Source organism: Agromyces sp. GXS1127 (genome assembly GCF_050565425.1).
Taxonomy (GTDB): domain Bacteria; phylum Actinomycetota; class Actinomycetes; order Actinomycetales; family Microbacteriaceae; genus Agromyces.
Map to the genome: position 1 here is coordinate 225,749 of NZ_JBOCIG010000007.1, position 54,567 is coordinate 280,315.

The following is a 54,567-nucleotide window of genomic DNA, read 5'->3' on the forward strand; positions in this document are numbered from 1 at the left end:
CGCGCGGCGGCCGGGCGCTCACGGTCAAGGACCGCATCGCGGTCGACCCGGCCTCGACCGACGCGCTCTCCGGGGAGGCCCGCGCGTACGCCGATCAGGTGCTCGCCGAAGCGGGCATCGGCGAGCTGGGACGCGCGAGCCTCGACCCCGTGCTCACGACCTCCTACCGACGTGCGACGCTGCTGCTCCCGGCGGAGCCGGGGCGGCACGCGAGCCGCGCAACGATCGACGTCGACCTCGCCTGGTTCGACCGCGGCGTCGACGGCCGGTTCGGACGCATGCTCCGCACGCCCGCCTCGGCGATCGTCGAGACGAAGTCCGGCTCGCAGGCCGGCGCCGTCGACCGGCTGCTGTGGGCGGCCGGACATCGGCCGATGCGCGTCTCCAAGTACGCCACGGGCCTCGCCGCCATCCGCCCCGACCTGCCGGCCAACCGCTGGACGCGGGTCCTCGACCGCCACTTCCGCACCGATTCGACCGTCCATGAAAGGACCGCACCATGACCCCCTTCGGCTTCCCCCGATCCGCCTCCGACTCCGCGTCCGCCTCCGCCTCCGCCTCCGCCGACGGCGGTGCCTCGCCCGCCACGGCCGCACGCCGCCCCCGGCTCGCGGCCGCACACGTCGCGCCGATCGTGCTCGCCGGCACGCTCGTGTTGGCCGGCTGCACGGCGACGAACACCGCGGCCACCGACGACGGGTCGTCGAGCGGCGACTCGACCGTGTCGCTCGCGGCCGCGGCATCCGTCGACCCCGGCGTCACCGCCGCCGAGGCCATGGCCATGAACGAGGACCCGCCCGGCGAGGACGGCGACGACACCTGGGACACGGCCGACGAGGTCGAGATCTCGCTCGACGGCGACACGGCGACGGTGGCCGACGACGCCGCCGGCGTGAGCATCGACGGCGACACCGTGACCATCACGGCGGCCGGCACCTACCGCCTGAGCGGCGAGCTCGCCGGCCAGGTGGTCGTCGACACCGCCGACGACGGGCTCGTGCGGATCATCCTCGACGGCGTCGACATCTCGAGCGACTCGACCGCGGCACTGGCGATCGTGAACGCCGACCGCGCGCAGGTCGTGCTCGCCGACGGTAGCGAGAACACGCTGTCCGACACGTCGAGCTACGCCGAGGACGCCGACGTCAACGCCGCGCTGTTCAGCGCGGCCGACCTCGAGATCGCCGGCAGCGGCGCGCTGACCGTGCAGGGCAACGGCAACGACGGCATCACGTCGAAGGACGGGCTGCTCATCTCGGGCGGCGAGATCACGGTCGACGCGGTCGACGACGGCATCCGCGGCAAGGACGAGGTGATGATCGAGGGCGGCACCGTCACGGTCACCGCCGGTGGCGACGGCCTCAAGGCCGACGACGCCGAGGAGGCCGACCGCGGCTATCTCGCGATCGCGGGCGGCACGGTCACGGTCGACGCGGGCGGCGACGGCCTCGACGCGGCGACCGACGTCGTGATCTGGGGCGGCTCGCTCGACGTGACCGCCGGCGGCGGGGCGAGCGGCAGCGTCTCGGAGGACACCTCGACCAAGGGAGTCACGGGCGCCGTCTCGGTGATCGTCGACGGCGGCGAGGTCGCGGTCGATGCGGCCGACGACGCCATCCACACCGATGACACGGCCCACCTCGCGAACGGCTCGATCACGCTTGCGACCGGCGACGACGGCGTGCACGCCGAGGTCGCCCTCACCGTCTCGGGCGGCACGCTCGACGTGACGACCTCGTACGAGGCGCTCGAGGCCGACGCCATCGCGATCGCGGGCGGCACGATCTCGACGACCTCGTCGGACGACGGCCTGAACGCCGGCAGCTCGCTCGAGATCTCGGGCGGCGAGCTCGTGGTCGACGCCGAAGGCGACGGCCTCGACTCGAACGGCACCATCGCGATGTCGGGCGGCGACGTCGTCGTGAACGGCCCGACCGGCCAGGGCAACGGCGCGCTCGACGTCGACGGCGGGTTCGACATCACGGGCGGCACGCTCGTCGCGGGCGGCTCGTCGGGCATGGCCGTCGCCCCCGATGCGGATGCCGCGCAGGCGTCGGTGCTCGTCGCGTTCTCGCAGCAGGTGGCCGCGGGCACCGCGCTCGAGGTCGTCTCCTCGGACGGCACGGTCGTCGCGGCCTACACGGCGACGAAGACGATCGCATCGCTCGCGGTCTCGAACGCCGACCTCGTGAACGGCGAGGCCTACACGGTCACGGCGAACGGCTCGGGCGTCGGCTCGGCGGTCGCCGGCGAGCAGGTGTCGGGCATGGGCGGCCCCGGCGGCGGCATGGGCGGCGGCGCCCCAGCGCCGCGGGGCTGACCCGCCAGGGGGCGCGGGTGGTCAGGCGAGCGAGGTCACCCGCGCCTCCCACGGCGCGAGCGGCGCATCGAACGCGCCGGGCGCGTCGGGAAGCGTGTTGGTGAGCAGCGGCAGCCCGTCCCGCCAGCGCTCCGCGACGTCCGCCGGGAACACCGGCTCGTGCTCGGCGGACGCGAGGTTCACCACGACGAGCAGCCGGTCGTCGTCGAGCACGCGCTCGAAGGCGAAGATCGCCGGGTGCCCGGCATCCACGCGCTCGAACGACCCGTGCGCCACGACGGGCCGATCATGCCGCAGCGCGATGAGCCGTCGGTAGTACTCGAAGATCGAGCCCGGGTCGCCGAGCTGCGCGGCCGCGTTGATGTCCGCGTGGTTCGGGTTCACCGCCAGCCACGGGATGCCGGTCGTGAAGCCCCCGTTCGGCGTGGCATCCCACTGCATCGGGGTCCTGGCGTGGTCGCGGCTCATCAGGCTCAGGCCGGAGAGGGCGTCGGCGGCCGCCGTGCCGCTCGCCACCTCCTCGGCGTACGCGTTCAGCGACTCGACGTCGCGGTAGTCGCCGATGTCGGCGAACGGCGCGTTCGTCATCCCGAGCTCCTGGCCCTGGTAGACGTAGGGCGTCCCGCGCAGCAGGTGGAGCATCGTCGCGAGCGCGGTGGCCGAGCTGTACCAGTGCTCCTCGGCGTCGCCGAATCGGCTCACCGACCGGGCCTGGTCGTGGTTCTCGAGGTAGAGGCTGTTCCAGCCCACGTCCTCGAGGCCCTCCTGCCACTTCGTGAGGGATGCCGCGAGCTCGCCGGGTTCGAGCGGGCGCGGATGGAACTTGCCGACGCCGTGGTCGAGCCCGACGTGCTCGAACTGGAACACCATGTCGACCTCACGCCGTGCGGGGTCGGTGAACAGGAGCGCCTCGTCCACGGTGACCCCGGGCGTCTCGCCGACGGTGATGAGCCCGTCGCGTCCGTCGAACACCTCGCGGTGCATCTCCTGCATGAACTCGTGCAGCCGCGGCCCGTTGGTGTAGAACGCGCCGCCGTCGCCGTACGCACGCCCGTCGCGGACGGGCCCGTCGGGCAGGTGCGGATGCTTCGAGATCAGGTTGATCACGTCCATCCGGAAGCCGTCGACGCCGCGGTCGAGCCACCAGCGCATCATCTCGTACACCGCGTGGCGGACCTCGGGGTTCTCCCAGTTGAGGTCGGGCTGCTTCACGTCGAAGAGGTGCAGGTAGTACTCGCCCGTCGCCTCGTCCCACTCCCAGGTGGGCCCCGAGAAGAACGACCGCCAGTTCGTGGGCTCCGCGCCGGGCGCGCCGCCGGCGAGGCCATCGCGCGGCGGGCGCCACCAGTACCAGTCGCGCTTGGGATCGTCACGGCTCGACCGGGATTCCACGAACCACGGGTGCTCGTCGGACGTGTGGTTCACCACGAGGTCCATGACGAGCCGCATGCCCCGGGCGTGCATGGCGGCGAGCAGCGCGTCGAAGTCGTCGAGCGTGCCGAACGTCGGGTCGATGTCGCGGTAGTCGCTGATGTCGTAGCCGTTGTCGGCCTGCGGCGACCGGTAGATCGGCGACAGCCAGACCACGTCGACGCCGAGGCGTTCGAGGTGGTCGAGACGGTGCAGGATGCCGCGGAGGTCGCCGATCCCGTCGCCGTCGGAGTCCTGGAAGGACCGGGGATACACCTGGTAGACCACAGCGGACCTCCACCAGTCCGGGGCGGTCGACGGATGCCTGGGCTCGCGTTCGTTCGCCATGACCCGATCCTCGCAGCATGCGCGCGCCGAGTCACGGGGTGGACGCGCCGGTCCCGGTGTGCCCCGGACACGACGATGCCCCGGGCAACTGCCCGGGGCATCCGTTGCTGCGAAGCGGCGGCCTCGGCCGAACGCCTCGCGCTGCGCGGCTCAGGCCGCGAGGCCCAGCCGACGCAGGTCGTCGCCGGAGGCGCGATGCTCCGCGCCCTCCGCGACGGTCGCCTCGCGCGGCACGCGCGCACCGTTCTGCACGCGGGCGCCCGCGCCGACGGCCGCGTACGGCCCGACGACGGCGAAGCGCCCGACGACGGCGCCGCGGCCCACGCGCGCGTTGACGCCGATCGTCGCGTTCTCGGCGACGATCGCGTCCTGTTCCACCCAGGCGCCGTGCGACAGGGTCGCTCCGCGCTGCACCTCGGCGCCGGGGTCGACGTATGCGGTCGGGTCGACGAATGCCGATGCATCCACCTTCGCGGTCGTCGCCACGAGGCCGCGACCGTTCACGTGCTTGCGGTAGCGGCGCAGGATGCCGGCATCGTCTTCGAACTCGACGTAGCTGATGCCCACTCGTCCTCCATTCGGTTCCGGGTAGGGGTTCCGGATACAGGTACAACATCGGGGCTGACCGGGGCATTCCCGGCGGCCGAGCAGGGTCGGCGCCCGGGAACGGCCGCGCCCGCGGCATCCGCCCTCGATGGGGGATGCCGCGGGCGCGACGGAAGCGGGCGAACCGTCCGGCGGATCAGTCGCCGGCGCGGGTCTCCGTGATCTCGACGTAGAAGACGAGGGTCTGGCCGCCGAGGCCGTTCGAGGACTCCTCCTCGCCGTAGCCGAGCGCCGGCGGGATCGTCACGAGCAGCTTCGTGCCGACGGGCTGGCCGACGAGCGCGGCGCCGAATCCGGGGATGACGCCCGAGATCGAGAACGGCACGGGCGCGTTGCCGAAGCTCTGGTCGAAGACCTCACCGGTCTCCCACACGACGCCCTGGTAGTCGACGGTGACGGTGTCGTCCTCGGTGACGACCTCGCCGTCGCCCTCCTCGAGGACGCTCACGAGCAGCTCGTCGGACGGCTCGGCGTCGGGGATGGTCACGGTGGGCGTGCCGTCCTCGGCGTACTCGACGGTCGGGACGTCCTCCGTCCACTCGCCGGGCACGGGCAGCTCGACGAGCTCCTGCACGTCGGTCACGATCACGAGGGTCTCCCCCGGCTCGACGCCGATGCCCTCGTTGCCCTCGTCGCCGTAGATCGACGCCGCCGGCGCGACCGTGACGACCCGCGAGCCGAGCGGCACGCAGTCGGCGCCCGCACGGAACCCGTCGTAGAGCGTGCCCTCGGCGAGCTCGAGCGTGGCGGGCTGCGAGAAGAGCTGCTCGCCCGTCGTGCCGGAGAACGCGGTGACCTGGGCGCTGACCTGGTCGCCGGGGGCGGTGTCGTCGCCGTCGCCCTCGGTCACGATGGTCCGCTGCAGCTCCTCGGCCTCGAGCGGGCTCTCGAACGTCGCCGTGGGCGTGCCGCCGAAGTCGCCGGACACCTCGATGGCGTCGCTCTGCTCGCCCGCCTCGACCTCGAGGCACGCGGCGGCGGCCTCCGACGACGTGGGCTCGGGCGTCTCACCGCCGCCGGCGCAGCCGGCGAGCAGGAGGGCGGTCACGGAGGCGAGTGCGATGGGCGCGCCACGACGCAGGGCACGATTCATGGAGGGGTACTCGATTCAGGGTTCGAACAGCAGACGTGAACCACAAGTCTGCACGGCGGAGGTCTCGATTGCCTGAGTCTTCCCGAATGCGCCCGGCCGGGCGATGATGTGGGCATGGGGGAAGCGGGATCCGAGCCCGACGTGGCGACCGTGTTCAGCGACGCGGCCGCGACGTTCACGGAGCTCGACGAGGTGCTGTGGGATCCGATCTCGCGGGCGACCGTGCTGCGGGCCGCACCGCAGTTCGGCGAACGCGTGCTCGACGCCTGCGCGGGAGCGGGCGCGTCGGCGCTGCCGACCGCGGAGCTCGTGGGGCCGAGCGGCCTCGTCGACGCCGTCGACCGCTCGGGCGCGATGCTCGACACGCTGCGGGAGCGCGCGGGCACGCACATGCCGTGGCTGCGCGTGCACGAGGCCGACGCGACGACGTGGCCGTACACGGGCTACGACCTCGTCCAGTGCGTCCTCGGCGTGTTCTTCTTCGAGGACGTCCCCGCCGGCGTCGCGCATCTCGTGCAGTGCGCGCGACCGGGCGGGCGGGTCGCGGCGACGGTGTGGGCGGATGCCGCGTTCGAGCCGCTGCCCGGACTGCTCGCCTCGGTGCTGCCCGACGACGAGCGCGTGCCGAGCCTCGACGAGGACGACGGGCCGGTGATGCCCGGTGCGGGCACGGCGGGCGGCTTCGCCCACTGGCTCGCCGAGCGCGGGCTCGTGGACGTTCGCGCCGAGGCCGTGCCGAGGCATCTCGACCTCACCCCGGAGATCGCGTGGGCGCTCGTGGTCGGCACCGGCCTTCGGGCGGTGCTCGGCGACCTCGACGACGAGGCGGTCGAGGGCGTGCGCGAGCGGTACCTCGCCGCGATCGCGGAGCACGACGTGACCTCCGTCGACATCACGACGCTCGTCGCGGTCGGCCGGCGCCCGGATGACGGGGCCGGGCCCGAGGACGCAGGGCTCGCCGACGCGGCGGAGCCCGACTCGGCGGAGCCCGACGCGGGAGCGGCCGCCGAGCAGCCCTGACCCGCTACGCCCCGCCGCCCGGCTCCGGCCCGGTCGCGACCGGCCGCTCGGCCCGGTTCGACCACTGGCTGAAGGACCCCGGGTAGAGGGCGGCCTCGATGCCCGCGAGCTCCAGGGCTGCGACCTCGTGCGCGGCCGTGACGCCCGAGCCGCAGTAGACGGCGACCGGATGCGCGCCGTCCACGCCGAGCGCGGCGAACCGGACCCGCAGCGCCTCGACCGGCAGGAACCGCCCGCCGGCCCCGACGTTCTCGGCGGTGGGGGCCGACACGGCGCCCGGGATGTGGCCCGCGCGCGGGTCGATCGGCTCGACCTGCCCCCGGTACCGCTCCCCCGCGCGGGCGTCGAGCAGCACGCCGCCCGCGGCGGCGCCGAGGGCGTCCGCCTCGTCGAGGTCGATCACTGGCATCGCGCCGAAGCGCGCGGTCGCGTCGCCCGGCTCGGGCACGACGTCGCCCTGCTCGAGCGACAGCCCGGCCCGGCGCCACGCGGCGAGCCCGCCGTCGAGCATCCGCACGTCGCCGAAGCCCGCGTGCCGCAGCAGCCACCACGCGCGCGCCGCCGACATGCCGGACGCGTCGTCCGTCACGACCGCCGTGTCGCCCTCGCGCAGGCCCCAGCGGCGCATCGCCGCCTGGAACGCCGCCTCCGAGGGCAGCGGATGCCGTCCCTCGCCGCTCGCGGCGTGGTCGGCGAGCTCGCCGTCGAGGTCGACGTAGACCGCGCCGGGAACATGCCCCTCGCGGTATGCGCCGCTGCCGTCGGGTTCGGCGAGCGTCCAGCGGACGTCGAGCACCCTGGTGCGCGGTGCTCCCTGCGCGGCGTCGCGCTCCCCCTCGAGCCGGGCGGCGAGGTCGACGGGATCGATGAGGATCGGCATGCGTCCATCCTCCCAGCCAGGCCGTGGCGAGGCATCCGCTCGCCCGAGCCCCGCCGTCGGAGCCCGGCTCGCCCTCGGTAGACTGGTCCGACGGTCGGAACGTACGCGGGGGGAGCACGGATGATCCTCTCCCTCGTGGCGTTCGCCGCGGTGGCCGTGGTCACGCCGTTCGCCTCGGGGGTCATGGGGCGCCGCATCTTCCCGGTCATCGCGCTCGTGCCGACGGCCGTGTTCGCCTGGCTGCTGACGCTCGTGCCGGCCGTCGCGGGCGGCGAGGTCGTCGTCGAGCGCATCGAGTGGATCCGCGCACTCGACATCGCGCTCTCCTTCCGGCTCGACGCGCTCTCGCTGCTGCTCGCCCTCGTCGTCACCGGCATCGGCGCGCTCGTGCTGCTCTACTGCACCTGGTACTTCCGCGACGACGAGCCGTCGCTCGGCCGCTTCGCGGCGCTGCTGCTCGGCTTCGCGGGCGTGATGCTCGGGCTCGTGACCTCCGACGACGTGTTCGTGCTGTTCACGTTCTGGGAGGCGACGAGCGTCCTCTCCTACCTGCTGATCGGGCACGACGCCGCCAAGCGCGAGGCGCGCGGCGCGGCGCTGCAGGCGCTCACCGTGACGACCTTCGGCGGGCTGGCGATGCTCGTCGGCCTCGTGATCCTCACGGTGGGCGGCGGCACGACCTCGCTGCACGAGCTCGTCGCCGATCCCGTGACGGGGGTCGCTGCCGAGGTCGGCGTGGCGCTCGTCCTGATCGGCGCGATCTCGAAGAGCGCCCTCGTGCCGTTCCACTTCTGGCTCCCGGCCGCGATGGCGGCGCCGACGCCCGTGTCGGCCTACCTGCACGCCGCGGCGATGGTGAAGGCGGGCGTGTACCTGGTCGCGGTGCTCGCCCCGGCGTACGCCGACCTCGCGGTGTGGCATCCGATCGTCATCGGCATCGGCGGGTTCACGATGCTGGTGGGCGGATGGCGCGCGCTCCGGCAGACCGACCTCAAGCTGGTCCTCGCCTACGGCACCGTGAGCCAGCTCGGCTTCCTGATCCTCGTCGTCGGCCAGGGCATGCGCGACGCAGCGCTCGCGGGCACGGCGCTGCTGCTCGCGCACGCGCTGTTCAAGGCGGCGCTGTTCCTCACCGTCGGCATCGTCGACCACGCCGCCGGCACACGTGACAAGCGCAAGCTGTCGGGCCTCGGGCGGCGGATGCCGTGGCTCGCCGCGTTCGCGACGGTCGCTGCGGCGTCGATGGCCGGGCTGCCGCCGCTCCTCGGATTCGTGGCGAAGGAGGCGGTCTTCTCCGCGCAGCTCGAGGCCGCGGCATCCGGCGAACCGGGAGCGCCCTGGGCCTGGTCCGCGCTCGCGGCGGCGGTCGTCGGGTCGATGCTCACCGTCGCGTACAGCTGGCGGTTCGTGAACGGCGCGTTCGGGACGCGTCCCGGAGCCGAGCCCACCCCGTTGCACCGCGAACCCGCCATGATGTCGTTCGCTCCGGGGGTGCTCGCGGCGGCCTCGCTCGCGACCGCGTTCGCGCTGCCGCTCGTCGAACCGCTGCTCGACGCGTACGCGTCGACCCTGCCGGGGCCGGCCGAGTACCACCTGGCGCTCTGGCACGGCCTCGAGCCGGCGCTCGCGATCTCCGCGCTGGTGTTCGGTGTCGGCGCGCTCCTCGTCTGGCGGCGCGACGCCGTCGCCCGCGCCCAGGCGACCGTGCCCGACACCGTCGACGCCGGGCGCGGGTACCTGCGGCTCGTCGGCGCGGTCGACCGCGGCGCCGCCCGGCTGACCACGCTGATCCAGTCCGGGGGCCTGCCCGGCTACCTGGCCGTGATCGTCGCGGTGTTCATCCTGGGGCTCGGCGGCGCGGCGGCCGCGAACGGAACCTGGCCCGACGGCATCCGCCTCTCCGACGGCCCGTCCCAGCCCGTCATCGGGCTCGCGATGATCGTCGCCGCCTCCGCGGCGGTGGTCGTGCGGCAGCGACTCACGGCGGTGCTCCTCGTCGGCGCGACCGGCTACGGCATGGTGCTGATCTTCGGCATCGGCGGCGCGCCCGACCTCGCGCTCACGCAGGCCCTCGTCGAGACGCTCACGATCGTGGTCGTCGTGCTCGTCCTCCGACGCCTGCCGCGCCAGGTGACGGGCCGGCGAGCCGTGGTCCGCGCCCCGCTGCGCATCGCCCTCGGCGCGCTCGCGGGGATCGTGATGGCCGTCGTCGGCGTCGTCGCGCTCGGCGCCCGGATGCGCCCGAGCATCGCCGAGGGCATCCCCGCGCTCGCCGAGGAGGCGCACGCGAAGAACCTCGTGAACGCCCTGCTCGTCGACATCCGCGCCTGGGACACGCTCGGCGAGATCTCCGTGCTCGTCGCCGTCGCGACCGGCGTCGCGAGCCTCATCTTCGTCTCGGGTCGCATGGGCGGCGCCCCGCGCCTGGCCGACGTCGACCGGCGCGAGCGCTTCCTGCCCCTGCCCGAGCAGGCGGCCTCGATGCGCGCCGCCCGTCGGCCGCTCGCCGACGTCGAGCACGAGACCGATGCCGCGGCCGAGGCCGCCGCGACCCGTCAGACGTGGCTCCTCGCCGGGCGGACCCTCTCGCCGCGCAACCGCTCGATCCTCATCGAGGTGCTCGTGCGCCTCCTGTTCCACCCGGCCATCGTCGTCTCGGTCTACCTGCTGTTCGTCGGGCACAACGCGCCCGGCGGCGGGTTCGCGGGCGGCCTCCTCGCGGGGCTCGCGCTCGTCGCGCGCTACCTCGCCGGCGGCCGGTACGAGCTCGGCGAGGCCGCGCCGATCGACGCCGGACTGCTGCTCGGCACAGGTCTCCTCGTGGCCGCCGGCACCGCGGCATCCTCGCTCGTCTTCGGCCTGACCGTCTTCGAGTCGACCTGGTTCGAGACCGACGTGCCGGTGCTCGGCGCCCTCTCGATCGGCACGTCGACCCTGTTCGACATCGGCGTGTACCTCGTGGTGGTCGGCCTCGTGCTCGACATCCTGCGCACCCTCGGCGCCGAGATCGACCGCCAGATCGACGAGGCCGGCCCCGACGCCGTTCCGGCCGATCCCGCGGAGGTGGGCGCATGACCGCCTCGCTCACGCTCGTGATCATCGCCGCAGTGCTCTTCGGCACGGGCATCACGATCATGCTCGAGCGCAGCCTCACGCGCGTGCTCATCGGGTTCCTGCTCGTCGGCAACGGCGTGAACCTCTTCATGTTCACGATGAGCGGCATGACCGGCCTCGCGCCGATCCTCGGCGAGGGCGTCGACGAGGGCACGATCTCGGACCCGCTGCCGCAGGCGTTCGTGCTCACCGCGATCGTGATCAACCTCGGCATCACGGCGTTCATGCTGGCGCTCATCTACCGCAGCTGGTGGCTCGCCCAGCTCGGCGAGCGCGGCGACCTCATCGTGGACGAGGACGAGATGGCCGAGGACGCCGAGGAGACCGCGGACCTGTACCGCAGCTCCGAGGAGGACGACCGCGCCGTGCAGGCCGTGCTCGACGCCAGCGACGAGGACGGGGGCCGCGCATGACCGACGCGCTCGTGCCCCTCATGGTGCTGCTGCCGCTCATCGGCGCGGCCGTGGCGCTCATGCTCGGCCGCCGCCAGCGCGCGCAGATGGTCGTGTCGACGCTCGTGCTCGCCGCGGTCGCGGCGATCGCCGTCGTGCTCCTCTCGCGCGTCGACGCCTCGGGCTCGGGCATCGCGGTCGCGGTCGGCGGGTGGCCGCCGCCGTTCGGCATCATGCTCGTGGTCGACCGGCTGTCGGCGATCATGATCATCATCTCGGCGCTCATGCTCCTCGGCGTCCTCGTGTACGCCGTCGGCCAGGGCATCGCCGACCAGCACCGCGAGACGCCGGTGTCGATCTTCCACCCGACCTACCTGATCCTGTCGGCGGGCGTGTTCAACGCCTTCATCGCGGGCGACCTGTTCAACCTCTACGTCGGCTTCGAGATCCTGCTGTCGGCGAGCTACGTGCTGCTGACGCTCGGCGGCACGGGCGAGCGCATCCGCGCGGGCGTGACGTACATCATCGTGAGCCTCGTGTCCTCGCTCTTCTTCCTCAGCGCGATCGCGCTCGTCTACGGGGCGACGGGCACCGCGAACATCGCGCAGCTGTCGGTGCGCCTCGCCGAGCTTCCGCAGGACATCCAGCTGATCCTGCACCTGCTGCTGCTCATCGCGTTCGGCATCAAGGCCGCGGTGTTCCCGCTGTCGTTCTGGCTGCCCGACTCGTACCCGACCGCCCCCGCCCCGGTCACGGCCGTGTTCGCGGGCCTGCTCACGAAGGTCGGCGTCTACGCGATCATCCGCACCGAGACGGTGCTCTTCCCCGAGTCCGACCTGTCGACGCTGTTCCTCGTGATCGGCGGGCTGACGCTCGCGGTCGGCATCCTGGGCGCGCTGACGCAGGCCGACATCAAGCGACTGCTGTCGTTCACGCTCGTGAGCCACATCGGCTACATGATCTTCGGCATCGGGCTCGCGAGCGTCGCGGGCCTCGCGGCGACGATCTACTACGTCATCCACCACATCAGCGTGCAGACGACGCTCTTCCTCACGACCGGGCTCATCGAGCGCTTCGGCGGGTCGACGTCGATCACGCGCCTCGGCGGGCTGCGCCGCGCCTCGCCCATGCTGGCCGTGCTGTTCTTCGTGCCGGCCATGAACCTCGGCGGCATCCCGCCGTTCTCGGGCTTCCTCGGCAAGGTCGGCCTGTTCGTCTCGGGGGCGGATGCCGCGGGCGGCACGACCACGGCGACCGAGACGCTCGGCACCTCCTCCCCCGGTCCGGACTGGCTGATCTGGACGGTCGTCGCGATCGGCGCCGCGACCTCGCTCGTGACGCTCTACGCGCTCGCGCGCTTCTGGAACCTCGCGTTCTGGCGGCCCAAGGCCGAGCTCGAGGGGTACCGGTCGCGGCTCATCGACTCGGTGCAGGAGGCACCGGGGGCGACCGTCGTCGCCACGCGCACCACGCCCGTGCTCATGCTCGCCGCGACGGCCTCGCTCGTCGTCCTCACGGTCGCGCTCACGGTGTTCGCCGGCCCGCTGTTCGACCTGTCGAGCCGCGCGGCCGAGAACCTGCGCGATGCGAGCGTCTACGTCTCGCTCGTCTTCCCGGAGGGTGTGCGATGACGGATGCCACGGGCCGCGGCCCCGATGACCGCATCCGCCGCCGCGATGCGATACCCAAGACGGCGGGCTCACCGACCCCGCCCGCCCAGCCCGTCCCCGACCCGCCGGTGCCGGCGTCGCCGGCCGAGCTCACGCGCTGGCAGGCGGTGTGGCGGCAGCTCCCGCTGCTCGCGGGCCTCGTCGCGTTGTGGGTCTTCCTCTGGGACCACGTCGACGTGCTGACGGTGACGACCGGCGTCGTGCTCGCGATCGCCGTGACCCGGGCCTTCTACCTGCCGCCGGTGCTGCTGAGCGGGCGGTTCAACCCGTGGCGCGGGCTGGTCCTCGGGCTCTGGATGATGTTCGACGTCGCCGTCGCCTCGGTCCAGGTCGCGGCGCGCGCCGTGTGGCCGGGGTGGCAGCCCATGAACGCGATCATCGCGGTGCAGCTCCTGACGCGCTCCGACCTCGTGACGACGCTCACGGCCGAGGCGATCACGGTCGTCCCCGGAACCGTCGTCGTCGACATCGACCGGGAGCGCGGGCTGCTGTACCTGCACGCCCTCGGCACGCGCAGCGACGCCGACCTCGCCGACGCCCGCCGGCACGTGCTCGCGACCGAGGAGCGCATCGTGCTGGCGATCGGCACGCATGAGCAGGCCGAGGCGGTGCGCGCGGCGCGACGGCATCGACGCGCGACCGGCCACCCCATCACCGCGGCGAAGCCCGAGCCCGAGGAGCTCGCCGAGCGGGAGGACGACGCATGAGCGCACTCGACGTCATGGGGCTCGCCGCGGGCGTGTTGTTCGGGGTCGGCGCGATCGCCGCCGTCATCCGCATCATCCGCGGGCCGACCATCCTCGACCGCGCCCTCGCGACCGACGTGCTCCTCGCGATCGCGATGTGCGGGCTCGCCGCCGAGATGGCGGTCAACCGGCACACCGACACGCTCGTGGTGCTGCTCGTGCTCGCGCTCTTCGCGATCGTCGGCTCGATCGCGATCGCGCGCTTCATCGGCAAGGAGGACGAGTCGTGAACCTCGCCGAGATCGGCATCGGGGCGCTCATCCTCCTGAGCGGGTTCCTCTCGATGGCCGCGGGCATCGGCGCGCTGCGCTTCCCGGACGTGCTGACCCGCCTGCACGCGGCGACGAAGCCGCAGGTGCTCGGCCTCGCGGTCGTGCTCCTGGCGATCGTGCTCCGCGTGCCGTCGTGGGGCGTCGTGACGACGGTCGTGCTCATCATGACCTTCCAGCTGCTCACGCAGCCGATGACCGCGCACATGCTCGGCCGCGCCGCGTACCGCACCGACGCCCTGCGTCGCGACCTCCTCATCGAGGACGACCTCGGCCGCGACATCGCCGAGCACGAGCACGACGAGGACGACGACGAGGGCGGCGTCGAGGGCGGCGTCGCCCGCTCGGACGGGCGCGCGGACGCCGACCGCTGAGCCCGGCTGGGAACGCCGCCCCGGCCCCCGCGACGCCCCCCACCCGGCATCCGGTTCTCCGGACCCACGCCGCCCCGCGTCGCCCGCCCGCACCTCGTTCGCCGCACCCCACGCCGCCCGCGGAGCCCAGCGACGCCCCGCGAAGCCCCGCACGCCGGGGGATACCGTTCTCAGGACGACACGCCGCACGTCCCGTCCGACACGCGTCGGAGATCCTGAGAAGAGGCCGGATTCGCGCGGAACTCCTGAGAACGGACTCGGGCTCAGGCGCGACCGGTGAACTGCGGCGTGCGCTTCTCCTGGAACGCCGCGAAGCCCTCGCGGTAGTCGTCCGTGTCGCAGAGCGCCGCCTGCGCGCGGTTCTCGTCCGACATGGAGTGCCAGAGGCCGTGCCGGTGGTCGCGCAGGTCGGCGACGAGCCGCTTCGACGCGACGAAGGCCTGGGTGGGGCCGGATGCCGCGTCCCGCGCCGCCGCACGCGTGGCCTCGAGCACCTCGTCGGCGGGGAGCACCCGCGAGAAGAGCCCGGCCGCGACGGCCTCCTCGCCCGACATGAGCCGGCCGGTGACGATGAGATCCATCGTGCGGTGCGCGCCGAGGCGCTCGACGAAGAGCGCGTGCCCGCCGGAGTCGAGCGTCGCGCCGAGGTTCTTGAACGGCGAGCCGACCTTGGCGGTGTCGGCGACGTAGACGATGTCGCTCGCGATGAGGAGGCCGAGGCCGACGCCGAGGCATGCCCCGTGCGCGACCGCGAAGGTCGGCGCGGGGAACCGTGCCATCCGCTTCAGCAGCGGCTCCACGCGCCCGCCGAGGTAGCCCTGCACGTCGTCGTCGCGCGGGTCGACGCCCGCGATGTCCCGCCCGGCGCAGAACGCGCGACCCTCGCCGCGGAGCACGAGGGCGCGCACGTTCGTGTACTCCGCCTGATCGTAGGCCTCGCCGAGCTCGGCGAGCGCCGCCTCGTCGAGCGCGTTGAGCTTGGCGGGGGCGTTCAGGGTGATCTCGGCCACGCCGTCGTGGATCTCGAGCTCGATCATCCGTCTCTCTTCTCTCTCCTCATCGACGGTCACGGTGCTCTCGCCGAGTGTTACCGGTCCCGCCGAGTGATACCGGTGCGCCGGTATCACTCGGCGACAGCTGTATCACTCGGCGGCGGGGCCCCCGGGCGGGCTACACGTCGTAGTCGACCACGACGCGGTCGGATGTCGCGTGCGACTGGCAGGTGAGCACGTATCCGCGTTCGAGCTCCTCGGGTTCGAGCGCGTAGTTCTCCGTCATGTTCACGCTGCCGTCGACGACCCGCGCGCGGCACGTGCCGCACACGCCGCCGGCGCACGCGAACGGCACGTCGGAGCGGACGCGGAGCGCCGCGTTGAGGATCGACTCGTTCGCGCTGACCGGGCTCTCGACGCTCGACGAGAGGCCGTCGAGCGTGAACTCGATCGCGACGGTCGGCTCGCCGCGCTCGACCGTGACGGGTCGGCCGTGCCGCGGCTCGGTCGCCCGGTCGGCGTCGGTCGTGAACAGCTCGTAGCGCACCCGACCGGATGGCACGTCGCGGGCCTCGAGCGTGTCGCGCGCGAGCTGCACGAGCTCGAACGGCCCGCACAGGAACCACTCGTCGACCGTCGCCGGCGGGATCAGCGCGTCGAGCATGCGCTCGAGCTTCTCGGCGTCGATGCGGCCCGACAGCAGCGGCGCCGTGCGCTGCTCGCGCGAGAGCACGTGGTGCAGCGCGAGCCGGGCCGGGTACCGGTCCTTCAGCTCGGCGAGCTCCTCGAGGAACATCACGTCGCGCGTGGACCGGTTCGTGTAGACGAGCGTGAAGCGCGCATCCTCCGACCGGGCGAGCACGGTGTGCGCGAGCGCCATGAGCGGCGTGATGCCCGAGCCGGCGGCGATGCCCACGACGTGCTTGCCGTCGAGCGAGTCGAGCCCCGTGGTGAAGGTGCCCTGCGGGCTCATCACGTCGATGCGGTCGCCGGCGGCGAGCTCGGTGTTCGCCCACGTCGAGAAGCGGCCGCCGAGGTCGCGCTTGATCGCGACCGACACGCTGCCGCGCACGGGAGGCCGGCAGATCGAGTACGACCGGCGCAGCTCGTGCCCGTCGAAGTCGCGCCGCAGCGCGACGTACTGTCCCGGGAGGTACGCGTAGTCGTCGGCGAGCTCGTCGGGCACCGCGAAGGTGACCTCGACCGAGTCATCCGTCAGCGGGCGCACCTCGGCGACCTCGAGCGAGTGGAACCGCGCACGACGGCGCTTCGGGGCGGTGTCGCCGCCGACCGCGCTCTGGAGGAACGCGTCGGCGATCGCGGCATCCGTCGTCAGTGTGCCCGCGGCGTCGCGGGCGGGGGCTCCCGTGGAGCCCAGGTTGGTCGCGGCCATCAGAGCACCTTGAAGTAGTCGAAGGGCTCGAGGCAGTCGCGGCACTCGTAGAGCGCCTTGCACGAGGTCGAGCCGAAGCGGGCGAGTTCGCGGGTGTTCAGGGAGTCGCAGCGCGGGCACTTGACGGCCATCTGCAGGCGGATCGGCCCGGCGTCGCGCACGGGCGCGTTCCCCGACGGGGCCTGGATGCCGTACTTCCGCAGCTTGTCCTTGCCGGTCTCGCTCATCCAGTCCGTGGTCCAGGCGGGCGCGAGCACCATCTTCACGTCGACGTGGTCGTACCCCGCGTGCGTGAGCGCGAGCACGACGTCGTCGCGCATCGCGTCCATCGCGGGGCATCCGCTGTAGGTCGGGGTGAGCTCGACGTGCACGGCACCGTCGTCGTCGACGGCGACCGAGCGCAGCACCCCGAGGTCCTCGATCGTGAGCACGGGCACCTCGGGGTCGGTGACGGTCGCGGCGACGTCCCACGCCGCGCGAGCGGCGGGGTCGCTCGGCACGGGTCGGGCGACGGATGCCGCGGCCTCCGCCTCGACGCCCGCATCGCGACGCACGTCGGCGGCCCCGCGCCGCACCTCGGCCGCGGTCACCACGACGCCCCCGGGTGCGAGCGTGCGAGCACCTGCATCTCAGCCAGGAGCGGCCCGAGGTGCTCGGTGTGCTTCCCCTCGCGGCCGCGGCCGTCGACGACGAACGCGGTGCGGCCCTCAGGGCGCGCGAGGTCGGCCTCGGCGAACACCTGGTCGATCACGGCGTCGAACGGCTCGCGGAGCGACGACGGCAGCGGCGCGATGCCCTCCTCGGCGAGCCGGGCGACGACCTCGTCGTCGCGGAACAGCTCCTCGACGTACGGCCACGTCTGCTCGACGGCGCGGAGCATGCGGCGACGCGACTCGTCGGTGCCGCCGGCGAGGCGGAGCGTCCACTGGATGGCGTGGTCGCGGTGGTAGTCGACCTCCTTCGACGCCTTCGCCGCGATCGCGGCGAGCGTGGCATCCGTCGACCCCTCGAGGCGCCGGTAGAGCTCGACGAGGTACGTCGAGGCGACGAGCTGCCGTGCGATCGTGTGCGCGAAGTCGCCGTTCGGCTGCTCGAACAGCCACGCGTTGCGGAACTCCGGCTCGTCGCGGAAGTACGCGAGGTCGTCCTCGCTGCGCCCGTCATGGGTGCCCGCATAGTGCAGCAGCGATCGCGCGTGGCCGAGCAGGTCGAGCGCGATGTTGCCGAGCGCGACGTCCTCCTCGAGTTCGGGCGCGCGCGTGATCCAGTCGCCGAGGCGCTGCGCGAGCACGAGCGAATCGTCGCCGAGGCCGAGCGCGTAGGCCGAGACATCCGCGGATGCCGCGTGGCCGGCGCCGGCCGCCGCGCCCGCGTACTCCTCGGCGAGCGCGACCCGGTCGACGGTGACGTCGCCGTGTGGGTCGAGGTCCTCGCCGCTCACAGGTGCTTCACCCCTTCGGACTTCGTGTAGTACACCGCGTGGCGGTAGTTCTTGCCGGCGGGGCTCTCGAAGAACGCGCCCTTCGCGTCGGGGTCGCTCGTCGTGACCGCGTCGGCGGGCACGACCCAGATCGACACGCCCTCGTTGCGTCGGGTGTACAGGTCGCGGGCGTTGCGCACGGCCATGTCGGCGTCGGGCGCGTGCAGCGACCCGACGTGAACGTGGCTCAGTCCGCGGTTGGCGCGCACGAAGACCTCCCACAGGGGCCAGGCCTCGGTGCCGGTCTCGCCGGGGGTGCTCATCTCGTCTCCTCGTCTCGGTCCGCTCCGTCGCGGATCGCGGGTCTGTGTGGTGGGGCGGCCGGGCCGCGTCAGGCGGCGACCGCCGTCTTCTCTGCCTGCTTGCGGGCGTACTCGGCCGCGGCCTCGCGCACCCACGCGCCCTCCTCGTGGGCCTCGCGGCGCCGGCGCAGTCGCTCGGCGTTGGCGGGGCCGCGACCGGCGAGCACCTCGTGGAACTCGGTCCAGTCGATCTCGCTCATGTCGTACGCCTGGCGCTCCTCGTTCCACTTCAGGTTCGGGTCGGGGAGCGTGACGCCGAGCACCTCGGCCTGCGGCACGAGCATCCCGACGAAGCGCTGGCGCAGGTCGTCGTTCGAGAAGCGCTTGATGTTCCACGCCATCGACTGCGCCGAGTTCGGCGACTCGTCGTCGGGCGGGCCGAACATCATCAGCGAGGGCCAGTACCAGCGGTTCACCGCGTCCTGCGCCATCTCGCGCTGCGCCTCGGTGCCCTGCATGAGCTCGAGCAGGATCTCGAAGCCCTGCCGCTGGTGGAAGGACTCCTCCTTGCAGATGCGCACCATGGCGCGACCGTAGGGGCCGTACGAGGCGCGGCACAGCGGCACCTGGTTGCAGATCGCGGCGCCGTCCACGAGCCATCCGATGGCGCCCATGTCGGCCCACGTCGGCGTCGTGTAGTTGAAGATCGACGAGTAGCGCGCGCGGCCCTCGATGAGCTGCTGCATCATCTCCTCGCGGCCGATGCCGAGCGTCTGCGCGGCCGAGTAGAGGTAGAGGCCGTGGCCGGCCTCGTCCTGCACCTTCGCCATGAGGATGGCCTTGCGCTTGAGGCTCGGCGCCCGCGAGATCCAGTTCGACTCAGGCTGCATGCCGATGATCTCGGAGTGCGCGTGCTGGCTGATCTGGCGGATCAGCGTCTTGCGGTACGCGTCGGGCATCCAGTCGCGCGGCTCGATGCGCGAGTCCTGCGCGATGAGGTCGTCGAAGCGGGCCTGCGCCTCGTCGTCGCGGTGCTCATCGATGCTGGCCACGCTCAGCTCGGCGGGTGCGGTCATCGTCGACTCCAATGCTCTCGGGACCGGATGGTGCGCGGTGCTGCGAACACTTTACCAACCGATCGTTCAGTTAGTATATGCTGAGGTTCTGCGCCGGGGCAATCAGGGCCGCCGGCGACTCCCCCGCACTCGATGAGGAGCAGCGCATGACGGATGTCGCGACCGAACGCCAGGGCGCCGGCCGGCCCGCCGACGAGCAGGCGGATGCCGCGGCATCCGCTCGCCTCAACCGCGAGATGATGCAGCGCGACCTCGCCTCGGCGATGCTCGGCATGGTCGTCGAACGCGACGACCCCGGCCACGCCGTCGTGTCGATGCGCGTGCGGGAGGACATGACCAACGGGTTCGCCATCACCCACGGCGGGCTCGTCTTCACCCTGGCCGACACGGCCTTCGCGATCGCCTGCAACGAGGACCACCGGGTCACCGTCGCCGCGGGCGCCGACATCACCTTCCTGAAGTCCACGGTCGCCGGGCAGACGCTCACCGCGACCGCCGTGCGCCGCGCCCGCAGCGGCCGCACGGGCCTCTACGACGTGACGGTCGTCGACGAGCAGGGCGACGCCGTCGCCGAGTTCCGCGGCCGGTCCATCTCCACCAACCGCACCATCTGAACCCCGGGAGCCACCGTGTCGACGACGACCCTTCCGCAGTCCCCCATCGAATCCCGGCCCACCGTCTCGGGCCTCGCGCCCGCCTCGCCCGACGAACTCGACCCCGAGGAGCGCATGTCGCGCGCCGAGATCGAGGCCCTCCAGCTCGAGCGGCTGCAGTGGACCGTGCGCCACGCCTACGAGAACGTGCCGCTCTACCGCCGCAAGTTCGACGAGCACGGCGTGCACCCCGACGACATCCAGACGCTGGCGGATGTCGCGAAGCTCCCCTTCACGACCAAGGACGACCTGCGGCAGACCTACCCGTTCGGCATGTTCGCCGTGCCGATGGAGCAGGTCGCGCGCATCCACGCCTCGTCCGGCACGACGGGCCGGCCGACCGTCGTCGGCTACACGCACGACGACCTCGACCGCTGGGCGACCCTCGTCGCCCGCTGCCTGCGCGCGAGCGGCGTGCGGCCCGGCATGAAGGTGCACAACGCGTACGGTTACGGCCTCTTCACGGGCGGCCTCGGCGCGCACGCCGGCATCGAGAAGCTCGGGGCGACCGTCATCCCGATGTCGGGCGGGCAGACCGCGCGCCAGGTGCAGCTCATCCGCGACTTCGAGCCCGACGCCATCATGTGCACGCCGAGCTACCTGCTCACGATCGCCGACGCCATGGAGGAGGCGGGCATCGACCCGCGCTCGACCACGCTGAAGACCGCGATCCTCGGCGCCGAGCCGTGGACGAACGAGATGCGCCGCCGCATCGAGGAGCGCATGGGCCTCGACGCGGTCGACATCTTCGGCCTCTCCGAGGTCATGGGCCCGGGGGTCGCCAACGAGGCCATCGAGACGAAGGACGGCCCGCACGTCTGGGAGGACCACTTCCTCCCCGAGGTCATCGACGGCGAGACCGGTGCGCCGCTTCCCGACGGCGAGCGGGGCGAACTCGTGTTCACGTCGCTCACGAAGGAGGCGTTCCCGGTCATCCGGTACCGCACGCGCGACCTCACCCGGCTGCTCCCCGGCACCGCGCGACCCGGCATGCGCCGCATCGAGAAGATCACGGGCCGCAACGACGACATGATCATCCTGCGCGGCGTGAACCTCTTCCCGACGCAGATCGAGGAACTGGTGCTCGGCATCGAGCACCTGACGCCGCACTTCATCCTCGAGCTCACCCGCACCGGGCACATGGACGACATGACCGTGCGCATCGAGCGCCACCCCGACCTCGAGGTCGACGTGTGCCAGGCCGCGACGGTCGTCCTCGCGGGGCGCATCAAGGAGTTCATCGGCTCGTCGGTGACCGTCCGCCTCGAGGAGCCCGGCACGCTGCCGCGCAGCGAGGGCAAGTACAAGCGCGTCTACGACCTGCGCGAGCCGCGCTGATGCGCGCCCACCCGGCCTGACAGACTGAACCGGATGTCACCGAACACCGCGCTCCGACGAGGCCGCCCCGGCTACGACCAGCAGGGCATCCTCGAGGTCGCCGTCGCCGCCTTCAACGAGTACGGCTACGACGCGACCTCGATGGGCGTGCTCGCCGACCGCCTCGGCCTGTCGAAGTCGGCGATCTACCACCACTTCTCGTCGAAGGACGAGATCCTCGAGCGCGCGCTCGACCAGGCGCTGGGCTCGCTCGAGGGCGTGCTCGACCAGACCGAGGCCGCGGGCGGCAGCGCCGCCGACCGGCTCGACGGGGTGCTGCGCGGGGCGGTCCGCGTGCTCGTCGCCGAACTGCCGTACGTGACCCTGCTCCTGCGCGTGCGCGGCAACACCGAGGTCGAGCGGCGCGCCCTCGCGCGACGCCGTGCGTTCGACAAGCGCGTGACCGCCCTCGTCGCCGAGGCGCAGTCCGAGGGGTCGCTCCGCTCCGACATCGACGTCCGCATCGTCGAGCGGCTGCTGTTCGGCATGATCAACTCGATCGTCGAGTGGTACCGGCCCGGCGGCCGAGAGGATGCCGCGCGGCTGGCCGACGACGTCGTGGCCGTCGCGCTCGACGGGCTGCGCGTGCCCGCCGGCGCTCCGCGCCCCTGACGCCGGCTCGCGCCATCCCAGTCGTCGTCACGAGCGGCGGGTCGCGCCGGCCCGGCACCCGCCGATCGTGACGACAAGCCGACGACGCCGCCCGCGAGCCGTGACATCCGCCCCGACCGGCTGCCAGACTGTCGCCGGGAGAAGGGGGACCCGATGATCGAACTGCTCGACGGCCTGCCCGAGGGCGTGATCGGCTTCCGCGCCGTCGGGACGGTCACCGCGGCCGACTACCGCGAGGTGCTCGACCCCGCCATGGACGCCGCGATCGAGGCGAGCGGCAAGCTCGACTTCGTCATCGTGCTCGGCGACGAGTTCGACCACTACTCGCTCGGCGCGATGCTCGAGGACGCGAAGCTCATCGGGCGGCCGCTCTCGCTCTGGGACCGCGCCGCCCTCGTGACCGACCGCGACGTGCTCATCGGGATCGCGGTGGCCTTCGGCGGACTCGTGCCCGGCCAGTTCAAGGCGTTCCCGCTCGCGGCGCGCGACGAAGCGATCGCGTGGGTCGCCGAGGGTGCGGCGGCGCCGACGACCTGACCCGACTCGCCCGGGTCCGTCCAGACGACTGGGCCAATCCGGTCGTCGTCACGATCGGCGGGTCGCGTCGGCCCGGCACCCGCCGATCGTGACGACACCCGCGCCGTCTTCCGGCCCCCACCCGAAGACCGCGCTCAGCGACGGCCCGCGCCACCGCCCGCCGGGCCGGCCGCGCCCGTCGTGCCGGCCGCGACCTCTGGGTGCTCGGGCGGCAGCCCGTGCCGCTTGCCCGCGCGCAGCAGTTCGAGGTTGCGCCGCTCCCAGTCGAGCATCTCCTGGCGCAGGGCCTCGAGGATCCGGCTCTCCCCGCAGGCCGGCAGGGTGCGCCCACACGTGCACGAGCCGGGCTTCCGCGGGTCGGGGTGGTGGAACGCCTGCAGGCGCCAGAGTGCGACCATCGCTGTGTCAACGCGCTTCGCGGTGAGCTGGGTCGCGCGCTCGGCGCGACGGACCCGGTCGTCGCGGAGCTGGTCCTGGAGCGCCGAGCCGACCTCGCTGCCCGTGTCGATGGCGCCCGCCCGCAGCTGGTCGCGCTCCGCGGTGAGTCGGGCCACGAGTTCGGCCGCCTCCGACGCGGCGGTCGCCGCAGCCGTCGCCGCGTCACGCGCGTCGCGGTCGTGCGACTCGAGGATGCCGCGCCACAGCGCGATGTGCTCGCGGTCGCGCTGCTCGGCCCGCTCGGCGCCGAGGTGCGACCGGCAGTGACCGCACACCACCTGGTCGGACGTCGACGCGAACCGGAAGCGCTGCACGCTCCCGCAGCAGAGGCACGGCACGTCGACGTCGGCGTGGAGCGGGTACGGGTGGGGCATGCGCTCCAGCGTGACCGGCGGCGCCGGTGCGGTCAAGTTCGGCGGATGTCGCCGGGCGGCCGCGCACGCCCGCGGCCCCGCTGAGCCGCGGCGGTCACGTTCGCCGGATGCCGCCGGGGCGGCCGCGCACGCCCGGGCGCCGCCGGCCCCGCCTCAGCGATCCAGCTGCAGCCGCGACCACGCGAGCGCGCACAGCGCGCCGAACGCGAGTGGCACCGTCGGCACGAGGAGCAACGCCGCGGCCGGCACCGACTCGGGAGCGATGGCCCAGAGCGCGGGCGCGACGACCGGCACCCACGCGCCGACATCGGCGATCGCCGAGACCTGCGCGACCACGATGATCCCGACGGTCGCCGCGATGCCGGGCAGCAACCCGCGCCCGAGCGTCGCGACCCACGCGGCAGGCACGGCGACGAGCGAGGACAGCATCACGAGCACCGGGATCCGGGCGAGCGCGCCGACGCCCGCGGCATCCGTCGCCCCGAAGCCCATCGCGAACCCGACGATCGCGACGACGCAAGTGAGCGCGCCCGCGACGACGACCGACCAGGCGACGTACACGACGAGCTTGCCGACCGCGACCGCCGGCCGCGACACCGGCAGCGCGAACAGCGCCGCGACCGTGCCGTCGGCGAACTCGCGGCCGAACATCCAGCTGAGGGCGACGCCGAAGGCGAGCACCCCGGCCGCGGCGGTGATCTGCAGCACGACGCCCACCAGGCCCGCCCACCCCGGCAGGCCCGCGAGCGGGCCCAGCTTGGCGAGCACCTGCTCGTCGCCGGACGCCGCGGCCAGCAGCATCCCGAGCGAGAGCACGCCGATGCCGACGACGAGGAGCACCGTGGTCGAGGCCATGACCCGCGAGGCGACCGCCTTGCGCGCCTCGACGACCACGGCGACCCGGACGCCCGCGAGGCTGCCGGCGAGTCCGCGGCCACCCCGCGCGGTGCTCGGGTCGCCGCCGCGTGCGCCGCGCGTGCGCGCCCCGCTCACGCCGTCCCCGCTCGCCCCGCTCACGCCGCTGCCCTCCGCGCCTCGTCGTCCCCGTGCACGAGCGCGAAGAACGCGCGCTCGAGGTCGAACCCGCCCGGATCGAGCGATCCGATGATCCGCCCGTCGTTGACGACGGTGATGCGGTCGGCGACCCGCGCGACCTCATCGAGGTGGTGGCTCGAGACGAGGATGCCGGCCCCCGCGGCCGCCCGCCGCAGCAGCGACTCGCGGAGCACGATGACGCCCGCCGGGTCGAGTCCGTTCGTCGGCTCGTCGAGCACGATCGCCTCGGGACCGTGGAGCAGCGCGCCCGCGATGCCCACCCGCTGGCGGTTGCCGAGCGAGAGCCGGCTCGCCCGGACCGCGGCGTACGGCCCGAGGTCGAACTCGTCGATCGCGCGGGCGACGGCCTCGGCGCCCTGCCGGCGGTCGAGGCCGTGCAGCCGCGCCGCGACCTCGAGGTTCGCGCGACCCGAGAGCTCGGCGTACGCGAGCGGGTGCTCGACGAGCTGGCCCACGCGCGCCCAGGTCGCGGCATCCGCTCGGTTCACGTCGACGCCGCACACGCGAACGGTGCCGGCACCGGGCCGGAGCATGCCGAGGAGCAGCCGCATGAGCGTCGTCTTGCCCGCGCCGTTCAGGCCGACGAGCGCGTGGATCTGGCCCGCGGCGACGTCGAGGTCGATGCCGTGCACGCCCGCGCCGCCGCGGAACGCGCGCGCGAGGCCGCGGGCCTGGAAGCGGGCCGGGGCATTCACGAGCGCACCTCGATGACGTCGAGCGCCCGCTCGATCGCGTCGGCGAGCGTGGTCCGCTCGTCCTCGGCCCACAGGAAGAGTCCCGCGACGAGGGCGGCGAGCACGGATGCCGCGGCCACCCGCGCCACGTCGGGGCTCGCGCCGTCGGCGACGAGCTGCTCGACGATCGCACGCTCGGTGTTGCCGGTGTTCCGCCACATCGCCCCGCGGAGCGAGGGCGTACCCGCGGCGATGCGGACGCGGCGGCGGATGATCGGCGTCTCGGGCTCGGGCAGCGCACGCCACGCCTCGCGGATGCCGCGCGCGGCGCGGAGGAACGGCGGCAGCTCGCGCGGCTGCTCGGCGATCGCGGCGGTGAGCTGCGGGTCGTACGGGTCGTCGAGGAGCAGGTGCTCCTTCGCCGGGAAGTAGCGGAAGAAGGTCATCTCGGTCACGCCCGCGGCGCCGGCGATCTGGGCGACGGTCGTCCGGTCGTACCCCTGGCGCTCGAACAGGTCGAGCCCGTGCTCGACGAGTGCGGCGAGGGTGCGCTCGCGCTTCGAGGGTCGACGGTCGGTGGCGCTGACGTTGGTCACGTCAAAACGTTAGCCACTCACATTTTTCGCGTCAAGGGCACGGTGGCCCCGGGTCGTCGCGGCCCGTCGGACGATCTGGAGCCGCGCGCTCCCGCGACTGTCAGCCGCATGCGGAAGGCTGGACGCATGCCCTCCCCCGACGCATCCGCGCCTGCGCACGTCCCGGGCGCCGCAGTCGACCTCCGCGCCGAGGCGCTCGCCGCGCTCCGCGAGCTCGTCGGGCGTGACGACGCCGACTTCCACGACGGCCAGTTCGAGGCGATCGAGGCCCTCGTCGCCGGCCGCCGTCGGGCGCTCGTCGTGCAGCGGACGGGCTGGGGCAAGTCGGCCGTCTACTTCGTCGCGACCCTGCTGCTGCGTCGCCGCGGCGGGGGCCCGACGATCCTCGTGTCGCCGCTGCTCGCGCTCATGCGCGACCAGATCGCGGCCGCCGAGCGCGCGGGAGTGCGCGCCGTCTCGATCAACTCGGCGAACGCGCACGAGTGGCAGGAGGTGCTGGCCCGCCTCGACGCCGACGAGGTCGACGTGCTGCTCGTCTCGCCCGAACGGCTGAACAACCCGTCGTTCCGCGAGCAGCAGCTTCCCTCGCTCGTGCGTCGGCTCGGCATGCTCGTGGTCGACGAGGCGCACTGCATCAGCGACTGGGGCCACGACTTCCGGCCCGACTACCGTCGGCTGCGCGACCTCATCGCCGAGATCCCGGCCGACGTGCCCGTGCTCGCGACGACCGCGACGGCGAACAGCCGGGTCGTGGCGGATGTCGCGGAGCAGCTCGGCTCCGACGTGCTCACGATCCGCGGGCCGCTCGCCCGGTCCTCGCTCCGGCTCGGCGTGCTGCGGCTGCCCGACTCGACCGGCCGGCTGGCGTGGCTCATCGACCACCTCGACGACCTGCCGGGCTCGGGCATCGTCTACGCGCTCACGGTCGCGGCGGCGGTCGACACCGCGCGGGTGCTCCGCGAGCGCGGGCACGACGTGCGCGCGTACACGGGCCAGACCGACCCCGAGGAGCGCGAGGAGTCCGAGGGGATGCTCAAGCGCAACGAGGTCAAGGCGCTCATCGCGACGAGCGCGCTCGGCATGGGCTTCGACAAGCCCGACCTCGGCTTCGTCGTGCACCTGGGCGCACCCTCGTCGCCCGTCGCGTACTACCAGCAGGTCGGCCGCGCCGGGCGTGCGAGCGAGAACGCCGACGTGCTGCTCCTCCCGGGCCGCGAGGACCCGGCGATCTGGCACTACTTCGCGACCGCGTCGATGCCCGACGAGGACCGCGCCAGGCGGGTCATCGACGAGCTCTCCGACGTGCCGCTGTCGACGCCCGCGCTCGAGGCGCGCGTCGACATCCGCCGCACCCCGCTCGAGCTGCTGCTCAAGGTGCTCGACGTCGACGGCGCCGTGCGCCGCGTACAGGGCGGATGGGTCGCGACCGGCGCGCCGTGGACCTACGACGCCGAGCGCTACCGCCGCATCGCCGAGGAGCGCGAGGCCGAGCAGCGCCACATGCTCGAGTACGAGGAGACCGACGGATGCCGCATGGCCTTCCTCCAGCGCTCCCTCGACGACGACACGGCGGCGCCGTGCGGGCGCTGCGACCGGTGCGCAGGAACGTGGTACCCGGGCGAGGTCGATGCGGATGCCGCGGCCGCCGCCGTGAGCGCGCTCGACCGGGTCGGCGTGCCGATCGAGCCGCGCCGAGCGTGGCCGACCGGGGCCGACCGGCTCGGCGTGCCCGTCAAGGGGCGCATCCCACCGGGCGAGCAGGCCGCGGAGGGCCGTGCGCTCGCGCGGCTGACCGACCTCGGCTGGGGCTCGACGGTCCGCGAGCTGTTCGCCCCGAACACCCCGGACGCACCGCTGCCGCCGCGCGTGCTCGACGCGTGCGTGCGCGTGCTCGCCGAGTGGGGATGGGCGGAACGGCCCGTGGCCGTGGCATGCGTGCCCTCGCGCTCGCGCCCTCAGCTCGTCGAGTCGCTCGCGCGCGGGCTCTCGGAGGTCGGGCGCCTTCCGTACCTCGGCGCGCTCGCGCCGGTCGACGGCGGCCCGAGCGGCGGGCCCGGCGGCAACAGCGCGTTCCGCCTCGCGGGCGTCTGGAACCGCTTCACCGCCGACGGGCTCGACGTGCCATCCGGCGGCGTGCTGCTCGTCGACGACCTCGCCGACAGCCGCTGGACCCTCACGATCGCCGCGCGCGAACTCCGCAGGGCGGGCGCGACCGAGGTCCTGCCGTTCGCGCTCGCGCTGCGCGGCTGAGCGCGGGGACTAGGCCGGCTGCGGCTGGGCGCCCGACTCGACCGACGCGCCGTCGGCTGCGCCCTCGCCCGCCTGCTCCTTCGCGACGAGCGTCAGCACGTCGTACGTCGCGACGAGCTCGTCGCGCTGGTTCTTCAGCACCGCGTCCCAGCGCACCTCGCCGTACTCGTCGGTCTCGCGCGGCGTGATCTGCTTCGCCGTGAGCTCGACGCGGATCTCGTCGCCGGGCGAGACCGGCGTGATGAAGCGCAGGTTCTCGAGGCCCGAGTTCGCGAGCACCGGCCCGGGCGCGGCGTCGACGAACAGGCCCGCCGCCCACGACACCAGCAGGTAGCCGTGCGCGACGCGGCCCGGGAAGAACGGGTTCGCCGCCGCGGCCGCCTCGTCCATGTGCGCGTAGAACGTGTCCCCGGTGAAGTTCGCGAACGTCTCGATGTCCTCGAGCGTCACGGTGCGCGAGGGCGACGCGACCTGGTCGCCGATGCGGAGCTCCGCGAGCGACTTCCGGAACGGGTGCGCCTCGCCGGTCTCGGCGTACGGCCGGGCTTCCGCACCCGAGTGCCACACGCCGGTGAGGGCGGTGAGCATCGCGGGCGAACCCTGTACCGCGGTGCGCTGCATGTGGTGGTGCACCGCGCGGATGCCGCCGAGTTCCTCGCCGCCGCCGGCGCGGCCGGGGCCGCCGTGCACGAGATGCGGCACAGGCGAGCCGTGGCCGGTCGACGTGCGCGCATCGTCGCGGTCGAGGAAGAGGAGGCGGCCGTTCATCGCGGCGATCCCAGACGCGAGTGCGACCGCGACGTCCGGGTCGTGCGTGGCGACGCTCGTGACGAGCGAGCCGCCTCCGCGGGTGACGAGGTCGACCGCCTGGTCGATGGTGTCGTAGGCGATGACGGATGCCACGGGGCCGAACGCCTCGACCTCGTGCACCGCGTCGGCCGTGGCATCCGCGAAGCTCAGCAGCATGGGCGCGACGAACGCACCGTCGGCGGCGACACCCTCAGGCGCCTCGGTCGAGCCGATCACGAGCTCGCCACCCGCCTCCTGGAGCCGGCGAACCTGCCGGAGCACCTCGTCTCGCTGTGCGAGCGAGGCGAGCGGGCCCATGGTGACGCCCTCGGTGCGCGGGTCGCCCACGACGACCTTCTGGGCCAGTCGCGCCCGAACGGCGTCGACGACCGCGCCGACGGATGCCGCGGGCACGATCGCACGGCGGATGGCCGTGCACTTCTGGCCGGCCTTCGAGGTCATCTCGACGACGAGCTGCGCGACGTACGCGTCGAACTCGGCCGTGCCGGGCACGGCGTCGGTGCCGAGCACGGAGGCGTTGATCGAGTCGGTCTCGCTCGTGAAGCGCACGCCGCCGGTCTGAACCGAGTCGTGCGCTCGCAGCCGCTCGGCCGTCGAGGCCGAGCCGGTGAAGCCGACGAGGTCGCCCACGCGGAGGTGGTCGAACAGGTCGGGCACGCTGCCGGACACGAGCTGCAGCGAGCCCTCGGGCAGCAGCCCCGACTCGACGAGGATCCGCACGAACGCCTCGGCGAGGTAGCCGGTCGGCGTCGCGGGCTTGACGACGGTCGGCACGCCGGCCAGGAACGCCGGCGCGAACTTCTCGAGCGAGCCCCACACGGGGAAGTTGAAGGCGTTGATCTGCACGGCGACGCCGGGCAGGCGCGTGTAGACGTGCCGGCCGATGAACGACCCGTCCTTCGAGAGCGGCTCGACCGGGCCGTCGACGACGACCTTCGCGTTCGGCAGCTCGCGACGCCCCTTCGACGAGTACGTGAAGAGCACGCCGATGCCGCCGTCGATGTCGACCCACGAGTCGCGCTTGGTGGCGCCGGCGCGCGCCGAGATCTCGTAGAGCTCGGCCTTGCGCTCGGTGAGCGCGAGCGCCATCTGCTTGAGCAGCACGGCGCGCTGGTGGAACGTGAGCTCGCCGAGCGAGCGCTGGCCGACCGTGCGGGCGTGCTCGAGCACGGCGCCGAGGTCGAGCCCCTCGGTCGAGACGCGCGCGACGAGCTCGCCGGTCGACGCGTCGCGCACCTCGGTGGCGGAGGCCTCGGCCGACGCGTCGGGAGTCCACCACGCGTCGCGGATGTAGCTGGGCAGGATGCCGGTCATCGTGTTTCTCTCCTCGGTGGTCGAGTCGCACCGCCGAAGGCGGCGCGTATCGAGACCCGCACTACTGCGCGTCCCACAGGTGGAAGCCCTCGCCGGTCTTGCGACCGAGCTTGCCCTCGGCGACCATGCGGCGCAGGAGGGCGGGCGGTTCGAATCGGTCGCCGAGCTCGCCCGCGAGGTACTCGGCGATGCCGAGCCGCACGTCGAGTCCGACGAGGTCCGTGAGCCGCAGCGGGCCCACGGGGTGCTTGTAGCCGAGCACCATCGCGGTGTCGATGTCCTCGGCGGAGGCGACGCCCTCCTCGAGCATGCGGATCGCCTCGAGCCCCAGCGCGACGCCGAGTCGGCTGGATGCGAACCCGGGTGCGTCGTGCACGACGATGGGCGCCTTGCCGATCGCCTCGACCCAGCCGCGCGCCTCCTCGACGAGCGCGCCGTCGGTGGCGGTGCCGCGCACGATCTCGACGAGCGCCGAGGCGGGCACGGGGTTGAAGAAGTGCAGGCCGAGGAACCGCTCGGGTCGCTCGAGCCGGCCCGCGAGCTCGTCGATCGAGATCGACGACGTGTTCGACGCGAGCGCGGCATCCGCCCCCAGCACGGCCTCGACCCGGGTGATCGCGTCGAGCTTCAGGTCGAGGTCCTCGGGCACGGCCTCGACGACGACGTCGGAGCCGGCGAAGTCGGAGACATCGGTCGCCACCGCGAACCGAGCCCCGAGCGCCTCGGCGGTCTCGTCGGTCGTGCCCCGGGCGACGGATGCCGCGACGGACTCGAGCACGCGCGTGCGGGCCGCCTCCGCGGCGTCCGCGTCGCGCTCGACGACGGTGACGTTCGATCCCGCGAGGAGGAAGGCGTGCGCGATGCCCGCGCCCATACGGCCGCCGCCGAGGACGCCGACTCGTTCGGGTGCCGTCGTGGTCGTGTCGGTCACTTCGCACTCCTCTTCGTGCGCCGTTCGAGGAACTCGGTCATGCGGCGGTGCTTCTCAGGGCTCTCGAAGAGCACCGCCTGCTCCTCGAGGTCGACGTGCGGGTGGTCGGCGCGCGGCGCGCGCATGACGCGCTTGGTCGCCATGGTCGCCGCGGGGTCGTTCTTCGCGATGCGGTCGGCGATCGCGTGCGCCTCGTCGAGGAGGTCGGCGGTCGGGTGCACGGCCGTGATCAGCCCGATCGAGAGCGCCTCCGCGGCGTCGACGATCCGCCCGGTGAGGAGCAGCTCGGCCGCGCGCGCCTCGCCGATGATCTCCTTGAGCCGCCAGGTCGCCCCCGCGGCGGGGATGATGCCGAGCCCGGTCTCGGGGTTGCCGAACCTCGCATCGGGCGTGGCGATGCGGATGTCGGCCGCGAACGCGAGCTCGGCCCCGCCACCCAGCGCCCAGCCGTCGACCGCGGCGATGACGGGCATCGGCAGTTCGTTGATGCGGATGAACGCGTTCGCGTTGATGCCCGAGCGGGCGTCGGCGGCGGTGCGCTCGCGCATCTGCGCGATGTCGGCTCCCGACGCGAACACGCCGTCGGTGCCGGTGAGGATCAGGATGCGCGGCTCGGCCTCGAGCTCGGCGCACAGCGAGTGGATGGCGTCGATCGTGGCCTGGTCGATCGCATTGCGCTTGTCGGGCCGGTTCAGGGTCGCGACGACGCGGTCGTCGCGTCGCTCGACGAGGAGCGACTGGGGCGCGTCGGGTGACACCGCGACATCCGGCGCGGTCATCGAACGCCCTCGACGATCAGCGCGCTGCCCTGGCCGACGCCGACGCACATCGTCGCGAGACCGTAGCGCGAGCCCTCGCGCTCCATGCGGCCGAGCAGCGTGACGACGAGCCGCGCTCCCGACGAGCCGAGCGGATGCCCCAGGGCGATCGCCCCGCCGTCGGCGTTGACCCGCTCGGGGTCGAGCCCCAGTCGGCGCATCGACGCGAGCGACTGCGTCGCGAACGCCTCGTTGAGCTCGATCGACCCGATGTCGTCGAGTGAGACGCCGGAGCGTTCGAGCGCCTTCTCGGTCGCGGGCACGGGCCCGAGGCCCATGATCTCGGGTGCGAGGCCCGCCGAGGTTCCCACCACGACCCGCGCACGCGGGGTGAGGCCGTAGCGCTCGACGGCCGACGCGCTCGCGACGACGATCGCGCTCGCGCCGTCGTTCAGCGAGCTCGAGTTGCCGGCGGTGACCACGCTGCCGCCCTTCACCACGGGGCGGAGCCCCGCGAGCACCTCGAGCGAGGTGTCGCGCCGCGGGCCCTCGTCGACGAGCACCTCGCCGCGCGCCGTCGGCACGCCGACGATCTCGGCCTCGAAGCGGCCGGCGTCGATCGCGGCGGCGGCGCGCTGCTGGCTGCGGAGTGCGAAGGCGTCGGCCTCCTCCCGCGTGATGCCGTCGATGCGCGCGACCTCCTCGGCCGTCTCGGGCATCGAGAACGTGGCCTTGTCGCGCGCGAGGAGCTTCGCGTTCGGGAAGCGCCAGCCGATCGACGTGTCGTACGCCTCGCCGGGCTTCGCCCACGGCTTCTCGGGCTTGGCCTGCACCCAGGGCGCGCGGGTCATCGACTCGACGCCACCGGCGACGATGAGGTCGGCGTCGCCGGCGCGGATCGCCTGCGCGGCCATGGTGATGGCCGACATGCCCGACGCGCAGAGGCGGTTCACGGTGATGCCGGGCACCGAGTCGGGGAGCCCGGCGAGGAGTACCGACATGCGGGCGACGTTGCGGTTGTCCTCGCCGGCCTGGTTCGCGGCGCCGAGGATGACCTCGTCGATCGCGCCCTCCTCGATCGCGTCGAGCTCGAGCCCGGCTCGACGGATCGCCTCGCCGACGACGAGGCTCGCGAGGTCGTCGGGTCGCACGCTCGCGAGCGCGCCTCCGTACCGACCCACCGGGGTCCGCACCCCGCCGACGAGATACGCCTCCGCCATGCTCTTCTCCTGACCGCGCTGTCGGGACCGTCGCACGCCGCCGGGCGGCGTCCGCGTCATCCGTTCCGGCTGCTTTCACAACCGACCGTTCAGTCAGTAAGTATGCCGAACCGATGCCTCATCCGCCAGTCGAGCACGGCCGGACCGACGACGAAGGCCCCGACCGGGTGGTCGGGGCCTTCGTGCGATGGGGGCAGGCGGATGCCGCGGGGGCGGCGTTACGCGACGGGCGCGTCGGGCGCGTCCTCGTCGGCCGACGCGACCGCGGCGGCGGGGGCCGCCGTGCGGATCGGGCCGAGGTCGGCGAACAGCTCGTCGCCGAGGCGGACGTCCTCGAAGTCGACCTCGATCTCGGCGCGGTCGAGGAGCTCGGCGAGGCGACGCTGGCGGTTCCGCGGGGTCAGCGTGACGACGCGACCCGCGCGACCCGCGCGGCCGGTGCGGCCGGCGCGGTGCAGGTACGTCTTGTACTCGTCGGGCGCGTCGGCCTGGATGACCAGGTCGATGTCGTCCACGTGGATGCCGCGGGCGGCGACGTCCGTCGCGACGAGCACGTCGACCCGTCCGTTCGTGAGCTGGTGCAGGTTGCGCGTGCGCTTGGCCTGGTTCAGGTCGCCGTGGAGGGCGACCGCGAAGATGCCGGCGTCCTCGAGGTGCATGACGAGGTCCTCCGCGAACGCGCGGGTGCGCGAGAAGATCAGCGTCTTGCCGTTGCGGTCGGCGAGGCTCGCCACGATGTCGCGCTTGTCGCGGTTGTCGATGACGAACACCCGGTGCTCGATCGTGCTCGATGCCTGGTCCTCGCCGGCGACCTCGTGCACGGCCGGGTCGACGAGGAACTCGTCGACGAGCGCGGCCACGCCGGTGTCGAGCGTCGCGGAGAACAGCAGCTTCTGGCTGCCCTCCGCGGTGCGGCGCAGGATGCGCTGCACGGGCTCGAGGAACCCGAGGTCGCACATGTGATCGGCCTCGTCGAGCACCGTGATCCGGATCTCGGAGAGATCGAGGCGTCCCTGCTCGATGAGGTCCTCGATGCGACCCGGGGTGCCGATCACGATGTCGACGCCGCGCTGCAGCGCGCCGACCTGTCGGCCCTGCGGGACGCCGCCGTAGATCTGGGTGGTGAAGAGGCCGACGCTCTGGGCGATGGGCTGCACGGTGCGGTCGATCTGCAGGGCGAGCTCGCGCGTCGGCGCGAGGATCAGGGCGCGGGGCTTGCGGCCCATCTGGCGCTTGCCGCCCGACTTGCCCGCGGCGGCCCAGTCCTGCATGAGCCGCTCGACGGTCGGGGCGCCGAACGCGATGGTCTTCCCGGAGCCCGTCCGGCCACGGCCGAGGACGTCGCGGCCCTCGAGCACGACCGGGATGGTGGCGGCCTGGATCGGGAACGGCGTCTCCGCGCCGAGGTCGCTCAGTGCGCGGACGATGTTGCCGCCGAGTCCGAGATCGGCGAAGCGGACGCCGTCGACCTGCTCGGCCTGGATGGCGTCGGCCTCGAGGCGCTCGAGCACGACGTCGTCGGCCGGCGCGAAGCGCCCGGCGCGGTCGCTGCGCTCGGCGCTCTCCTTGGCCGGGTAGAACGACGACGGACGGCGCTCGGAGTCGCGGAAGCCGGGGCGGTCGAACTCGCGGCCGCGGCGGGGAGCGCGGTCGTCGCGATCGTGCGAACGCGCGGGCCGCTCGTCGCGGTCGAAGCGACGGGGTGCGCGGTCGTCACGGTCGAACCGGCGCGGGGCGCGGTCGTCGCGGTCGAACGAACGCGCCGGACGGTCGTCGCGGTCGAAGCGGCGGGGCGCACGCTCATCCCGGTCGGAACGACGCGGGGCCCGGTCGTCCCGGTCGAAACGACGCGGGGCCCGGTCGTCGCGCTCGAACGAACGCGCAGGGCGCTCGTCGCGGGCGTTCCGGCGCGGCGCACGATCGTCGCGGTCGAAGGAGCGCGCCGGGCGCTCATCGCGGCCGGAACGACGAGGGGCGCGGTCGTCACGGTCGAACCGGCGCGGGGCGCGGTCGTCGCGGTCGAACGAACGCGCAGGGCGCTCGTCGCGGTCGAACGAACGCGCAGGGCGCTCGTCGCGGTCGAACCGGCGCGGCGCGCGGTCGTCGCGACCGTATGAACGCGCACCGCGGTCGTCGCGTGCGCCACGGTCGTCGCGCCCGGCACGCTCGGCGCGGTGCGGGGTGCGCCCGCTGGCGACCCGCTCCTCACGGCTCCAGCGCACCTTGGGGGCCTCGGCCTCCTCGGGGCGGTATCCGCGGTGACCCGGGCTGCGCGAGCCGGGCTTCTGCGCACCGCCGGCACGCGGGGTGCTGCGGCGCGAGCTCTTCGCGTACGACGGGTCGAAGTTCTTGGCGGGGCGACCGCCGGCGGGCTTCTTGTTCTTGGGCATCGGGGCTTCCTGGGTTGCATTGCGTGTACATGGCAACCGGCCGCGCGGGCGCGCAGCACGACTGAGAACCCGGGAGCTTCGTCGACCGGGGCCGTTCACATACGGTGACTATCCGCGCGCGGACTGCGCGAGGAACCGGCCCTCGAGACTCACAAACCCATCCGTGCGACGTGCACGGTGTCCAGAACCGACCTCCCAACGATACCGGACACCCTCCTGTGAATCCCCTTCACGCCCCATTCCGCCGCGGGAACGTAACGGCGCGGTAACGAGACTGTCGTACGCTCTCGTCGTGACCACACCGCCGTCGATCTCCATCGAGCCGCCGCACGCGGCCGGGGTGCCGCGCCTGCTCGAGGCCGGCTCCTCCTACTCGCGTGCGCTCTACCCCGCCGGCGGTGGGTGCGTGCAGCTCGATGCGGCGGAGCTCGCGCACCCGGGCGTCACGGTCTTCGTCGCCCGCGACGGCGACGGCGCGGCCATCGGCATGATCGCCCTCATCGACGACGGCGCGCACGGCCCCGGTCGCGCCGAGATCGCCCGCATGTTCGTCGACGAGTCCGCGCGCGGCACGGGCATCGCCGGCCGGCTCCTGCACGAGGTCGAGACGGATGCCTCCGGCCGCGGCATCCGCGAACTGGTGCTGCAGACCGGCAGCCAGCACCTGCCCGCGCAGGCGCTCTACGCCAAGCACGGGTACCGGCGGGTGGAGCCGTTCGGACGGTACGTGGGGGTGCCCGCGAGCATCTGCATGGCGAAGTCGCTCGTCGGCTTCGGCACCGACCTGCTCGACGACCGTCCGCTCGCCGTCGGCGAGTAGCGGCAGCGCGGCGCGCGGCCGCCCCGGCCCCGCGCGATGCCCTCCGATCGGGTGGGTGCGCCGGGCACCCTCGACCGGGCATGCTGATCGCACCACGACCCGGGAGGTCCCGCATGCTCGCGTTCCTCGCCGCCGTCGCCGCCGGCGTCACCGTCGGCGGCATCCTCGGCGCGATCGCGACGGGCGATCCGCGCTACGTCATCGCCTGGTCGTTCGCGCTGCCGGTCTCGATCGTCGTCGCCGTGTTCGCCGGCCTCCGCAGCGCGAGCCGTGCCGTCCGGGACGCGGGCGCCGCGGCATCCGTCACTCGTCCGACGGCCGGAGCACCCGCGCTCGCGCGCGTGGAGCGGATGCAGCGGGGTTCCGTGTCCGACGGCCGCGCTCCCGACGGCCGCGCGCCCGTCGACCTCGAACTCACCGTCGCCCCGCACGACCGTGCCGCCTACCGGACCGCGCTCCGGGCGACGGTCCGCCAGACGGACCTCGCGGAGCTGCAGCCGGGCTCGATCGTCGTCGTGCGACGACCGGATGACTCGGCGGCGGGGGTCGTGCTCGACCTCGCCCCGACGGCGGATTGGGCGCGCCTCCGCGATGCCGAACGACTGCGCAGCGGCAGCGAGCGGACGGTGCCGCTCGCCGCGGACGCGCCGCCGTGGGGCGGCTCGGCGCCCGACGGCGACCCGGACGCTCGACGCGACGCCGCCGACGACGGGTCCGGGCGAGGCGACCCCGCGACCGCCCCGACCCCCGCGACCGCCGCGACCGCGCGACGCCCGTGGCGCACCGCGCTGCTCGCGCTCGTGGCCGCAGTCACCGCCGTCGTCGTGCTCGTGCCGGCGTTCGACTCGATCGGCCGGCTGTCCCGCGCCGTCGCCTCCGGCGACCTGTCGACGGCCGGGGTCGTGCTCGGCGATCGGCACCGGGACGTGGTCGACGCGCTCGTGCGCGAGACCGGCGGCACGGAGTTCGTGCGCATCGGCTTCTACGTCGACTACGCGCTCGCGTCCGCACCGAGCTCGCCGGGCGCGCTCACGATCGACGGGTACGAGTACCGCTACGACCGCACCTCGCACGGCGGCCCCGAGCCGATCCAGCCGGAGGATCCGGCGGCGGCCCTCTTCGACGCCGACGAGGTCGACTTCACGCGCGTCCCCGAGTTCATCGCCACGGCCCGGGATCGCTCGGGCATCGCCGATCCCGACTCGGTGATCGTGTCGGTCGAACGCTCGCCCGTGGCGGACGACTCGGGCGAGCGCCCGGTCCGGGTGCTCGTGCTGCTCGACGCCCCGTACGAGGACGCCGCGGTGATCCTCGATCCCGCGACGGGCGAACCGATGGGCTGATCGGTCCGCCGCGCGCGGGACGCGGGGCGCTCCGAGACCGCCCGGACACCGCCCGATCGGGTGTCTGCCCGGCGACGATCCTGAGGTAGCATCACCTCACCCCCGAACCCGGAGCCCCCACCCATGACCCGACTCTCCGGCGTTCGCCCGAGCCGGCGTCGCCGGACGGTGCGGATCGCCCTCGCCGTGAGCGCAGCGCTCGCGGTCGCCGCCGTGGCGTCCGCGTTCCACCAGCCGCTCCGCGAGCTCGACCCGACGGCGCGGCAGGCCTCGAGCGAGGTCGCGGGCAACGACATCATCGGCATCCGGACCTTCGACCCGCCGGCCGACCTCCGTGTCGATGTCGACCTCGAGTACGCGGTGGCCGACGACGGCACGATCCTCACCCTCGACGTGTGCCGCCCGGCGGCATCCGCGATCGCGGGCACGAACGCGGCCGTCGTCTCCGTGCACGGCGGCAGCTGGGCGCGGGGCGACAAGGCGAACGCCGACTGGCGCAACGTCTGCCTGTGGCTCGCGAGCGAGGGCTTCGTCGCGGCATCCGTGAACTACCGGCTCGTGCCGGACGCGGTGTACCCGGCGCAGGTCGACGACGTCGCGGCGGCCGTCGCCTGGCTCCGCGAGCCCGACCAGCTCGACCGGTTCGACGTCGACCCCGCGCGCATCGGCGTCTTCGGCGGCTCGGCGGGAGGTCACCTCGCGGCGCTCCTCGGCACCCTCGGCGAGGGGCCGCTCGATGTGGGGTCGCGCGTGGCCGCGGTCGCCGAACTCTCGGGCCCCGTCGGCCTCGGCCTGCCCGAGCTCGATGCGGATGCCGCGTCCGACTGGTTCCGCGGCATCGTCGGCGAGTTCCTCGGCTGCGAGCCGGGCACGGCAGACGAGGCCTGCCCGCAGGCGATCGATGCGTCGCCGACCGCCTGGGTCGATCCGACGGATCCCCCGTTCTTCATCGGCCACGCGGAGTCCGAGATCATCCCGCTCGCACAGTCGCAGCGCCTCGCCGACACGCTCGGCGCCTCGGCGGTCGAGGTCGAGCTCGCGGTCGTCGCGGGCGAGGCGCACTCGATCGGCATCCTCGACGCAGCCCTGCGCGAGCGGGTCGCGGCCTTCCTGCACGCCCACCTCGGCTGATCCGGCGGCCGCTCCAGCGCCCCGGCAACCTCCCCGACACGCGCATGCGCTGTGATGGAGGCATGGCCGCCGAACCGATCACCGTGTCGATCCGCCGCGAGGTCGACCCCGCCCGCATCGCCGAGGCGACGGTCTGGGTGCAGACCGGCGTGAACCTCGCCAACCGCTACCCGGGCTTCCTCGGGTCCGGGTGGGTCCGCGCCGGCGAGGACTCCGACGTGTGGCACATGCTCTACCGCTTCGCGAACGAGGAGACCCTCGAGGCGTGGGAGCGTTCGCCCGAGCGCACGTGGTGGCTCGAGATGGGTCGGGACTTCGTGCGCGCCGAGCGTGCGAAGCGCCGCACGGGCATCGAGGGCTGGTTCGACGATCCGGCGACGGGGTCGGTGCCGGCGGTGACGGATGGCGCGGGGCCGGCCGATGCCGCGCTGCCGCCCGCACCGCCGCGCTGGAAGCAGGCCGTCAGCATCTGGCTCGGGTTCTTCCCGGTGAACCTGGCGTTCTCACTGCTCATCGCGCTCGCGCCCTGGTGGGAGGACGTCCCGATCGCGCTGCGCGTGCTCATCACGACCCTCGTCCTGACGCCGATCATGACCTACTGGGTGCTGCCGTGGGTGACCCGGATGCTGCGGGGCTGGCTGGCCCCATCGCGGGCCGGGTGATCGGCCACTGGCCGCGTCCCCGCGGTCAGCGCGCGCCGATTCGCCGCGACAGCGTCGCCGCGGCATCCTGCACGCCCCTGGCGGCCGCCTCGACGAGCTCGGACGGGGCGTCCTCGGCGAACGTCACGGCGATCGCCGCCGCCGGCCAGCCCAGGTGGTCGAGCACCGGGGCGCCGACCGACGCGAGCCCGCGCGTGACCTCGCCGTGCTCGCCCGCGACGCCCGCGGCGCGCGCCTCGGCGAGCACGGCCTTCAGCCTCGAGTACGTCCACGGCGCGGCGTCCGTCGTCGAGGGCAGGTCGGCGAACGCGGCCCGATCGGGGTAGAGCGCTCGCAGCTGCGCGGGCGGCAGTGCCTGCAGCATCGCGCGTCCCGAGGCGGTCAGGTGCGCAGGCAGGCGCACGCCCACGTCGGAGACGAGCGAGGGCCGCCGCGGGGCGCGCTCCTCGACGAGGTACAGCACGTCGCGACCGTGCAGCACGGCCAGGTGTCCGGACTCGCCGAGACGGTCGACGAGGGCCGCGACGAGCGGGCGGCCGAGCCGGGTGAGCGGCTGCTGCCGGCTGAATCCGCTGGAGAGCTCGAACGCGGCGACGCCGAGCCCGTACCGGCGTTCCTCTGGCAGGTGCACGACGAAGCCGCGCTCCTGGAGCACGCCGAGCAGGTGGTACGTGGTGGAGCGGGGCAGGCCCAGGGCGGTCGCGATCGAGGCGGCGGGCACGGGTCCGCGCTGCGCCGCGAGGTGGCTGAGGATCCGCAGCACCTGGTCGGCCGCGGGCACCTTCGACGCCTCCGACATGCCATCGCCCTTCGTCCGGTATCCCGGACGGCAGCGTACTCCCCCGCGTTCCGCCGCGCGCGCCGACCGTGTGGAATCGGACCATGAGCACGATCGCGCCCGCAGCCGCCCGCACCGCGGCATCCGTCACCGTCGGCACCGGACCGCTCTCGATCGACGACGTCGTCGCGGTCGCCCGCCACGACGCCCGCGTCGAACTGGACCCCGCCGCGCTCGACGCGGTCGCCGCGAGCCGCGCGGTCATCGACGACCTGGCGGCCGACCCGCAGCCGCACTACGGCATCTCGACGGGTTTCGGCGCGCTCGCCACGACCTTCATCGCCGAGGACCGCCGTGCGCAGCTCCAGGCCAGCCTCGTGCGCTCGCACGCCGCCGGCTCGGGGCCCGAGGTCGAGCGCGAGGTCGTGCGCGCGCTCATGCTGCTGCGCCTCTCGACGCTGATGACGGGCCGGACGGGCGTGCGCCGCGAGACCGCCGAGACGTACGCGGCGATCCTCGACGCGGGCATCACGCCGGTCGTCCGCGAGTACGGCTCGCTCGGCTGCTCGGGCGACCTCGCGCCGCTCGCGCACTGCGCGCTCGTCGCGATGGGCGAGGGCGAGGTGCGTGTGCGCGGCACCGGGTCCGAGGGTGCGCACACCGCGCCGACGGATGCCGCTTCGGCCCTGGCCGACGCCGGCATCGCGCCGCTCCGGCTCGGCGAGAAGGAGGGCCTCGCCCTCATCAACGGCACCGACGGCATGCTCGGGATGCTCGCGCTCGCGATCCACGACCTGCGCACGCTGCTCGCGACGGCCGACATCGCCGCGGCGATGAGCGTGGAGGGCCTCATGGGCACCGACGCGGTGTTCGCCGCCGACCTGCACGAGCTCCGGCCGCAGCGCGGCCAGGCGGTCTCGGCGGCGAACCTGCGAAACCTGCTCGCGGCGTCGCCGATCGTCGCGAGCCACAAGGGCCCGGAGTGCACGCGCGTGCAGGACGCGTACTCGCTGCGCTGCGCGCCGCAGGTGCACGGCGCCGCGCGCGACACGCTCGCGCACGCGGCATCCGTCGCCGACGCCGAGCTCGCGAGCGCGGTCGACAACCCCGTGCTCACGCCCGACGGGCGGGTCGAGTCGAACGGCAACTTCCACGGCGCGCCCGTCGCATACGTGCTCGACTTCCTCGCGATCGCGGTGGCGGATGTCGCCTCGATGAGCGAGCGACGCACCGACCGGTTCCTCGACCAGGCGCGCAACCACGGCCTGCCGCCGTTCCTCGCGCACGAGGTGGGCGTCGACTCGGGCCTCATGATCGCGCAGTACACCGCCGCCGGCATCGTCTCGGAGCTCAAGCGCCTGGCGGCGCCCGCCTCGGTCGACTCGATCCCGTCGTCGGCCATGCAGGAGGACCACGTCTCGATGGGCTGGGCGGCCGCGAGGAAGCTCCGACGGGCGCTCGACGGCCTGTCCCGCGTCATCGCGATCGAGGTCATGACGGCCGCGCGCGGGCTCCTGCTCCGGGCCCCGCTCGAGCCGGGTGCCGCGACCGGCGCGGTCGTCGAACTCGTCGCCGCGAGCGGCGCGATCCCGGGCGAGGACCGGTTCCTTTCGCCCGAGATCGAGCGCCTCGTCGAGGCCGTCCGATCGGGCGAGGTACGGGATCGCGCCGCATCCGTCGTCGCCGTCGCCTGACGTCTGCGCGGACTGCACCCCGAACGGGGGACCGGCCCGGGCAACGCAACGCTTGTGCGCGGTTCGGGGGAGAGGGCAGACTTGGGGGGTGCCGGCGCGGTTGCCGGTCGCAGGAAGCCCTATGTTCCACACCCGAGACGTCGACGAGCGAGACCCGTTCCGAGCGAGGCCCGCCCGGAAGTGCACCGCCGCGATCGCAGCGATCGCCGGTGGGCTGCTGTTCGGCATGTCCGCCATCGCTCCCGCAGGCGCCGAGGAGATCGGCACGACCTCCGTCTCGAGCGAGGCCGACGGCGCGACCGCGACGTCCGAACCCACGGCCGAGCCGACGCCGGATGCGTCGGGCTCCGACGGTACCGCCGACGACGGCACCGAGCCGACCGATCCGCCGGCGACCGAGGAACCGGCGACCGACCCGACCCCGACGCCCACCCCGACCCCGACGCCGACTCCGACGCCGACCCCCACGCCGGACCCCGAACCCACTCCGACACCGACACCGACACCGACACCCACTCCCACGCCGGACCCCGAACCCACTCCGACGCCGACGCCCACCCCCGGTCCGACGCCCACGCCGACGCCGACGCCGACGCCGACGCCGACCGCAACGCCCGCCCCGTCGCCCACGGCGACGCCGTATGCGTCGGGTGTGTCCGCCCCGTTCGTGCTCGTCGGCGACGGGCCGGTCGCGCGGATGGTCGAGGTCACCACGGTCGGCTCGGCCGACTCGCGCACGGCTGCGCTCGCGGGACTCCGGACCAAGCTCGACCGCGCGATGACGGAGCTGCGCAGCGCCGAGTCCGCCCTGGCGTCGGCCCGCAGCACGCGCTCCGTCGCCCGTGCGGTCGCCGAGCGCCTCGACGAGCGGGCGGCCGACGCCCGGCACGTCGCCGAGACCGCGGCGAGCGTCTACCTCGACGCGGTCGAGGGCGACGGCGCCGCGATGCGCTCGATGGCCGCCGCGATGAGCTCGGGCAAGGACCTGCTCGCCGGACTCGCCGGCATGGAGCGCGTGCAGAAGCTCGCGGGCGACTCCGATCGCCTGCGCGAGATCGCGGAGCGGCGCGACGCCGACGCGACGGCGGCCGAGGATCGTGCCGCCGCGGCATGGGAGGCGGTCGACGCCATCCCGATCGATCGGTTCGAGAACGACGTGCTCGTCGCCCAGGGCGTCGTCTCCGCAGCTCGGGCCGCGGTGAACGGCGCCCAGAGCCGGCTCGCCTCGTCCTCCGAGATCGTCTCGACCTTCTCGAACATCCCGGTCGACGGCGGTCAGCTGAGCGACCAGGGATGGGCGTCGCCGACCTCCGGGTCGATCACGGACGGATTCGGGCCCCGCCCCGACAAGCCGCTCCCCGGCGTCAACGAGTTCCATCGCGGCACCGACGTCGCGGCGCAGTGCGGCACCGGCGTCTTCGCCGCGACCGACGGCGTCGTCGTCGCAGCCGGCCCCAACGGGACGTACGGCAACTGGATCCTCATCGACCACGGCGACGGGGTCACCACGGGCTACGCGCACCTGCGCGACGGCGGCATCCTCGTCGAGGAGGGCCAGGCCGTGGCCGCCGGCGAGCTGATCGGAGCGGTCGGCAGCACCGGCGCGTCGACCGGGTGCCACCTGCACTTCGAGGTCCGCCTCGACGGCACCGCGACCGACGCGATCCCGTTCATGGCCGCCCGCGGCGTCCGCCTCGGCTGAGCGCGGTCGGCCCGCCGCACTCCCCGCTCCCCCTCCGGACGCCACCCGCGCCGCCGCAGCCACGCCGCCGCGCCCACGCCACCACGCCCGCGCCGCCGCGCCCACGCGCCCCGGCCAGCGCACCGCGTCCGGGATCCCGGACGCCCGCCCCGCGGCATCCGTTGTCGACCGCCCCGCGAGGGTGTGGGATCGGAGCATGACCACCGCCGCACCCACCGATGCCGACGCCGTCACCGGCCCCCGCACCGTCCGCGCCGCGCGCGGCACCGAGCTCAGCGCGAAGAGCTGGCAGACCGAGGCGCCGCTGCGCATGCTCATGAACAACCTCGACCCCGAGGTCGCCGAGCGCCCGGAGGAGCTGATCGTCTACGGCGGCACGGGCAAGGCCGCACGCAGCTGGGAGGCCTTCGACGCGATCGTGCGCACGCTCCGCGAGCTCGAGCCCGACGAGACCCTGCTCGTCCAGTCGGGCAAGCCCGTCGGCGTGTTCCGCACGCACGAGTGGGCGCCGCGCGTGCTCATCGCGAACTCGAACCTCGTCGGCGACTGGGCGACGTGGCCCGAGTTCCGCCGGCTCGAGCAGCTCGGCCTCACCATGTACGGCCAGATGACCGCCGGCTCCTGGATCTACATCGGCACGCAGGGCATCCTGCAGGGCACGTACGAGACATTCGCGGCCGTGGCGCGGTCGCTGGCCGAGAAGCGAGGTGCGGATGCCGCGACGGCGACGCTCGCGGGCACCCTCACGTTGACGGCCGGCTGCGGCGGCATGGGCGGCGCGCAGCCGCTCGCCGTCACCATGAACGGCGGCGCGGTGCTCATCGTCGACGTCGACGAGTCGCGGCTCCGTCGTCGCGTCGAGCACGGCTACCTCGACGAGGTCGCCGCCGACCTCGACGCCGCGATCGCACGCGTCGTGGAGGCGAAGGACGCCGGCGTGGCTCGCTCGGTCGGCGTCGTCGGGAATGCCGCGGTGGTGTTCGGCGAACTGCTCCTCCGCCACCAGGCGGGCGACCTGCAGGTCGACGTCGTGACGGACCAGACGAGCGCCCACGACCCGCTCTCGTACCTCCCGGTCGGCGTCGCCTTCGGCGACTGGCATGCCGAGGCCGAGCGGGACCCGGAGGGCTTCACCGTCCGCGCCCGCGGGAGCATGGCCAAGCACGTCGCCGCGATGGTCGGCTTCCAGGACGCCGGCGCCGAGGTGTTCGACTACGGCAACTCGATCCGCGCCGAGGCGCAGCTCGGCGGCTTCGACCGGGCGTTCGAGTTCCCCGGCTTCGTCCCGGCGTACATCCGGCCGCAGTTCGCCGAGGGACGCGGGCCGTTCCGGTGGGCCGCGCTCTCCGGGGATCCGGAGGACATCGCGAGGACCGACCGCGCCGTGATGGAGCTCTTCCCGCACGACGCCGGGCTCGCGCGCTGGATCGAGCAGGCCGGCGAGAAGGTCCACTTCGAGGGCCTGCCCGCGCGCATCTGCTGGCTCGGCTACCAGGAGCGCCACCTCGCGGGGTTGAAGTTCAACGAGATGGTCGCCTCGGGCGAGCTCTCGGCGCCCATCGTGATCGGCCGCGACCACCTCGACTCGGGCTCGGTGGCCTCGCCGTACCGCGAGACCGAGTCGATGGCCGACGGCTCCGACGCGATCGCCGACTGGCCGCTGCTCAACGCGCTCCTCAACACTGCCTCGGGGGCGACCTGGGTGTCGATCCACCACGGCGGGGGCGTCGGCATCGGGCGTTCGATCCACGCGGGCCAGGTCGTCGTCGCCGACGGCACCGACCTCGCCGCCGAGAAGATCGCCCGGGTGCTCGTGAACGATCCCGGTACGGGCGTCATGCGGCACGTCGACGCGGGGTACGAGCGCGCCGTCGAGGTTGCGCGCGAGCGCGGGCTGGTCGTGCCCATGATGGAGGCATGAGCGGTGCGGCGGCGCGGCGACGCGCGGACCCGATGAGTCGAGGCGGGATGCAGGCATGAGCGACGGCGGCGCGGTTCGGCGGATGCTGCTGACGGACATCGGCGAACTCGTCACGAACGACCCCGCACCCGATCGCGACGGCGGACCGCTCGGCATCGTCCGCGATGCGGCCGTGCTCGTGGAGGACGGCCGCATCGCCTGGGTCGGCGCCGCCGTGCACGCGTCGGCGGACGAGGCCGAGCTTCGCCATGACCGCGAGCAGCGCCGGGAGGGCGACGAGCATCGCGCGCTCTGGGATGCCGACGTCGAGGTGATCGACCTCGGTGGCCGCGCCGTCATCCCGGGCTTCGTCGACAGCCACACCCACCTCGTGTTCGGGGGAGATCGGGCCGACGAGTTCGCCGCCCGCATGGCCGGCCGCGCCTACGAGGCGGGCGGCATCCGCTCCACCGTCAGGGCGACCCGCGAGGCGTCCGACGACGAGCTGCGAGCCCGGCTGGGGCACTTCGTCGCCGAGCTGCACGGCCAGGGCACGACGACGTTCGAGGTCAAGACGGGCTACGGGCTGAGCGTGGCCGACGAGGAGCGCCTGGTGCGCCTCGCCGCCGAGGCCACCGACGAGGTCACGTTCCTCGGCGCGCACGTGGTGCCCTTCGAGTACCGCGAGCCCGACGGCCCGGGCGCAGACGCGTACGTCGACCTCGTCGTCGGCGAGATGCTCGACGCCTGCGCGCCGCACGCGCGCTGGGTCGACGCCTTCTGCGAGCGCGGTGCCTTCACCGAGGCGCAGTCGCGGCGCGTGCTCGAGGCGGGGCGTGCCGCCGGACTCGGCGTGCGCGTGCACGGCAACCAGCTCGGGGAGGGACCGGGCGTCCGGCTCGCGGTCGAGCTCGGCGCGGCATCCGTCGACCACTGCACCTACCTGAGCGATGCGGATGTCACGGCGCTCGCCGGCTCATCGACCGTCGCGACGCTGCTTCCCGGCGTCGAGTTCTCGACCCGGCAGCCCTACCCCGACGCCCGCCGGCTCCTCGACGCCGGTGCGACGGTCGCGCTCGCGAGCGACTGCAATCCCGGCTCGAGCTTCACGAGCTCGATGCCGTTCTGCATCGCGGTCGCGGTGCGCGACATGGGGATGACCCCCGCCGAGGCCGTGTGGTCGGCGACCGCGGGCGGCGCGGCGGCACTGCGTCGAGCGGATGCCGGCGCGCTGCGGCCCGGTTCGCGCGCCGATCTCGCGGTGCTCGATGCGCCGTCGCACGTCCACCTCGCGTATCGGCCGGGCGTCCCGCTCGTGGCCGAGACCTGGAAGGACGGGGTGCGCGTGGCGTGAGGTGCGTTGGGTCGGTGCGGTGACGCGCCCGACGGACCGCCGTCCGCGACATCCGCTGCCGCTGCCCACTCGCTGCCGCTGCCACTGCCACTGCGCACCGCCGCTGCGGCACGATGCATGCTCAGTCGCGACGCGTGCTCAGTCGCGACGCGTGCTCAGTCGCGATGCGTGCTCAATCGTCGTCGCTGCGGCGCAGTCGGCGTCGAGCCGACAGCAGCGTGAACTCTGGGTGAGCCGCGACCTGCCGCTCGGCGCGGTCGAGCACCTCGGTGGCGTGACCGGCATCGCCGGAGACGACCGCGAGGCCGATCGAGGCACGCCGGTGCAGGTCGTGGCTTCCGACTTCGGCGACGGACGCCTCGGTCAGCCGCCGCAGTCCCGCGATGAGCGGCCGGAGCACCCCGCGCTTCTGCTTGAGCGAGTGCACGTCGCCGAGGAGGAGGTCGAACTCGATCCATGCGATCCACACCCCCTCAGCCTTCCACTCGTTTTCTGGTTCGCCCACAACACTAGAACATATGTTCGAAGAACGGTAGGCTGGAGACATGCCCGCCGCACTCGCAGATCCGCTCGAGTCGGCGAGCGCTGCGCCTGACCCGTCGCCCTACGCGTGCGCCCAGCAGAGCCTGTCCGACCTGGTCGACGCGGCGGTGACCACCCGGCGGATCGAGGCGATGCAGGCGGCGATGCGAGTCGACGTGCTCAACCTCGCGGTCGACGTCGCGATGCGCAATGCCGCGGCATTCACGTCGGTGCGACTCGACGCGCAGGGGCGACGTGAGATGGCTCGCCGGGCCGTCATCGCCGAACTGGCGACGGCGCTGCGTGTCCCCGAGCGCACGATGTCGCGGCTCGTCTCGGAGGCGTGGACCCTCTCGACGCGGCTCCCTGCCACGCTCGACGGCCTCCGTTGCGGGCGTCTCGACGAATCGCACGCGCGGGTCGTCGTCGATGAGACCGCCGATCTCGATGATCCCGAGGCGCTGGCCCGTCTGGATGCGGAACTCGCCGCTCGCGCCGAGACCGTCACCGCCGCGACGCTGCGCCGCGCGGCTCGCCGACTCCGAGAGCAGGTGCTCGCCGAGACCCTGGCCGAGCGGCATGCGAGCGCCCGAGCGGAACGTCGGGTCGAGCTCGAGCCCGCTCGCGACGGCATGGCGTGGCTGCACGTGTACCTTCCGGCCGAAGACGCCCATCTCATCCGGAATCGCCTGAAGCGCATCGGGCTCGAGGCGTCCGGTCGCTCGGGCTCCGCTTCCCGCGCTGTTGCCGGCACCGACGCCGACTCTGGGAGAGGGACCGGTTCGACGGCCGATCCCGACCCTCGGACCCCTGATCAGCTGCGCGCCGATGTCGTGCGCGACCTGCTGCTGCACGGGGTGCCGCCCGTCGGCGACGCGTTCCACGTCGCGGCCGCAGGCATCCGACCCACGGTGCACGTGACCGTTCCGGTGATGACCCTCCTCGGCCACGACGACGCCCCCGGCGAACTCGACGGGTACGGGCCGATCTCGCCCGAGGTCGCACGGGAACTCGCGGCGCACGCGCCGTCCTTCACGAGGCTGCTCACGCATCCGGTCTCGGGCACGGTGCTCGACGTCGATCGCGCGTCGTATCGTCCGCCCGCCGATCTCGCACGGTGGCTCCGGGTGCGCGACGAGACGTGCCGGTTCCCGGGCTGCAACCGGGCGGCGATCGGGTGCGATCTCGACCATTCCGAAGACTGGGCCGACGGCAACCCGACGGCGTTCTACAACCTCGCCCACCTCTGCGCGGCGCATCATCACCTGAAGCACCAGACGTCGTGGTCGCTGCGCCATCGCGAAGACGGCGCGATCGAGTGGCGGTCGCCCGCCGGTCGGCTTCACGTCACCGAGCCGGCGATGCACATCCCCGACCGTCGGCCGGGGACCGGATCGACCGCATCGGCGATGCCATCGATGCCGACGCAGGCGATGCCGACATCGGCCGCGACGACGCCGGCCACGCCGACGCCGGCCCCGGCGATGCCGGCCGCGCCGAGTGAGCGACGCGCGCCGACGCCGAGCAGGCTGCGGCCGCCGACACCGAGACGCCCATCGGTGAATGAGCGTCATGGCCCTCAGCGCCGTGACGCGATGACCGCCCGACCACCGACCGGCGGCGCTCCACCCTTCTGATCGGTTCGCGCGCGGGCCGGTTCAGCCCCGCCGACGATTCAGCCCTGCCCGCGATTCAGCACCGCGGCTGCGCAGATCACCGCCGCACCTCGATCGCCGTGACGCCACCGAGGTCGATCCAGGCGCGCTCCCCCGTGTCGACGAGCACCGCGAGCACGTGGTCGCACGTGGCGCACCGCACGACCGTTCCCGCACCGCTCACGTAGACCATGGCCCGGGCGAGCTCCGCGACGGTGCCGCACGCCCGACAGCGCCCGGTGGCCGTCGTGGGGTCGAACGAGAAGAAGTCGGCGAGCGGTCCGGCGATCGCATTGCCGTCGACGTGACCGGTCATCAGGTTCCTCCGAAACGCTCGGTGCGGATGTCGCGCGGATCGTGCCCCAGGTCGATCAGCCACGACGCCACCCGCTCGACGAACCCCGTCGAACCGCAGACGTACACGATGGGCCGGTCGGCGGCGGGGATGGCGGCGGCCTCCAACTGCTCGCGCGTGATCCGCCCGGGCGGCGTCGGCCAGCCGTCCGGAACCCGGCGGGAGTAGACGACGTCGAGCCGGAAGGGCGCCCGCGCGGCTGCCAGGGCCGCGAGCTCCTCCGCGAAGTACACGTCCTCCGGCGTCCGCACCGCGTAGAGCAGCCGGAACGGCGTCGGGTCGTCGGCATCGGCATGCGCCTGCGCCATCGCGAAGAGCGGCACCACTCCCGACCCGCCCGCGATCAGCTGCACCGGCCGGGGTGCACCGGCGGCCGCCTGCGGCCGCCACACGAAGAACGCCCCGAGCGGACCGTGCACCTCGAGCCGGTCGCCGGGCCGCACCGCTTCGACGAGGAACGGCGAGACCTCGCCATCCGGAAGTTCGTCGACCGCGAGCACGACCCGCGAGCCCGGACCCGACGAGGCGATCGAGTACGAACGCGTCGCGGTGTAGCCGTCCTCGGCCGTCAGCCGCACGTCGAGGTGCTGACCGGCGGCGTTGCCGGGCCATCCGTCGACCTCGAGGTCGAGGCGAGCGGCGCTGGGAGTCTCGCGGCGCGTGCGCGCCACCGTCGCCACGTGCCATCCCGCCCGCGGCACCGCGACGCGCGTCGAACCCGAGGGCGGCGCGACGGAACCGGCGACGGACGCACCACCCGTCGGGCCGCCGACGGCCGACGGCTCCGATGCGTCGCTCACCAGTACCGCTCCTCCTTCCACGGGTCCCCGCGGAGGTGGTACCCGTTCTGCTCCCAGAACCCGGGCTCGTCGTCCTCCATCATCACGAGGCCGCGCACCCACTTCGCGCTCTTCCAGAAGTAGAGGTGCGGCACGAGCAAACGAGCCGGTCCACCGTGCTCGGGGTCGAGCGGCTCCCCGTCGAACTCGAACGCGATCCACGCCTTGCCGTCGAGCAGGTCGTCGAGCGGCACGTTGGTCGTGTACCCGCCGTAGCTGTGCGCCATCGTGTACGCGTAGTCGGTGTCGACGCCCTCGAACAGCGTGTCGAGGGCGACTCCGCGCCATCCGGTGCCCAGCTTCGACCAATGCGTGACGCAGTGGATGTCGGTCGTGACGTCCTCGATCGGCAGGGCCATGAGCTCATCCCAGTTCCACGAGTGCTGGGCGCCCGACTCGGTGCGGATCGTGAACTCCCAGTCCGCTGTGTCGATGTCGGGCGTCGGCCCGGCCGACAGCACCGGGAAGTCGCCGACGAGCGTCTGCCCGGGTGGCAATCGGTCGTCCCGTTCGCGCCCGCGACCCGTGAATCCCCTGGTGATGAACGACATGGCGGCCCCTCTCCGACGGTCTCACGATAGTGACGCCCGGAACGGATGTCACCGGTCGATCCGAACGCGACGACGGGCTCGCCGTCCGGGCGGCCCGCGGCCCGGACGTTCGCAGCGCCCGGGAACCTCGCCGGAAACCGTCACCTTCACGAAACGTCCGACGGGCCCGCGCCGCGCCCGCCGTGCGTAGGGTGGGGTCATGGCTGCCATCGCGCTCGGCATCCCGGCCGTCCGCCGGGCGCGAACCGACGTGCCGTCGATCGAGGGCAGACCGGATGTCGCGGGCCTCGTCGACCGCTTCGGGCGCGTCGCGCACGACCTCCGGGTCTCGATCACCTCCGCCTGCTCGCTGCGCTGCACGTACTGCATGCCGGCGGAGGGGCTCCCGGTGATTCCGCGCGACGAGCTCCTGTCGGCGACCGAGATCGGGCGGCTCGTCGGCATCGCGGTCCGCGACCTGGGTATCCGCGAAGTGCGGTTCACCGGCGGCGAGCCGCTGACCCGCGGCGATCTCGTGGAGATCGTGCGGCGCAGCGCCGAAGCGGCGCCCGGCACTCCGCTCGCACTGACCACGAACGGGATCGGGCTCGACAAGCGCGCGGGCGCGCTCCGCGACGCGGGCCTGACACGCGTGAACGTCTCACTCGACACCCTCGATCGCGAGCACTTCGCCCGGCTGACCCGTCGCGACCGGCTGCCCGCGGTGCTCGCCGGGATCGCCGGAGCGCACCGGGCGGGTCTCGGGCCGCTGAAGGTCAACGCGGTGCTCATGCGCGAGACCCTGCACGACGCGCCCGCCCTGCTCGCCTGGGCGATCGAGCACGGATGCCGGCTCCGCTTCATCGAGCAGATGCCGCTCGATGCCGACGAGGCGTGGCGCCGCGACCACATGGTCGACGCCGAGGAGCTGCTCGCGGTCCTCGGCTCGCGCTTCGCGCTCTCGCCCGTGGGCCGCGAGGATCCCGCCGCGCCCGCCGAGGACTGGCTCGTCGACGGCGGCCCCGCGACCGTCGGCGTCATCGCGTCGGTCACGCGTCCGTTCTGCGGCGCTTGCGACCGCACGCGGCTGACCGCGGAGGGATCGGTGCGGTCGTGCCTCTTCGGCGATGACGAGACCGACCTGCGGAGCCTGCTCCGCTCCGGGGCGTCCGACGACGAGATCGCGGACGTCTGGCGTGCGGCGATGTGGGCGAAGAAGGCCGGTCACGGCATCGACGACCTCGACTTCGTGCGGCCCGCCCGGACGATGGGAGGCATCGGTGGCTGAGACGACGACGGCCGTGCGCACGGTGCTCGTGCGGTACTTCGCGGCCGCGGCCGAGGCGGCCGGCGCCGAGGAGGAACGGATCGAGGTGCTCCACGAGGGCGACACCGCGACGGTCGGCGGGCTCGCCGACCTGCTCGTCGCCCGGTACGGCCCGACGATGGCGCGCGTGGTGGCGAACGGATCGTTCCTGGTCGACGGCGTGGTGCGGCGCGACCGCGACGCACCGATCGGCGCGCAGGTCGACGTCCTGCCGCCGTTCGCGGGCGGCTGACCGGCGTACGGGCACGGATCAGCGCTGCGCGGTTCGGGCTCGCTACGTCAGAGGTTGACCCACTCCGTCGTGCCGCTCGCGAGGTGCTGCCGCTTCCAGATCGGGGTCCGTTCCTTGATGCGATCGACGAGCAGGGCACAGGCCGCGAAGGCCTCGGCACGGTGCGGTGCCGCGACGGATGCCACGAGCGCGACATCCCCGACGGCGAGCGCGCCGAACCGGTGCGCGGCCGCCACCACGAGCCCGGTCTCGCGCGCGACCTCGAGGCACGTCTCGCGGAGGAATCGCTCCGCGTCGGGGTGCGCCGAGTAGTCGAGCGCCGAGACCGGCTCGCCGTGGTCGTGGTCGCGGATGACCCCCTCGAACGTCACGAGCGCGCCGTCGCGCTGCGACAGCACGAACGCCTCGACCGCCGCGCGATCGAGCGGGGCATCGGTGACCACCGCGAAGACCTCTGGCATGCGGTCCGGCTCGTCGGGTTCAGGCATGCGGTGCACCCCCGTGCTCGAGGCGATCGGACTCGCCGAGTGCGCCGGCGTCCGCCGCACCGGGGGCAGCGGCATCCGCCGCGCCGTGCGCGCCGGCATCCCCGACGTCGTGGTGGCGAGGGTGGGTCGCCCCCGACCCGGAACCCTCGCTCCCGCGCGGCGCGTGGTCGCCCCCGGCGACCTGGTCGACGAGGTGCGGGAGCAGTCCGTCGAGCACGGCGAGCCCGTCGGCGACCCCGCCGCGCGAGCCCGGCAGGTTGATCACGACCGTGCCATGGGCGACGCCGGCGAGCGCACGGCTCAGGGCCGCGGTCGGCGTAGCGGTGCGTCCGGCCGCACGGATCGCCTCGGCGACCCCGGGCAGCTCGCGATCGAGCACCGTGCGCGTCGCCTCGGGGGTGCGATCCGTCGGGCTGACGCCCGTCCCGCCCGTGGTGAGGATCACCGCAGGACGCTCGCCGACCGCCGAATCGAGCGCGGCCGCGACGTCGGCGTCCGCGACCACGCGCGGCGCGTCGACCGCGAACCCTCGGGAGTCCAGCCACTCGACGATCGCCGGGCCGGTCGTGTCCTCTGCGGAACCGGTAGCCGCGCGGGTCGACGCGACGAGGACGATCGCGCGGCGCTGCGCCGCGGCATCCGTCGCGGCCGGGTCCGGAGCGTGCCGCGGGGCGGGTTCGTCGGCGGCGTCGGACTGCGGTCCCGGCGCCGCGCCATCCGCTCGCCACACTCCGCGCTTGCCGCCGCGCTTCTCGACGAGCCGGATGCCGCCGAGGCGCGCCGCCGGGTCGACCGCCTTCACCATGTCGTGCAGCGTCAGGCCCGCGATGGCGACCGCCGTCAGCGACTCCATCTCGACGCCGGTGCGCCCCGTCGTGGACGCCGTCGCGCGGATCGTGATGGCGGCGTCCTCGAAGCCGAAGTCGATCGAGACGGCATCGAGCGGCACGATGTGCGCGAGCGGGATGAGCTCGCTCGTCCGCTTGGCCGCCGAGATGCCCGCGATGCGCGCGGTCGGCAGCACATCGGCCTTCTTCAGCCCGTCGGAGCGCACGAGCCCGACCACCTCGGCCGTGGTGTCGAGGCGGCCCTCGGCGATCGCGACGCGGCGGGTCACCGGCTTGCCCCCGACGTCGACCATGCGCGCGCGGCCGTCGTCGTCGAGGTGCGTGAGCTCGCGCGTCGGGCCGGCGGTCGTCGGGCCGTCGCTCATCGGCCGCTCGCTCATCGGACGGTCGCTCATAGTCCCACGGTATCCACCTCGTCGCCGGCCGCCATCGCCTCGACGTCATCGGGGATCACGATGAGCAGGTCGGAGGCCGCGAGCGCGGCGACCAGGTGCGAACCCGGGCCGCCCACGGCCAGCGCGAGCCCGTCGTCGGTGCGGCGGCCCCGCAGGAACTGCCGCCTGCCCGGCACCGAGCGGATCGCCTCGGCGAGGGGCATGCGCTCGGTGCGCGCCGGCGGCAGGCCGGCGATCGCACGGAGGGACGGCGCGACGAAGAGCGCGAACGAGAGCTGCGCACTCACCGGGTTGCCGGGGAAGCCGATGAGCGGGACGCCGCGGTACACGCCCGTCGCCTGCGGCCCGCCGGGCTGCATCGCGACCGACCCGACCCACGCCCCGAGCGGCTCGACGAGCTCCCGCACGACCTCGTAGGCGCCCTTCGAGATCCCGCCGCTCGTGAGGATGAGCTCGGCGCCCCCCTCGACCGCCGCGTCGAGCTCGGCGCGCAGCCGGTCGACCTCGTCCCGGACGCGCGCCGAGTGCACGACGACGGCACCGCTCGATGCGACGGCGGCGCAGAGCGCGACGCCGT

52 protein-coding genes (2 of these 52 only partly in view) are annotated in these 54,567 nt (G+C 73.6%); 25 read left to right on the plus strand and 27 right to left on the minus strand.

What is annotated here, in order from left to right; all coding sequences use genetic code 11:
- A protein-coding gene (locus tag ACQ393_RS14225) for a polyphosphate polymerase domain-containing protein (protein ID WP_430647518.1) crosses the window boundary here: on the plus strand, positions 1–503 show its 3' portion. Its footprint begins 346 nt before the window's first position; the window shows 503 of its 849 coding nt (coding positions 347–849); its start codon lies beyond the left edge, outside the window; it ends in the stop codon at positions 501–503.
- Positions 500–2,320, plus strand: coding sequence for a carbohydrate-binding domain-containing protein (locus tag ACQ393_RS14230; RefSeq protein WP_430647519.1), 1,821 nt, complete (start codon positions 500–502; stop codon positions 2,318–2,320). The genes ACQ393_RS14225 and ACQ393_RS14230 overlap by 4 nt, the downstream gene beginning before the upstream one ends.
- Positions 2,321–2,341: 21 nt before the next feature.
- On the opposite strand, the gene ACQ393_RS14235 is transcribed toward ACQ393_RS14230, so the two are convergent.
- The 3 genes from ACQ393_RS14235 to ACQ393_RS14245 form a co-directional block, all read right to left on the minus strand.
- Positions 2,342–4,078, minus strand: a complete 1,737-nt coding sequence (locus ACQ393_RS14235; RefSeq protein ID WP_430647520.1) for a glycoside hydrolase family 13 protein — start codon at positions 4,076–4,078, stop codon at positions 2,342–2,344.
- A gap of 150 nt (positions 4,079–4,228) precedes the next feature.
- Entirely contained in the window at positions 4,229–4,645 is a 417-nt protein-coding gene (locus ACQ393_RS14240) for a transferase (RefSeq protein ID WP_430647521.1), read from the minus strand.
- 175 nt (positions 4,646–4,820) lie between these two features.
- Positions 4,821–5,777, minus strand: coding sequence for an FKBP-type peptidyl-prolyl cis-trans isomerase (locus tag ACQ393_RS14245; protein WP_430647522.1), 957 nt, complete (start codon positions 5,775–5,777; stop codon positions 4,821–4,823).
- A gap of 114 nt (positions 5,778–5,891) precedes the next feature.
- Here ACQ393_RS14245 and ACQ393_RS14250 point away from each other — a divergent pair, with 114 nt between their 5' ends.
- The gene (locus tag ACQ393_RS14250; protein ID WP_430647523.1) at positions 5,892–6,797 is read left to right on the plus strand and encodes a class I SAM-dependent methyltransferase; all 906 of its coding nucleotides are present in this window, start codon (positions 5,892–5,894) and stop codon (positions 6,795–6,797) included.
- Positions 6,798–6,801: 4 nt separating this feature from the next.
- Here the strand turns inward: ACQ393_RS14250 and ACQ393_RS14255 are convergent, their stop codons facing one another.
- Positions 6,802–7,677, minus strand: a complete 876-nt coding sequence (locus ACQ393_RS14255) for a sulfurtransferase (protein WP_430647524.1) — start codon at positions 7,675–7,677, stop codon at positions 6,802–6,804.
- Between the two features lie 120 nt (positions 7,678–7,797).
- Between ACQ393_RS14255 and ACQ393_RS14260 the strand changes: the two genes are divergently transcribed.
- From ACQ393_RS14260 to mnhG, 6 genes are read left to right on the plus strand one after another with little or no spacing between them, the layout of a single operon-like run.
- Entirely contained in the window at positions 7,798–10,752 is a 2,955-nt protein-coding gene (locus tag ACQ393_RS14260) for a Na+/H+ antiporter subunit A (RefSeq protein WP_430647525.1), read from the plus strand.
- On the plus strand, positions 10,749–11,204 hold the full coding sequence (locus tag ACQ393_RS14265) for an NADH-quinone oxidoreductase subunit K (RefSeq protein ID WP_430647526.1): 456 nt from the start codon (positions 10,749–10,751) through the stop codon (positions 11,202–11,204). Before ACQ393_RS14260 ends, ACQ393_RS14265 begins: the two co-directional genes overlap by 4 nt.
- Positions 11,201–12,814 carry a Na+/H+ antiporter subunit D gene (locus tag ACQ393_RS14270; RefSeq protein WP_430647527.1) on the plus strand — a complete coding sequence of 538 codons (1,614 nt, stop codon included), beginning with the start codon at positions 11,201–11,203 and terminating at the stop codon, positions 12,812–12,814. Before ACQ393_RS14265 ends, ACQ393_RS14270 begins: the two co-directional genes overlap by 4 nt.
- Positions 12,811–13,560 carry a Na+/H+ antiporter subunit E gene (locus tag ACQ393_RS14275; RefSeq protein WP_430647528.1) on the plus strand — a complete coding sequence of 250 codons (750 nt, stop codon included), beginning with the start codon at positions 12,811–12,813 and terminating at the stop codon, positions 13,558–13,560. Before ACQ393_RS14270 ends, ACQ393_RS14275 begins: the two co-directional genes overlap by 4 nt.
- Entirely contained in the window at positions 13,557–13,829 is a 273-nt protein-coding gene (locus ACQ393_RS14280) for a monovalent cation/H+ antiporter complex subunit F (RefSeq protein WP_430647529.1), read from the plus strand. Before ACQ393_RS14275 ends, ACQ393_RS14280 begins: the two co-directional genes overlap by 4 nt.
- Complete coding sequence (mnhG, locus tag ACQ393_RS14285; RefSeq protein WP_430647530.1) at positions 13,826–14,242, plus strand: monovalent cation/H(+) antiporter subunit G; 417 nt, start codon at positions 13,826–13,828, stop codon at positions 14,240–14,242. The genes ACQ393_RS14280 and mnhG overlap by 4 nt, the downstream gene beginning before the upstream one ends.
- A 263-nt stretch (positions 14,243–14,505) precedes the next feature.
- Here the strand turns inward: mnhG and ACQ393_RS14290 are convergent, their stop codons facing one another.
- From ACQ393_RS14290 to paaA, 6 genes are all read right to left on the minus strand, one after another.
- Positions 14,506–15,279, minus strand: a complete 774-nt coding sequence (locus ACQ393_RS14290) for an enoyl-CoA hydratase/isomerase family protein (RefSeq protein ID WP_430647531.1) — start codon at positions 15,277–15,279, stop codon at positions 14,506–14,508.
- A 133-nt stretch (positions 15,280–15,412) separates the two neighbouring features.
- Positions 15,413–16,627 (minus strand): 1,2-phenylacetyl-CoA epoxidase subunit PaaE, encoded by a 1,215-nt coding sequence (gene paaE / locus ACQ393_RS14295; protein ID WP_430647532.1) that lies wholly within the window; start codon positions 16,625–16,627, stop codon positions 15,413–15,415.
- A complete protein-coding gene (gene paaD / locus ACQ393_RS14300; RefSeq protein WP_430647595.1) occupies positions 16,627–17,127 on the minus strand; it encodes a 1,2-phenylacetyl-CoA epoxidase subunit PaaD in 501 nt (166 codons plus the stop codon). Before paaD ends, paaE begins: the two co-directional genes overlap by 1 nt.
- An 86-nt stretch (positions 17,128–17,213) precedes the next feature.
- Positions 17,214–18,068, minus strand: a complete 855-nt coding sequence (gene paaC / locus ACQ393_RS14305; protein WP_430647533.1) for a 1,2-phenylacetyl-CoA epoxidase subunit PaaC — start codon at positions 18,066–18,068, stop codon at positions 17,214–17,216.
- Positions 18,065–18,370, minus strand: coding sequence for a 1,2-phenylacetyl-CoA epoxidase subunit PaaB (gene paaB, locus ACQ393_RS14310; protein ID WP_067948099.1), 306 nt, complete (start codon positions 18,368–18,370; stop codon positions 18,065–18,067). The genes paaC and paaB overlap by 4 nt, the downstream gene beginning before the upstream one ends.
- 68 nt (positions 18,371–18,438) lie before the next feature.
- Positions 18,439–19,425 (minus strand): 1,2-phenylacetyl-CoA epoxidase subunit PaaA, encoded by a 987-nt coding sequence (gene paaA / locus ACQ393_RS14315; RefSeq protein WP_430647534.1) that lies wholly within the window; start codon positions 19,423–19,425, stop codon positions 18,439–18,441.
- Positions 19,426–19,571: 146 nt separating this feature from the next.
- On the opposite strand from paaA, the gene paaI reads away from it, so the two are divergent.
- The 4 genes from paaI to ACQ393_RS14335 all read left to right on the plus strand — a co-directional run bounded on the left by paaI (position 19,572) and on the right by ACQ393_RS14335 (position 22,604).
- Positions 19,572–20,039, plus strand: coding sequence for a hydroxyphenylacetyl-CoA thioesterase PaaI (gene paaI / locus ACQ393_RS14320; RefSeq protein ID WP_430647535.1), 468 nt, complete (start codon positions 19,572–19,574; stop codon positions 20,037–20,039).
- Between the two features lie 114 nt (positions 20,040–20,153).
- Positions 20,154–21,416, plus strand: a complete 1,263-nt coding sequence (gene paaK / locus ACQ393_RS14325; RefSeq protein ID WP_430647596.1) for a phenylacetate--CoA ligase PaaK — start codon at positions 20,154–20,156, stop codon at positions 21,414–21,416.
- A 33-nt stretch (positions 21,417–21,449) separates the two neighbouring features.
- Complete coding sequence (locus tag ACQ393_RS14330; RefSeq protein WP_430647536.1) at positions 21,450–22,067, plus strand: TetR/AcrR family transcriptional regulator; 618 nt, start codon at positions 21,450–21,452, stop codon at positions 22,065–22,067.
- Positions 22,068–22,220: 153 nt separating this feature from the next.
- Entirely contained in the window at positions 22,221–22,604 is a 384-nt protein-coding gene (locus ACQ393_RS14335) for an STAS/SEC14 domain-containing protein (protein ID WP_430647537.1), read from the plus strand.
- A gap of 134 nt (positions 22,605–22,738) precedes the next feature.
- On the opposite strand, the gene ACQ393_RS14340 is transcribed toward ACQ393_RS14335, so the two are convergent.
- From ACQ393_RS14340 to ACQ393_RS14355, 4 genes are all read right to left on the minus strand, one after another.
- Positions 22,739–23,416 carry a hypothetical protein gene (locus tag ACQ393_RS14340; protein WP_430647538.1) on the minus strand — a complete coding sequence of 226 codons (678 nt, stop codon included), beginning with the start codon at positions 23,414–23,416 and terminating at the stop codon, positions 22,739–22,741.
- Between the two features lie 153 nt (positions 23,417–23,569).
- Complete coding sequence (locus ACQ393_RS14345) at positions 23,570–24,433, minus strand: ABC transporter permease (protein ID WP_430647539.1); 864 nt, start codon at positions 24,431–24,433, stop codon at positions 23,570–23,572.
- Positions 24,430–25,167, minus strand: coding sequence for an ABC transporter ATP-binding protein (locus ACQ393_RS14350; RefSeq protein ID WP_430647540.1), 738 nt, complete (start codon positions 25,165–25,167; stop codon positions 24,430–24,432). Before ACQ393_RS14350 ends, ACQ393_RS14345 begins: the two co-directional genes overlap by 4 nt.
- A complete protein-coding gene (locus ACQ393_RS14355) occupies positions 25,164–25,742 on the minus strand; it encodes a TetR family transcriptional regulator (protein ID WP_430647541.1) in 579 nt (192 codons plus the stop codon). The genes ACQ393_RS14350 and ACQ393_RS14355 overlap by 4 nt, the downstream gene beginning before the upstream one ends.
- A gap of 126 nt (positions 25,743–25,868) precedes the next feature.
- Between ACQ393_RS14355 and ACQ393_RS14360 the strand changes: the two genes are divergently transcribed.
- Positions 25,869–27,992: a RecQ family ATP-dependent DNA helicase gene (locus tag ACQ393_RS14360; protein ID WP_430647542.1), complete on the plus strand. Its 2,124-nt coding sequence runs from the start codon at positions 25,869–25,871 to the stop codon at positions 27,990–27,992.
- Positions 27,993–28,001: 9 nt separating this feature from the next.
- Here ACQ393_RS14360 and paaZ read toward each other — a convergent pair whose 3' ends face one another.
- From paaZ to ACQ393_RS14385, 5 genes are all read right to left on the minus strand, one after another.
- On the minus strand, positions 28,002–30,116 hold the full coding sequence (gene paaZ / locus ACQ393_RS14365) for a phenylacetic acid degradation bifunctional protein PaaZ (protein ID WP_430647543.1): 2,115 nt from the start codon (positions 30,114–30,116) through the stop codon (positions 28,002–28,004).
- Between the two features lie 61 nt (positions 30,117–30,177).
- A complete protein-coding gene (locus ACQ393_RS14370; protein WP_430647597.1) occupies positions 30,178–30,990 on the minus strand; it encodes a 3-hydroxyacyl-CoA dehydrogenase family protein in 813 nt (270 codons plus the stop codon).
- Positions 30,991–31,043: 53 nt separating this feature from the next.
- Positions 31,044–31,826, minus strand: coding sequence for an enoyl-CoA hydratase/isomerase family protein (locus tag ACQ393_RS14375; RefSeq protein ID WP_430647544.1), 783 nt, complete (start codon positions 31,824–31,826; stop codon positions 31,044–31,046).
- A complete protein-coding gene (locus tag ACQ393_RS14380; protein WP_430647545.1) occupies positions 31,823–33,025 on the minus strand; it encodes a thiolase family protein in 1,203 nt (400 codons plus the stop codon). The genes ACQ393_RS14375 and ACQ393_RS14380 overlap by 4 nt, the downstream gene beginning before the upstream one ends.
- 218 nt (positions 33,026–33,243) lie before the next feature.
- Positions 33,244–35,415 (minus strand): DEAD/DEAH box helicase, encoded by a 2,172-nt coding sequence (locus tag ACQ393_RS14385; RefSeq protein WP_430647546.1) that lies wholly within the window; start codon positions 35,413–35,415, stop codon positions 33,244–33,246.
- Between the two features lie 292 nt (positions 35,416–35,707).
- Between ACQ393_RS14385 and ACQ393_RS14390 the strand changes: the two genes are divergently transcribed.
- From ACQ393_RS14390 to ACQ393_RS14405, 4 genes are all read left to right on the plus strand, one after another.
- Positions 35,708–36,235 (plus strand): GNAT family N-acetyltransferase, encoded by a 528-nt coding sequence (locus ACQ393_RS14390; RefSeq protein WP_430647547.1) that lies wholly within the window; start codon positions 35,708–35,710, stop codon positions 36,233–36,235.
- A gap of 113 nt (positions 36,236–36,348) precedes the next feature.
- Positions 36,349–37,578: a hypothetical protein gene (locus ACQ393_RS14395; RefSeq protein WP_430647548.1), complete on the plus strand. Its 1,230-nt coding sequence runs from the start codon at positions 36,349–36,351 to the stop codon at positions 37,576–37,578.
- A gap of 123 nt (positions 37,579–37,701) precedes the next feature.
- A complete protein-coding gene (locus tag ACQ393_RS14400; protein ID WP_430647549.1) occupies positions 37,702–38,709 on the plus strand; it encodes an alpha/beta hydrolase fold domain-containing protein in 1,008 nt (335 codons plus the stop codon).
- Between the two features lie 62 nt (positions 38,710–38,771).
- Positions 38,772–39,371: an antibiotic biosynthesis monooxygenase gene (locus ACQ393_RS14405; RefSeq protein WP_430647550.1), complete on the plus strand. Its 600-nt coding sequence runs from the start codon at positions 38,772–38,774 to the stop codon at positions 39,369–39,371.
- 25 nt (positions 39,372–39,396) lie between these two features.
- Here the strand turns inward: ACQ393_RS14405 and ACQ393_RS14410 are convergent, their stop codons facing one another.
- A complete protein-coding gene (locus ACQ393_RS14410; RefSeq protein WP_430647551.1) occupies positions 39,397–40,170 on the minus strand; it encodes an IclR family transcriptional regulator in 774 nt (257 codons plus the stop codon).
- A gap of 83 nt (positions 40,171–40,253) precedes the next feature.
- Here ACQ393_RS14410 and hutH point away from each other — a divergent pair, with 83 nt between their 5' ends.
- The 4 genes from hutH (at position 40,254) to hutI (ending at position 46,799) form a co-directional block, all read left to right on the plus strand.
- Positions 40,254–41,843: a histidine ammonia-lyase gene (gene hutH / locus ACQ393_RS14415; protein ID WP_430647552.1), complete on the plus strand. Its 1,590-nt coding sequence runs from the start codon at positions 40,254–40,256 to the stop codon at positions 41,841–41,843.
- Between the two features lie 121 nt (positions 41,844–41,964).
- Positions 41,965–43,545: a M23 family metallopeptidase gene (locus ACQ393_RS14420; protein ID WP_430647553.1), complete on the plus strand. Its 1,581-nt coding sequence runs from the start codon at positions 41,965–41,967 to the stop codon at positions 43,543–43,545.
- Between the two features lie 196 nt (positions 43,546–43,741).
- Positions 43,742–45,466 carry a urocanate hydratase gene (gene hutU, locus ACQ393_RS14425; protein ID WP_430647554.1) on the plus strand — a complete coding sequence of 575 codons (1,725 nt, stop codon included), beginning with the start codon at positions 43,742–43,744 and terminating at the stop codon, positions 45,464–45,466.
- A gap of 55 nt (positions 45,467–45,521) precedes the next feature.
- Entirely contained in the window at positions 45,522–46,799 is a 1,278-nt protein-coding gene (gene hutI / locus ACQ393_RS14430) for an imidazolonepropionase (RefSeq protein ID WP_430647555.1), read from the plus strand.
- Positions 46,800–46,971: 172 nt separating this feature from the next.
- Here the strand turns inward: hutI and ACQ393_RS14435 are convergent, their stop codons facing one another.
- Positions 46,972–47,268 carry a DUF503 domain-containing protein gene (locus ACQ393_RS14435; protein ID WP_430647556.1) on the minus strand — a complete coding sequence of 99 codons (297 nt, stop codon included), beginning with the start codon at positions 47,266–47,268 and terminating at the stop codon, positions 46,972–46,974.
- Positions 47,269–47,344: 76 nt separating this feature from the next.
- Between ACQ393_RS14435 and ACQ393_RS14440 the strand changes: the two genes are divergently transcribed.
- Positions 47,345–48,958: a DUF222 domain-containing protein gene (locus ACQ393_RS14440; RefSeq protein WP_430647557.1), complete on the plus strand. Its 1,614-nt coding sequence runs from the start codon at positions 47,345–47,347 to the stop codon at positions 48,956–48,958.
- A 76-nt stretch (positions 48,959–49,034) separates the two neighbouring features.
- Here the strand turns inward: ACQ393_RS14440 and ACQ393_RS14445 are convergent, their stop codons facing one another.
- Genes ACQ393_RS14445 through ACQ393_RS14455 form a run of 3 tightly spaced genes read right to left on the minus strand, consistent with a single transcriptional unit; the run spans position 49,035 to position 50,721 of the window.
- A complete protein-coding gene (locus ACQ393_RS14445) occupies positions 49,035–49,292 on the minus strand; it encodes a DUF6510 family protein (protein ID WP_430647558.1) in 258 nt (85 codons plus the stop codon).
- Complete coding sequence (locus ACQ393_RS14450; RefSeq protein ID WP_430647560.1) at positions 49,292–50,131, minus strand: FAD-binding oxidoreductase; 840 nt, start codon at positions 50,129–50,131, stop codon at positions 49,292–49,294. Before ACQ393_RS14450 ends, ACQ393_RS14445 begins: the two co-directional genes overlap by 1 nt.
- Positions 50,128–50,721, minus strand: a complete 594-nt coding sequence (locus ACQ393_RS14455) for a sulfite oxidase-like oxidoreductase (RefSeq protein ID WP_430647561.1) — start codon at positions 50,719–50,721, stop codon at positions 50,128–50,130. Before ACQ393_RS14455 ends, ACQ393_RS14450 begins: the two co-directional genes overlap by 4 nt.
- A gap of 199 nt (positions 50,722–50,920) precedes the next feature.
- Between ACQ393_RS14455 and moaA the strand changes: the two genes are divergently transcribed.
- Positions 50,921–51,988 carry a GTP 3',8-cyclase MoaA gene (gene moaA, locus ACQ393_RS14460; RefSeq protein ID WP_430647562.1) on the plus strand — a complete coding sequence of 356 codons (1,068 nt, stop codon included), beginning with the start codon at positions 50,921–50,923 and terminating at the stop codon, positions 51,986–51,988.
- A gap of 22 nt (positions 51,989–52,010) precedes the next feature.
- Positions 52,011–52,259 (plus strand): MoaD/ThiS family protein, encoded by a 249-nt coding sequence (locus tag ACQ393_RS14465; protein WP_430647598.1) that lies wholly within the window; start codon positions 52,011–52,013, stop codon positions 52,257–52,259.
- 47 nt (positions 52,260–52,306) lie between these two features.
- Here the strand turns inward: ACQ393_RS14465 and ACQ393_RS14470 are convergent, their stop codons facing one another.
- The 3 genes in view from ACQ393_RS14470 to ACQ393_RS14480 are tightly spaced (each overlapping or abutting the next) and all read right to left on the minus strand, a layout consistent with a single transcriptional unit that may run on beyond the window.
- On the minus strand, positions 52,307–52,747 hold the full coding sequence (locus ACQ393_RS14470) for a molybdenum cofactor biosynthesis protein MoaE (protein ID WP_430647563.1): 441 nt from the start codon (positions 52,745–52,747) through the stop codon (positions 52,307–52,309).
- A complete protein-coding gene (gene moaCB / locus ACQ393_RS14475; protein ID WP_430647564.1) occupies positions 52,740–53,990 on the minus strand; it encodes a bifunctional molybdenum cofactor biosynthesis protein MoaC/MoaB in 1,251 nt (416 codons plus the stop codon). The genes ACQ393_RS14470 and moaCB overlap by 8 nt, the downstream gene beginning before the upstream one ends.
- Positions 53,987–54,567, minus strand: partial view of a molybdopterin molybdotransferase MoeA gene (locus ACQ393_RS14480; RefSeq protein ID WP_430647566.1) — the end only. 616 nt of this gene lie beyond the right edge of the window; 581 of the gene's 1,197 nt are visible here — the last part of the coding sequence; its start codon lies off the right edge, out of view — the gene reads right to left on this strand; the stop codon is at positions 53,987–53,989. The genes moaCB and ACQ393_RS14480 overlap by 4 nt, the downstream gene beginning before the upstream one ends.

What these genes read in the sequence shown, in the direction of transcription:
- ACQ393_RS14230 (WP_430647519.1), top strand. Translation starts at nt 500, where the DNA reads ATGACCCCCTTCGGCTTCCCCCGATCCGCCTCCGACTCCGCGTCCGCC.
- ACQ393_RS14235 (WP_430647520.1), bottom strand. Translation starts at nt 4,078, where the DNA reads ATGGCGAACGAACGCGAGCCCAGGCATCCGTCGACCGCCCCGGACTGG.
- ACQ393_RS14245 (WP_430647522.1), bottom strand. Translation starts at nt 5,777, where the DNA reads ATGAATCGTGCCCTGCGTCGTGGCGCGCCCATCGCACTCGCCTCCGTG.
- ACQ393_RS14250 (WP_430647523.1), top strand. Translation starts at nt 5,892, where the DNA reads ATGGGGGAAGCGGGATCCGAGCCCGACGTGGCGACCGTGTTCAGCGAC.
- ACQ393_RS14255 (WP_430647524.1), bottom strand. Translation starts at nt 7,677, where the DNA reads ATGCCGATCCTCATCGATCCCGTCGACCTCGCCGCCCGGCTCGAGGGG.
- ACQ393_RS14260 (WP_430647525.1), top strand. Translation starts at nt 7,798, where the DNA reads ATGATCCTCTCCCTCGTGGCGTTCGCCGCGGTGGCCGTGGTCACGCCG.
- ACQ393_RS14265 (WP_430647526.1), top strand. Translation starts at nt 10,749, where the DNA reads ATGACCGCCTCGCTCACGCTCGTGATCATCGCCGCAGTGCTCTTCGGC.
- ACQ393_RS14270 (WP_430647527.1), top strand. Translation starts at nt 11,201, where the DNA reads ATGACCGACGCGCTCGTGCCCCTCATGGTGCTGCTGCCGCTCATCGGC.
- ACQ393_RS14275 (WP_430647528.1), top strand. Translation starts at nt 12,811, where the DNA reads ATGACGGATGCCACGGGCCGCGGCCCCGATGACCGCATCCGCCGCCGC.
- ACQ393_RS14280 (WP_430647529.1), top strand. Translation starts at nt 13,557, where the DNA reads ATGAGCGCACTCGACGTCATGGGGCTCGCCGCGGGCGTGTTGTTCGGG.
- ACQ393_RS14290 (WP_430647531.1), bottom strand. Translation starts at nt 15,279, where the DNA reads ATGATCGAGCTCGAGATCCACGACGGCGTGGCCGAGATCACCCTGAAC.
- paaE (WP_430647532.1), bottom strand. Translation starts at nt 16,627, where the DNA reads ATGGCCGCGACCAACCTGGGCTCCACGGGAGCCCCCGCCCGCGACGCC.
- paaB (WP_067948099.1), bottom strand. Translation starts at nt 18,370, where the DNA reads ATGAGCACCCCCGGCGAGACCGGCACCGAGGCCTGGCCCCTGTGGGAG.
- paaA (WP_430647534.1), bottom strand. Translation starts at nt 19,425, where the DNA reads ATGACCGCACCCGCCGAGCTGAGCGTGGCCAGCATCGATGAGCACCGC.
- paaI (WP_430647535.1), top strand. Translation starts at nt 19,572, where the DNA reads ATGACGGATGTCGCGACCGAACGCCAGGGCGCCGGCCGGCCCGCCGAC.
- paaK (WP_430647596.1), top strand. Translation starts at nt 20,154, where the DNA reads ATGTCGCGCGCCGAGATCGAGGCCCTCCAGCTCGAGCGGCTGCAGTGG.
- ACQ393_RS14330 (WP_430647536.1), top strand. Translation starts at nt 21,450, where the DNA reads ATGTCACCGAACACCGCGCTCCGACGAGGCCGCCCCGGCTACGACCAG.
- ACQ393_RS14335 (WP_430647537.1), top strand. Translation starts at nt 22,221, where the DNA reads ATGATCGAACTGCTCGACGGCCTGCCCGAGGGCGTGATCGGCTTCCGC.
- ACQ393_RS14340 (WP_430647538.1), bottom strand. Translation starts at nt 23,416, where the DNA reads ATGCCCCACCCGTACCCGCTCCACGCCGACGTCGACGTGCCGTGCCTC.
- ACQ393_RS14360 (WP_430647542.1), top strand. Translation starts at nt 25,869, where the DNA reads ATGCCCTCCCCCGACGCATCCGCGCCTGCGCACGTCCCGGGCGCCGCA.
- paaZ (WP_430647543.1), bottom strand. Translation starts at nt 30,116, where the DNA reads ATGACCGGCATCCTGCCCAGCTACATCCGCGACGCGTGGTGGACTCCC.
- ACQ393_RS14370 (WP_430647597.1), bottom strand. Translation starts at nt 30,990, where the DNA reads ATGGGCGCGGGCATCGCGCACGCCTTCCTCCTCGCGGGATCGAACGTC.
- ACQ393_RS14375 (WP_430647544.1), bottom strand. Translation starts at nt 31,826, where the DNA reads ATGACCGCGCCGGATGTCGCGGTGTCACCCGACGCGCCCCAGTCGCTC.
- ACQ393_RS14380 (WP_430647545.1), bottom strand. Translation starts at nt 33,025, where the DNA reads ATGGCGGAGGCGTATCTCGTCGGCGGGGTGCGGACCCCGGTGGGTCGG.
- ACQ393_RS14385 (WP_430647546.1), bottom strand. Translation starts at nt 35,415, where the DNA reads ATGCCCAAGAACAAGAAGCCCGCCGGCGGTCGCCCCGCCAAGAACTTC.
- ACQ393_RS14395 (WP_430647548.1), top strand. Translation starts at nt 36,349, where the DNA reads ATGCTCGCGTTCCTCGCCGCCGTCGCCGCCGGCGTCACCGTCGGCGGC.
- ACQ393_RS14400 (WP_430647549.1), top strand. Translation starts at nt 37,702, where the DNA reads ATGACCCGACTCTCCGGCGTTCGCCCGAGCCGGCGTCGCCGGACGGTG.
- ACQ393_RS14405 (WP_430647550.1), top strand. Translation starts at nt 38,772, where the DNA reads ATGGCCGCCGAACCGATCACCGTGTCGATCCGCCGCGAGGTCGACCCC.
- ACQ393_RS14410 (WP_430647551.1), bottom strand. Translation starts at nt 40,170, where the DNA reads ATGTCGGAGGCGTCGAAGGTGCCCGCGGCCGACCAGGTGCTGCGGATC.
- hutH (WP_430647552.1), top strand. Translation starts at nt 40,254, where the DNA reads ATGAGCACGATCGCGCCCGCAGCCGCCCGCACCGCGGCATCCGTCACC.
- ACQ393_RS14420 (WP_430647553.1), top strand. Translation starts at nt 41,965, where the DNA reads ATGTTCCACACCCGAGACGTCGACGAGCGAGACCCGTTCCGAGCGAGG.
- hutU (WP_430647554.1), top strand. Translation starts at nt 43,742, where the DNA reads ATGACCACCGCCGCACCCACCGATGCCGACGCCGTCACCGGCCCCCGC.
- hutI (WP_430647555.1), top strand. Translation starts at nt 45,522, where the DNA reads ATGAGCGACGGCGGCGCGGTTCGGCGGATGCTGCTGACGGACATCGGC.
- ACQ393_RS14440 (WP_430647557.1), top strand. Translation starts at nt 47,345, where the DNA reads ATGCCCGCCGCACTCGCAGATCCGCTCGAGTCGGCGAGCGCTGCGCCT.
- ACQ393_RS14445 (WP_430647558.1), bottom strand. Translation starts at nt 49,292, where the DNA reads ATGACCGGTCACGTCGACGGCAATGCGATCGCCGGACCGCTCGCCGAC.
- ACQ393_RS14455 (WP_430647561.1), bottom strand. Translation starts at nt 50,721, where the DNA reads ATGTCGTTCATCACCAGGGGATTCACGGGTCGCGGGCGCGAACGGGAC.
- moaA (WP_430647562.1), top strand. Translation starts at nt 50,921, where the DNA reads ATGGCTGCCATCGCGCTCGGCATCCCGGCCGTCCGCCGGGCGCGAACC.
- ACQ393_RS14470 (WP_430647563.1), bottom strand. Translation starts at nt 52,747, where the DNA reads ATGCCTGAACCCGACGAGCCGGACCGCATGCCAGAGGTCTTCGCGGTG.
- moaCB (WP_430647564.1), bottom strand. Translation starts at nt 53,990, where the DNA reads ATGAGCGACCGTCCGATGAGCGAGCGGCCGATGAGCGACGGCCCGACG.